Source organism: Lysinibacillus sp. GW823-FHT02G10, assembly GCF_058797135.1.
Window position 1 is genome coordinate 57,672 of sequence record NZ_JBXAJI010000008.1, and the last position, 50,946, is coordinate 108,617.

The window sequence follows — 50,946 nt, forward strand, 5'->3', positions numbered from 1 at the left end:
GCCGAAATATCCAAGCTAGTGTCAGTTATCGATGATATTTCAAACCAAACAAATTTACTTGCATTAAATGCAGCAATCGAAGCAGCACGAGCAGGTGAGCATGGCAAGGGCTTTGCTGTTGTGGCAGATGAAGTCCGAAAGCTTGCTGAGCAAGTACAGTTCTCTGTCACGGATATTGCAACAATTGTCCAGCGTATTCAAGGTGAAACTGGCAATGTAACATCTGCCCTTCAGACTGGCTATGAGGAAGTAAAAAGAGGAACCACACAGCTCGATGAAACTAATGAAACATTTGAAAAAATTTCTGATGCTGTTGGGGATATGATAGTTAATATTTCAACGATTACAACGAATTTAAATCAGCTTGCTCAAAATTCGGAAACCATTAATGCTTCTATTGATGATATGGCCTCCATTTCACAGGAATCCGCTGCTGGCGTTGAGCAAACAACAGCAACTGTTGAGGAAACCGCCGCTACAATGGATGAAATCGCTAGAAGTGCAAATCAGCTTGCTGGAATGGCCGAAGAGTTAAATACGCAGCTACAGCAATTTAAAATTTAATCATCTAAACAACAAAGGCTATCTCAAATTTTTCTATTTTGAGATAGCCTTCTCTCTTATTGCCAATGACTTATTGGCACTCGTTCCAGTTCATGACGTTTAATAATAACACTTATCTTTTGAAACCATTTCTCACAAAGCTCTATGGCTTCTTTATAGTCATCCTCCTCTTTTGATATGGGATCTTCACTATTATCCATGAACATATATTCTTGAATAGGCTCTGATAAATGATCTACTACTAACTTTAGCGATAGCTGTGAAATTGTATCTTCTTCTACCTCCTCTTCTTCTATTTCATCTGCTTCAGCAAGTAAGGAACCACTCATTAGATGATTCTTTGTTCTAACCGTAAATACTTCATCTTCCATGATGGCAACCTCATATATTCTGTTAAATGGAACCTCTATAATTTTTAGTTCTTCGTCTAAAGCTTCTCTTCGGGCGAAAATAAGCATGTTTGTCTGTTCATTTAACAGTAAAGCATTTAAAGCATCATTGGAAACTGTACATTGTGTATGAGGAATAGCCATTATCTCCTCCTCACTAGCTTCCGTCATGGCTGTCAAAGTTTGTATGGCAATATAACGCTCTTTTAAATAACGGATACTCCCTAGACCGACTAAAGCCAGCCCGATTAAAAAAAATAGTTGCTTAATAATGACTAATTCAATGGCATTTGCTAGATAAAGATAGACAATCCCTAATAAAATGAAGAAAATATTTTTCATCCAATTCCCGCCTTTATCAAGATAATCACTAGAAAAATTCAGATGATGTACTAGCAATAGTATTCTTGATTCTATCGTTTCATTCTAATAAAAAACACGAATTCATTGAACTTTACAATGAATCCGTGCTTTTGCTTTTAACGACCAATTAGCTCTTCTTTACTACTTACGTCGTCTAATGTTTTATCTTTTTCTATTTTATGCATCTCAAGAACATGCTCAGATGGCGGAACGAGTATGCTCACCACGACAATTGTGATACCAGTTATAACAACACCTGAAAATACAGGAGCCTGCCATAATTCATTTAATAGACCTATGAAGCCTTCTGATTGGATTGTCAGACTAGGTACGAATGTTAGTGATGTCACAATGTAATAAACTAAGCCAACGGAAATACTTGCCCAAACTGCTGGTGTACTGACACGTTTCCAAAATGGTCCTAAAACGATTGGCCAGAATATTGTTACGAATATAATATCCCAAGCTAAATAAGCTAAATCAATTACTTTTTGGAAGCTTACAGCTAGCACTAAACCTAATAAAGCACTAGCTAGAATAATAGATCGCGAAAATCTTAATAGCTTCTTAGGATCAGGATTGTGATTAATAAAATCTAAATAAATATTCTTTGTGACAATCCCTGAAGTCGCTACATAACATGCAGCTACTGTAGACATCCCCATGGCTGCCATGGCTGTTAAGAAAATAGCTGCTAATAAAGGAGGAAAATAACCTTGTGCAAAGGTAAGCATCAATGTTTCTGGGTTTGTGCTTTCAGGATAAATAGACTTAAAGGCTTCCCCTAGCATCCCTGGAATCCAGCTAATTGCAATGACAATAATACCAGCAATAATCATGCTTCGTTGTGCCACCCGTGGACTTTTTGCAGCAGCTACCCTCTGCCCAAGGTCAACTGCAGGGATATCTCCAAGTGCTAGTACAAGATACAAAGTCCAGAATTCTGCTCCTGCCTTCTCAAATAATGTACTGATATTCCACCACTCGGGATTAAATGTAACGTCTGGATAGTAAAACAAAATAAAAATGGTAATACCCAAAATACCTGCCACTGCAAGCGCACCTTGTACGATTTCAGTATAGGCTACTGCCCATAAACCACCAATAACTGAATAAATAGCCGTTAGCGATACAAATAGAAGCGCCGCAGGTATAAAATCAATTTGCAATAATTGCTGAATAATATACGTTCCACCAACTGTTAACGCCGCTGCATTAAAAACTCCAAAAGCAATTGCCATAACAACCCCTGTATAGGCTCCTAGCTTTTTACTGCCATAGCGTAAACCGTAGTAATCTGCTAATGTCCAGCCCTTTAAACGTCGTAATGGCTTTGTCCAAATGAGTGCTCCAAGAATCATACAAGTCCCTAAACCACCCATTGTTGCCGAACCTTCAAAGCCACCACTTGTATAGCCAGAGCCTACCGCTGCAAAAAAGAAGGGAGCTGCTAATAATGCAGCGACTAAACTACCCGTTACAACGGATAAAGGCATGCTCCAGCCAGCAACAATTAAATCCTCGGCTGTGTTGACACGCTTATAGCCTTTATAGCCAATATAATAGATAAATAATAAGTATAAGCAAAAGATAATAATATTTAACATTATTTACTCCTTCGTTTTCCATTAACCGTTCATTACGACCCCACCATTTGGCGTTAAAATTTGACCTGTATAGAAGTCAGCATGATTAGAGGCTAAAAATAATACACTTTTCGCAATTTCTTCTGGTTGTGCTAAACGTTTTAATGGATATTTTGCGGATTCTTCCTCCACATAGTTATCGCCAAACTCTTGTAGAATGTCCGTAAATGTTCCACTAGGAGCAACTGCATTGACAAGTATAGAAGGTGCTAATTCTCTTGCTAAAGCCTTTGTAAAAGCATTAATAGCACCCTTTGCAGCTGAATAATGCGTGAATTCTTCACAACCCAAGCTACCAATATCAGATGAAATATTGATGATTTTTCCTGTATTACGTTCCTTCATTCTTTTTGCTGCTTCACGGCAATTATAGAAACAGCCATATAAATGAACTTTAATCATACGATCCCACTGCTCATCCGTTAAATCTGTAATGCTGGAACCCTGTGCAAATCCAGCGTTATTTACAAGAATATCAAGATTCCCAAGATGCTCGTCCATAAATTGATGCATCGCTTGTACTTCTTGAGAGTTAGAAACATCTGCGTGGAATATTAAAGCTTTCACACCCAACTTTTCTGCTTCTGCACGTACAGCTTCTGCCTCTTGCTCATCCCCAATATAATTAATTAAAATATTGGCTCCATGTTGCGCAAAGCCTAAAGCAATTGCTTTACCGATTCCTTTACTAGAGCCTGTAATTAAAACATTTTTTCCTGTAAAATTAATGTCCATTATGATCATTCTCCAATTTGAATTTTGCCACTAGACCTTGCAGCTCTTCTGCTGTTTTGCCCAGTGATGAAGAGGCATCCTTTACTTCCTGCATGGTAGATAATTGCTCTTGTGTAGAATTCGAGACATTTGAAGAGAACTCTGCTGACTGCTCTGCAGATTGTTTAATATTATTAACAGATGCCGCCACTTCTTCTGAGGATGCAGAAATTTGTTGTGAAGCTGCTGAAATTTCACGTATTTGGCTAGCTACTTCTTCTGAGGAAGTAAGAATTTCTTTAAAGATTTCGCCTACTTCATTGGTAAATGCCATCCCTACCTTAACATCCTCTTTGCCTCTCTCCATAACTGTGATAGAAGCGTTTGAATCAGACTGAATAGAACTAATTAAATTGTAAATTTCTGTTGCTGATTGAGAGGATTGTTCAGCTAAGCGTCTCACTTCATCCGCAACAACGGCAAAGCCTTTACCGTGTTCACCTGCTCGTGCCGCTTCGATCGCAGCATTTAAAGCTAATAGATTTGTTTGATCAGCTATAGCAGTAATTAAGCTAACAATTTCACTTATTTTTTTAGTATTAACATGTAGTCCATTAATGGTTGTCCCTATTTGTTCAACAGAATCATTAATTAACTCCATTTGAGCAATAACTTGTTGTACAACTTCATTGCCTCGTTCAGAAGCCTGTGATGCTGAAATAGAGGATTCCGCAGCTACATTTGCAGAATCAGCAATTTGCTGAATACCTGTTGCAGTTTCTTCCATAGCAGCAGCTGTTTCCTCTGTCATGGTCATCGAGGCCTCAGCATTTTGTGTAATTTGATTCATGTCTAGTGCAATATTTGTTGAGCTGTTATAAGTTTCACCAGCATGTACCGTTAATTGATTGGCTGCTGAAGAAACGTGATTGGATGTATTGCGTATGTTTAAAATAATATGTTGCAAATTAGCCACCATTGTACGAATGGATTCAGATAATTTACCAATTTCATCCTTTGATGTCTCTAAATCCACATCTATTAATTCACCATTTGCCACTTGATTGGCAACGTTCACTACTTTTTTCAGTGGCTTTAATAGTCGATCTATAATTATGTAAACTAAAACTAATAAAATTAAAATGCCGATAATGGCAATGACAATTTGCTTAATCACACTTGTTTTAATAATCGTATTGATATAATCAGCGGAGTAATCAATCCCTAATAGGGCAATCAGTTGGCCATTATCATCTTTAATAGGACTAAAAACCGTTCTCCAAGAACCAAAAGGATCCTCGAATATATCAGTTACCTCTGTACTATTATTTTCAATAGCTAATTTTGCTGTTTCTACATGTTCATCCGCTAAATCAGTAAAAATTTCACCGGCTTCATATACTTCATTTAGATTAGAGGTATAGCCAATTGGATTGACGCCACCCTCATCCTTGACATCCCAAATATAACTCCAGCTCATAATACCTTGCTGGTCCTGAATCATATCAAGTTGCTTTTGGATCTTTGTAAACTTTGCGTTTGTTTCCCCTTTTTCGGACAGCAAATCTTTTACTTCATCACTGTCTAAGTTCATAGCTGTTAATAAACCAACACTTTTTAATTCTTGCTCCAAATCCACATTCATCCGATTATTCAATTCACTAATACTTTGCGTCGTAATAATAGCGATAAGCAGTAATACAACGATAGAGACTGTTAGTAAAAGCTTATTTTTTAATGATGTGTTTTTTAACAACTTCATTTCCCCTTTTCCTCCTTTGAACTTTACTTGCAAAAAAATGCCTATTTCAAAAGAAATAGGCATAAAAGAACAAAAACTAGAATGAGAATGATACAACTAGCACTCTTTTGCAACCCAGCCGCCATAGCATTTATTGCCTTAGACCTGTAGCTTTGCGTCTTTACTTTTCAGTAAATTTGCCTATATTTCCCTACCAAAATTAACACAGTAGGTAAAAGTAGTCAATGCTCTCTACTTAAAACATACATATTTTATACTAGCTGTTCCTTCATTAATAATTATATAAATTACTTAATTATGATTCATCTATTGAACAAAATAAAACAGCTACAACCTCAATTAGCGTTGTAGCTGTCCACTTTCAATTCACTTACCCCTAAGTGTTTGAATAAATTATACGTTTTGTGTGACAAGTAATACGGAAGGTATAAAGGATAACGCAAACATAGCGATATACCATACGGAAGTACGACGTAATGAAAAGCGTACTTTTTTTCGTTCCGCATAAAAAATATCTAACATAACTGCAACAATAAAAGGCATTGTAATACATGCAATAGCTACTAATAAGATGTCAAAATAAATCATACAAGCACCCCTTTGTCTGTGAACATTTTTCATCTTTTTTGTGAACATTTTGTGATAATTTTATTGTACACAATTTCGTCACAAATTGTCAACGAGTTTTAAAGAAAAAAATGGCACTTTATGATTGATATCCATTGTGCATTATGCTCTATATTTATATGTTAGGCCCCTTAAAAAATTTCGTACGAATGAATCGCCACACTCTTTATAATTACGATGACTTGGATTTCTTAAAATAGCACCTAATTCACCTTTTGTAACTTTAATGCCGCCGTCATATAAAATCTCAAGCATCTCCTCAGTTGTTAAAGCTAAAGCAATTTTTACTTTCTTTAGCAGCATATTATTTGGACTTTCTTTACCTGACACAGGTAAAGGTCCAACAGCCTGTCCTTCTCTTGGTTTCTGAGGCCCACGTTTAAAAGTAATTAATCCATTTAAAAATGCCTCTAACATTTTATTATTACATTTGATGTATTCCTCTGGCGCTTCTTCCTCATCATTAATCTTAATCAGCATATTTAATACTTCTTCCTTTGAATAACCCATGCCACCAAGTTTAAAAATTTCTACCATATCTACATTTTTTATATCGAACGCATAGCGTAAACGAATTAAGATATCATTATTTGTCATATATGTTCCTCCTTTAATTAACCTTATATAGTAAAGAGCCAGGCTTAATTATAACAGAGAGTTTGCTGATTATTGCTAGCTTTCCACAAGTTGTTGTTGTTAGCAAATAGCGTGTGCATTTCCTACTTTTTAAATGTATGAAAAATTTAATCGCAACCATTCTAAGGTCAAGGAGGTGAGAACAATGGCTAACAATAACCGCAGTTCAAATAAACTTCTAGTACCTGGAGTACATGAGGCTGTCAATCAAATGAAATATGAAATTGCACAAGAGTTTGGCGTTCAGCTTGGGCCAGAAGCATCTTCTCGTGCAAATGGTTCCGTTGGAGGAGAGATTACAAAACGTCTTGTTGAAATCGCTGAAAAACGTTCAAAAGGTTTATTATAATTAAATACTAATAAGAAAAGAACGAATCCCATTTACATAATTGGAATTCGTTCTTTCGTGCTCTATAAAATTATGCTGTTTGCAATTCCTTCCCTGAGCTCTTAAGCGTTAGCATAACGATAAAGGAAATACAATACAGTGCTGCTAAGTAAATCATCACGACAGTCATATCGTAGCTTTGTAAAATAAAACCTACAAAGATTGGTGAAAACCCACCTATAGCTCGTCCAAAGTTAAAAATGGTGTTTGTTGCTGTACTGCGAATTTGTACTGGATAAAAGCTACTAATTAATGCACCATACCCTGCAAACATTCCATTAGAGAAGAATCCTACAACCGCACCGCCTACTAATATCGCTACTGCACCTGTTGCAAACGAGTAAAAGAATACAGCACATGCAGAGGCTACTAAAAAGATCCCGAATGTTCGCTTTGCACCAAAACGATCCATAAATCTGCCAAACGTCAGCATTCCAATGATCATGCCAACTGCGGTACTAATTGTCCACAATGCTGAGCTTGAAACCGATAAACCTTGCGATTTCTGTAACATCGAAGGTAGCCAAATCATTAGACCATTATAGCCTGCAATTTGAACAGTAGCCATTAGAATTAGGGAGAGTGTTGTCATGGTGATACGAGGTGAAGCAAATAATTGTGCTAATTTCCCGTTCTCTTGCTTATTATTTTGTTGTTTCTGCGCTGCTAACCATTCTGGTGATTCATCAATATTTTTACGTACGATGAAGGCAAAAATAACTGGTAGTAATCCTACAAAGAATAATGCACGCCACCCTAAAGTTGGTAAAATAATAGCACTTAATAAAGCGGCTAAAATTACTCCATATTGTGCACCTACACTGACATAAGAGGATGCTCTGCCTTGTTTATTCTTTGGCCAAGCCTCCGCCACAAGCGCCATCCCAATACCATATTCTCCGCCAGCACCTAAACCAGCGATAAATCTATAAACATAAACTTGTTCAATACTTGTTGCTACTCCTGTTAAGGCCGTTCCGATGGCAAACAAAATAATCGTATACGTAAACACTTTTACTCGACCATATTTATCTGCTAATACACCGAAAATAATACCACCCAGTAGCATCCCAATATTCGTGATGGATGAAATCAATCCACCTGTTGCAAGATCAATATTAAATTCTGCAATAATCATTGTCATAGCAAAGGAAATAAACATAATGTCCATTCCTTCTAGCGTTAGCCCTGCCACTGAAGCAACCACGGTTTTTTTACGATAATCCATTCTTTTTAGCCTCCATTTTCTAGTTGTCGATCTCTTTTAGTGAATGGATTATAGCTGTCTTGTCCATTCTCTTTTGAAGCCTCACGGGACTTCCTTTAAAAGAGGAGTACGGAACAATAATAAAAGCCCTTCCGTCACAGAGGACAAAAGGGCATGACAAAGCAAAGATATTAGCTTAAAAATATCACATAGCCCTTTTCAGCCTCTCTGGACCGTATTAAAGGATTTATATATCGTTCATTTATACCGTTCTACATTCTATAAGATTACTGAAGAAAAAGCAATGGTCGAATAGTGGAAATTCAACACGGTATTTCTATAAAGTTTTGAGCAAACTGATAAATTAGATTAGCAGGTACAGCCAAATTAAGGTTTTGACCATCATCGAAGCCTGCTGTAATCAGGCCAACCAATCGCCCATGCATATCCAATAAAGCACCACCTGAACTGCCATTTGATATAGCGGCTGTAAATTGAATCATAGACATTTGCCGAATATCACGAAAACCCGAAACAATCCCATCAGAAACTGAGTTAAACAATCCTAACGGACTGCCAATCGCCACAATTTTTTGCCCTCGAACTAATTGTCCATCCATTTTTACAGGTAAAGGATGGCTTATTCTGTCTACCTTCAAAATAGCCAAATCATGCATATCATGATATTTTACAAATTGATGGGTAATATACTCGTTGGTATCATTTTCATAGAGCACAGAATAATATTTTCCACCACCCACAACATGCAGGTTTGTTAAAATATATCCATCTTGGTGGAGAACGACACCAGAGCCATAGCATAAAACCTTGTCATCCTCCCCGAAGGTCTTAATCATCACAACAGATGTGGCTAAGGAGGCTAATTGCTCATAACTCCACTCCTCTGTCGCATTCGTTTTTTGAGCAGGAATGTTCAATTGTCTTGAAGTACTTTTAATAGGCAATGTTATTTCTTTTTCATAGAAATGACGACACATATGTAAGGTAGAAGACGCTTCTATTATAGGGTACATATTGGCAATATCTCCTTTGGGATTCATGTAACAAATATCGCACCCCAGTGACGATAAGAAATATAAAAATAGTAATTCATGCTGCGTAATGTCACCTATAAAAACAATTTTGGGGGACGTTGGATTTTCCTCCGAAAAAATTTGTGGTAAATAATAATCCATCCAATACAAAAATTTAACTGCAAAATTTTTTAACAACGTTTCATTAGGATAAGGCTGATTTTCTTTAAATAGTTGAATCATCTGTTTAAAGCTTAGCTTTTTTGTCCATTCAAGTTGATCACTCGCTAATTTACTGCACAAAGATAGCTTATACAGTAATTGCGGGTTTTCAGCAGCAGTCTGCCACATTCTCCAACTTTCCGACAATCTATCTACATCTTCCTTATTACGAATGACCTCAAGTTTATGCAGTCGTAAATAAAAAATGCTTTGCTTGGAGAAATACTCCTCCATTTTTAGAATCTCATCTTTATAAAAATCTACAGAATCAGGTATACCGATATATCGTAGAAAAACAACTTCCTTCGTAAGAGAATGTTTGTTGTGATTAATTTGCATAAACTCCTGAAAAGTATTTGCTGATTTATTGTATTTAATTTTTAACGGTCTAGTTGTCACAATCATCTTCATACAACTCCTATAAGCTCTTCATTACATATAATGGTACTTATATACAATTCTCTGATGTTTCTCTAAATCCTCTATTGATTGCAAACAAAAAAACCCGACTCTATAAAGAATTGGACGTAGCTTTGGAATAAAGATTTAGAATAACAACTCCCAATGTTTTCTAGTTGTTCATTAGTATTCCATTAGTTGTTAATGCCACTCTAACATAATTAAAAACTAAAAAGATGTTTTATCCATTCAATTTAGTGGAATAGATTGAATGTGAACATATATAGGAGGGATCAATAATGACAGTCAAATTGACAGTAGAAAACGTAGTACAGGCGAAACAAGAAGTGGAGAAATTAGAAGCGCAAGGATATCTTCGAGATAACATTTACATCTTTGCGCACTATGAAGAACGTGAAGATGATATTAACGAAGCACTCGGGACTGAAGAAGCTGGTATTAGCGAGCAAGGGTTCCTGACTTCTCTGAAGAACCTGGTGAATTCCCGTGGAGATGAACTCCGCAACAAGTTAGCTTCTGTCGGATTAAGTGAATCGGAAGCTGCTCAATTCGAAAAGGAACTGGATACAGGTAAATTGGTCATAATTGCCAATAAGTAAAAACAAACCCGGGAATCCAATCCCGGGTTTGTTTCATTTTACACCTTCGTCTCTGTATTCAAGATAGCCTTTCAACTATTGTCAATGATCTGCTCGAGGAAATTTTCTTCTTCTTCATTAAAGAGTCTTCTTTAGCAATATGGTCCTATTCATAAAGAATGACACTTTTCCTTATTACGGAAAAGCACCCGATAATGGAATAACTAAATATGATTTCCATCAGATTATTATTTCTCCCAAATTAATACTGCACGTTCTAAAACTGAATACCAAGAATCCTTTCCTCCAGGAACCATCTCTTCTGAATCAAATTCCACATAATATACCGCATCGTTATTTCCACTTTCAGGTAGAACAAAGGTATCTTCTTGTCCAAGCCTCTTTTCATCATCAATCAGGTTTCTCGAAGGCGAATCAGCCACTGTTTTTGTATAATAAATAAAACTCACAATCTTTTTCTCTCCATCAATTTCAATTCCCATAGGAAACGTTCCGTGAACACCTGCACGGCTTTTGCCATAATATCGGGAAACCAACTGATGATCATTTTGTCTTTCGATTTTGATCAAATCTTCCGAATAAGAAATAACCGTTTCATAATAGAAAACAGACAAATAGGTCCCTAATAAAATAAGTGCCGTTATGAAAACCGAAGTAATGGAAATGATCACTTTTTTCTTACGCCATTTTTTACTGATCTCTTTAAATTGAAAAGCCTTATTTTCTGCCGGGATATAAAGTTCCTGTTTCATGGTTTCATATTCTTTTTGACATTTTTCACAATGCTGTAAATGTTCGTCTACCATTTCTTTTGTATCTTCACTAACTACCTCATCAACATACAGAGGTAAAACATCTTGAATAATTGTGCATTTAATCTCTTTCATAATTCATCGCCTCCATATACTCGATAATTTGTTTTCTCGCTCTGTAAAAGGTAACCCTTGCCCACCCTGCACTTTTTCCAAAAAGACGTCCTATCTTTTCAAAAGGTAATTCTCCAAAAGTACGTAATGAAAAGACCTCCTTATATGGCTCATTCATCGAGTGAAGAAACTGATGAACCATGAAGGCATCTTCTTCATTCATCAAATGCTTTACAATTTGCACTTCCATACTTGATTCTTCTACTGCACCTGAATCTACTTGTCGTTTCTTTCTTTTGTAGTGTGAGAAATATGTATTTTTCGCAATTGTAAAAAGCCATGCTCGAATATCCTTAGAACCATCAAATTTTTTTATTGCTTTTAATGCCTTAAAAAATGCTTCTTGTGTTATTTCCTCGGCTATGCGCTCATCGTGACTTAATGATAGGATATATAAATAAACTTCTTTAAAGTATTCCTGATAGATTTCCTCAAAGTCCACCTATTTTCACCCCTTTCACTTATATAACTCTTAGAATTTAATTACGTTACAAAAATATGTTATTTTCGATTACCAATCTACAAATGATTCAGGGGCAATATTGTTATTTTCACAAACATAAAAACAAGAGCCCCCTAGCATCTGACAAAACCTCAATAGCGACAAATTGAAAGGAGCAAAGAAAGGGAAATCTCATCCTCAAATCTTTGCTCCTACTTCTACTGTTATTTACTTGACTTTATTGGTGGTTTCATCATTTCATTGTCAATCAATATTGTTTGATTCAAAGTTGTCCAGTAATACACGCACTTCATCCGTTGATTTTGTGTTCATCAATTGACTTCTTAATTCACCAGCTCCTCTGAATCCTTTGACATAAATTTTGAAGAAGCGATGAAGTCCTGTGATGGAACGTGGTAGTTCTTCCGCGTATTGATCTTGAAGATCGAGCTGCAGTCTTAAAAGATTAAGATACTCTTTACTGCTATGCTCTTTTGGCTCTTTTTCAAAAGCAAAAGGATTTTTAAAAATACCTCGTCCAATCATCACGCCATCAATCCCGTATTGTTCAGCTAGTTGGAGTCCCGTTTGACGGTCAGGAATATCTCCATTGATCGTCAGTAGCGTATTAGGTGCAATACGGTCACGAAGTTTTTTGATTTCCGGAATAAGCTCCCAATGCGCATCTACTAGGCTCATTTCCTTTCTTGTTCGTAGATGAATCGAAAGGTTCGCAATATCCTGCTTTAATATATGCGTTAGCCAATCCTCCCACTCATTAACATCCTTGTAGCCAAGCCGTGTTTTCACGCTAACAGGCAGTCCGCCCGCTTTTGCTGCTTGAATTAATTCTGCGGCCACATCTGGTCGGAGAATAAGGCCACTCCCCTTCCCTCTTGATGCTACATTCGGTACAGGGCAGCCCATGTTAATATCAATGCCTTTAAAACCTAGCTCTGCCATCCCAATACTCATTTCATGGAAATATTCGGGATTATCTCCCCAAATATGTGCCACCATTGGCTGCTCATCTTCTGTAAAGAGCAAACGACCGTGCACACTTTTCTTTCCCTCTGGATGACAGTAGCTATCCGAATTTGTAAACTCAGTAAAAAACACATCTGGTCGACCTGCTTCACTTACAACGTGACGAAAAACAACATCCGTTACATCTTCCATCGGTGCAAGCACAAAAAAAGGCCGTGGTAAATCGCGCCAAAAATTATCTATCATGTTAATTCCAAATCCTCTCACTATGGACATATTGATATATTTACCTCATTACCTAATAGAGGTAGAAGCATTATTTATCAAGAGCTAATGTAAAAATCAACAATGTTTATTTTAACGAAAATCAGTCCTAAATGGTATTTTAACAAACAAAAAAGTAGATGGTATAGATTATTTCTACCTCATCTACTTTTATTATACCTAATTTTCATTTCTATATTTTTTCGAATGGATCCATTTGTGAGGTGGATTTAAACAAAATAGATAATATGACTGCAATACTATCGGGTGGAACTCAAATATTTACTTTCTATATTTGAGTTCTGCCGTTATCTTCTTGCATCTGTTTATTATACTGTACCTCTGGTTTCTCTGGTTTTTTCGACCAATAGGTAGCGAGAATCGGACCAGAAATATTATGCCAAACAGCCCCAAGTACACTAGGTAGGGCCGCTAAGGGACCGAAGTGGGCAGTGGCTAACGCTACACCCAGACCAGAGTTCTGCATTCCAACTTCAATTGAAATAGCTCTTCGATTGCTTTCATCAAGGCCTAATACACGGGCTGTTATATAACCAAATAACAATCCGAATGCGTTATGAAGCACTACAGCTGCAAAAATAATGGAGCCTGCCGAAGCGATGGTATCGACATTACCAGCAACAACAGCAGATACAATAATCATAATAGCAACTACTGAAATAAGAGGAATCACATTAATACTTTTTTCTACGATTTGAGGAACAACTCTTCTGATAATAATCCCTAGGATAATAGGGATAATAATTACTTGAATAATTGAAGTAAACATTGCTATTGGATCAACTGGCATCCATTTACCTGCAAGTAATAATAGGATGATTGGTGTGGCAATTGGAGCTAATAATGTCGAAAAGGATGTCATTGTGATGGACAAAGGTACATTTCCTTTAGCTAAATACACCATGACGTTTGAAGCAGTTCCACCAGGTACAGATCCAAGAAGGACTAGCCCTGCAGCTAATTCTGCTGGCAAGTTCATTATATAAGCAATTAAAAAAGCGGAAAGTGGCATGATAACATATTGAGCACATACACCAATAATGACTGGTACTGGATTCGTGATAACCAATTTAAAATCAACTGCTTTTAACGTCAGACCCATGCCAAACATAACAATGCCTAGCAAAATCGTGATATACCCGCCAAATATTAAAAAGGGTTCTGGAGCTATAAAGGCAATAACAGCAATACAAATAACCCATATAGCAAAGTATTTTCCAGCAATCGTACTAATCGCTTCTAAAATTTTCATATTTCCACTCCCTATATTTTTATTTTCAATATTTTATTCGGATTGAAAAGTGTGTCAGGGTCAAGTGCTTGTTTAATCTTTTCCATCACTAGAAGTGCTTTACCGTGTTCTTTCTCTTGATATTTCTGCTTACCAATGCCCACACCATGTTCTCCTGTGCAAGTTCCTCCTCGTTCCAGTGCATACATCACAATCAACTCATTTAATTCATCAGCTTTCTTTATTTCCTTTGGATCATTCATATCAATCATTAATAGTACATGGAAATTTCCATCACCAACATGTCCAACAACCCCACCTGTAAGCGCTAACATATCAAGTGCTTCTCTTGCATGTTCAATAGCACCTGCTAACTCGGATATCGGTAAGCAAACATCGGTTACCATTAGTTTTTTTCCTGGATGTCCATGGACATAGGCGTAAGCTAAATTATGGCGAGCTTCCCATAATTGATTTCGGGCTGCATTATCCATCTCAAATTCAATATTTTTGCAATTATGAGCCGCTACAATCTCTTTCATAAATTCTACATCCTGCCTTAAGCCAGCCTCATTTCCCTCAAATTCCAAAAATAAGGTTGGTTGTTCTTCATAAGCTGTTTGACTATACAAGTTCACTTGTTTCATTGAAGGTTCATCTACAAGTTCAACTCTTGCAATGGGAATTGCCGCTTGTAGAATACTCACAACTCCTTCCACAGCATCATTCACTGTTTCGAAGGACGCTCTAGCAGCCATGACACATTCAGGAATACCATAAACTCTTAACGTCAACTCAGTAAAACAACCAAGTGTTCCCTCTGACCCAACAAATAGACCGTTTAAATGATAGCCCGATGAAGATTTCTCTGCTAAATTCCCTGTATGAATCACTGTTCCATCTGACAGAACAACCTCTAAATCTCGAACTTGATCGCGCATAGTACCATATTTAACAGATGTTGTCCCACTAGCATTTGTTGCGGCCATTCCTCCAATTGTCGCATCTGCTCCTGGGTCTACGGAGAAAAATAATCCATATTTCTTCAACTCTTTATTCAATTGAGAACGTGTCACCCCTGGTTGAACTTTCACAAGAAAGTCCTTCTCTCTAACTTCTACTATTCTGTTCATGAGTGAAAAATCAATTGTTATCCCATGATTATAAGGAATCACATGTCCTTCTAAGCTTGTTCCTCTTCCAAATGGCACTATTGGTACTTTGTATTGATTTGCTATGTTCATTATCTTACTTACTTCTTCTGTCTTTGTCGGAAATACCACAATATCGGGTAGACAGGCACTATGATAGGATTCATCACTGCTATGCTGTTCTAAAATCGTTTGATTGATTGTCACTTCAATTTCTGGAAGAACACTTCGTAGGGCCATCACTAATTCTTCATTTGTAGTAATCATTTTTTCCTTCCCCTTTTGCTCTCATAGTATTTGGATGGTTTAATTAATAATTTTATATGTCATACCAATTTTCTATATTCTTAAAATTGGTCCAACCTTTTTACATTGTACTAAATATTCAGAAAATATCAACTATTATTTTTTTTCGTAAATTGATAAACATGCTGTATTTCTGTATGATTAAAGCGTTTATAGTACTATGTATTTAAGGTGGTGAGATAGGTAATGCCTCAACCAAAGAAAAAAGCGTATCAAGTAATTGTTGATCAAATAAAGGAATATTTTTTAAATGGTGAATTACAGCCTGGGGATAAACTCCCGACAGAAAGAGAATTAGCGAGTCGTTTTAATGTCAGTCGAACATCGGTAAGAGAGGCACTTCGAAAGCTTGAAATAAAGGGATTTATTGAAATTAAACAAGGCAGTGGTAGCTTTATTAAAACAGCAGAGTCCCATACTTTAGGTGAAGAACTTTCCTCTACAATTATTAATACTGAAAAAAAATTAATTTATGAAATGTTGGAGCTTCGCCAAGCACTTGAAGTGGAGTGTGCCTTTTTAGCTTCACGACGAGCTACTTCTGTAGACTTAGAACGAATTAGCCAAGCATTAGACATGATGGATCAAGGTAAAAATGATGTAGAATTAGGAATTCAAGCAGACCTAAGTTTCCATCTTAATATTGTACTCGCCTCACATAATTCAATATTTTTACAATTGTTTCAAACCCTTAGTGAGCATATGCAAGACACAATCCGAGCTACCCGCAGACAACGCTTGGAAGATTCGGAACGAATGCAAGAGACTATTGATGAACATAAAAAAATTTACTTAGCCATCGCCTCTGGAGATGCGAACCAAGCTAAGCAACTCATGGAAAACCATATCACGCAAATAAGACGAGAATTGACAGAGTCACTTTTAAGTCATATTGGAGAAAAAAACAATTAAAACCCGAGATACACACGGATGAAATGTAGCATATTGGAATTAATGAAAAAAACTCGGATTTGATCGAATCCGAGTTTTTATTGATTTTAACTAAATTCCGTCCTAAAACGGTAATTTTTATATTGTATAGATGAGTTTAGTAATGTGTTACACATTTAACTTAAGCCATGCCACGGCTTCACAATGTGTGGAGTGCGGGAACATATCCACTGGCTGGATTTCCTGCGTTTGATAGCCGCCATCCTCTAAAATGCGAAGATCGCGTGCTAGTGTGGCTGGGTTACAGGATACGTAGACCACTCGTTTTGGTCGTTGCTCTAGAATAGTAGTTAGCAGTGCTTCATCGCAGCCTTTGCGCGGTGGATCAACTACTAGTACGTCTGCTTCCTTGCCTTCTTTATACCATCTTGGGATAACTTCCTCTGCTGGGCCTGCCTCAAAATAAGTATTTGTAAAACCATTAAGCACTGCGTTGCGTTTGGCATCTTCAATCGCTTGTGGGACAATTTCCACGCCCATGACAGTCTTTGCTTTTTGAGCAAGGAATAAAGAAATCGTACCAATTCCACAATACGCATCAATGACACGTTCATCTCCCTGTAAGTCAGCATAATCTAGTGCTTGCTTGTAGAGGACCTCTGTTTGCTCTGGGTTGACTTGATAGAAAGAACGAGCAGAGATTTCAAAACGTACATTACCGATAGTATCAATAATAACGTCTTTACCCCAAAGGTTGATTGTGTCATCACCAAAAATAACATTGGTTTTCTCACTATTCACATTTTGCATAATTGATGTAACGTTTGGCACTAGCTTTTGGATTACTGCAATAGCTGCCTCTTTTTGTGGTAACTTTTTCTTTTTCGTTACAAGGACAACCATGACTTCTCCTGTTGCTCGTGCTTTACGGATAACGACATGACGCAACATGCCTTCATGTGTATGCTCATTGTAAGAGCGAACACCTAACGTTGCTAATTCCTTTTTCAAGCCTGCAAGAATAGCATCTGCTTCTCCTGTTTGAATTAAACAGCGATCCATATCCACAATGCTATGCGTTTTTGTTTTATAAAAGCCGGCAATCGCTTGTCCTGCTTCATTTTCAGAGAAAGGAATTTGTGCTTTATTACGGTAGTGCCAAGGTTCTTTCATACCTTTTACTGGGTGAACAGGTGCATGAATTTTACCAATCCGCTGCATCACATTGCGCACCATATTTTCTTTCCATTTTAGCTGCCCCTCATAGGATAAATGCTGTAATTGACAGCCGCCACACTGCTTGAAGTAATCACATGGAGCTTCAACACGGTCTGGAGATGGCTTGATAATATCTATTACCTTTGCAAAGCCATAGTTTTTTAATGTTTTTAACACATGGATTTCGGCCGTTTCGTTTGGCAGTGCGCCTTGTATGAATAGTGGATAACCTTCAACCTTTGCGACACCATTGCCATCATGCGTTAGATCTTCTATATAAACTGAAAGTCGTTCATTTTTTTTCACGGGTGCTGACATTCGTACATCCTCCATTTCAATCTCCTTATTGTAGCATGTGTTGGCGAATGAAAAAAGAACAAGACTTGGCTGTTGCGCGTCTCTGCTAATTAACTTGAAAAAAGAGTCGCTATTCGCGACTCTTTTCCTGCTCTTTTGTAATATGATAATCCCTTGGTGCCCACCAAAATGCACACAAGATCCCAAGAATGACGACAATAAAAGGTGCATAAAAAATTAAAAAACTTTGCATATGTGCTTTCCTCCTATGCGTGATTGTCTTCTTTTCCTGTCACATATTTTTTATTGAATAAGAATAGTTTCATCAATAAATAAAGTGAAGGAAGAAGAAGACACAGTCCTAAAATAAATGCGATAACTAAAGCGATCGCCATTTGTGTGCTTGTAAAGCTATCGTAAATGGTTAAATACGGATACAGTAGATATGGATATTGAGCAATTCCATAAGCAAAGAAGGCTACGGCAAATTGAGCAATCAGGAGCCCAACTGCAAGTCCGTACTTTTTACGCATGGCAATGAGTACGACTGTGACAATAAATAAGACAGCTGAAATCGCAAACATCCACCATAAATTTACCATATGACTGTAGCTCTCTGGGTTGATGGATTTCATTTCATACATAATGCCAAGCGCACTAATCATTAGCGGTGCTGCCCACACAAGAGCATATTTTCTCATTAGTTTCGTTGCTTCGCTATCATTTGCTTTATGCGCGTACCATGTTAAAAATACGGCTGAAATATACAATACCGCAGCGATACTTAGTACCACAATGCTCCAAGCAAATGGACTTGTATATAAAGTCCAGTAGTTCAGCACAGGCTGCCCATCAATTACATCAACATAGCCTCCACCAGCAATGGCAAAGACAACGGATAAAGAAGCGGGAATTAATAAACCTGCTACACCATATGTCAGTGTATATCCGATATGGCCTCGTGTACCATACGATTCAAAGGCATAGTAGGAGCCTCGAATTGCCAATAGTACAAGCGAAATACTAACGGGCACAAGTAAAATCGTTCCGTAATAAAAAGCGGTTTGCGGGAAAAAACCTACGATTCCTACAAAGAAGAATACTAAAAAGACATTGGTAACTTCCCAAACAGGCGATAAATAACGTTTAATAATATTTGTTAAAATATGATTTTTTCCAATAAGTAGGCTGTATGCATTAAAGAAGCCAGCACCAAAATCGATTGATGCGACTATGACATAGCCAAATAGGAATATCCATAATACTGAAATACCTAAAATCTCTAACGTCATAGGATGTCACCGCCTTTTTCAGAGTGGCGATCTTCAATCTCGCGTTCGATTGGGTTCTTTTTAAACATTCTTACCAATACGACAATACTTCCCACTGCTAATACTGCATAGACTCCTGCGAATAAAAGCAGCATTAAATCCACATGGTCGCTCGTCGTAGCTCCCTCAGGTGTACGCATTAGTCCATAAAGTATCCATGGTTGACGTCCAACTTCGGCAAGCCACCAACCTGCTTCAATAGCGATAATTGATAGTGGTCCTCCCGCTACGATAATCCATCTATACCATCGTGAATGAATAAACTGCCAGCACCGTGCTTTCCCTACAACATAAAGTAATGAAACTAGCATCATAAACATACCAATGGAAACCATGATATCAAAGAGATAGTGAATATAGAGTGGTGGTAGATCCTCTTCCTCAAATTGATCTAAGCCGATTACCTCTGCATTAGGATTAAAATGTGCAAGAATGCTTAAAGCATACGGAATTTTGATAGCATATTTAACTTCTTCTCCATCTAAGACACCAAATAATACAAGAGACGCCTTACCTTCTGTTTCAAAATGCCATTCTGCTGCTGCTAGTTTTTCGGGTTGATATTCGGCTAAGTATTTTCCTGAAAAATCTCCAATCACAGCGGCTGCTATGGAGAAAATCAAGCCAATTTTCATTAGTAAAAGTAGTGATTTTTTATGGTATACATGCTTCGAGCCTTTTAACATTCTAAATCCTGCAATAGCTGCTAGCACAAATGCCGATGTCATGTACGCTGTCACAAGTACATGTGCAACCTTCGTTGGCATGGCGGGGTTAAACATTGCAAGAAAAGGTTGAATATTAACAAGTTCTCCGTCTACGATATCAAATCCTCTTGGTGCGTTCATAAAAGCATTAACGATTGTGATAAAGACTGCCGACATCGATGCTCCGACAGCAACAGGGATTAACAGAAGCATATGCTTTTTCTGACTATCAAAGCGATCCCAAGTATATAAATAGATGCCCAAGAAAATCGCCTCAAAGAAAAATGCAAACGTTTCCATAAAAAGTGGTAACGCAATTGTTTGACCAGCGAGTTGCATAAAATTAGGCCATAATAATGATAGTTGTAAGCCGATTGCGGTTCCAGTTACCACACCGACTGCTACAGTAATGACAAAACCACGGGCCCAACGTCTTGCCATTAAGATATAATGTTCATCATTCTTTTTATACCCAGTCCATTGAGCAATCATAATCATTAACGGGACACCCACACCAATTGTTGCATAAATAATATGGAACGATAATGTTAACTCCGTTAATGCTCGGCTCCAATAGACCGCTGATTCATTAATCATCTCATTGCCCCCTTAACTTCCAAATATTCTTCCAAGAATAGAAAGTAGCATAATGATTGCAACACCAAAGCTTAGCCATATAAGCTTCTTTTCTTGTGACTTATACAAAGGCAACACTTCCTTTCCCTTATCCATACCCCCATTTTCCACTATTCCAACGAAAAAAACCTTAATAACGGACCGAAACTTCAGTCTATTATTAAGGTTTCAAATTTTGTTCAAGTAATATACGCACATTTGCCAAACATTTTTCTAATTTCATTCACATTCTTACTTCTAAAGCTTAGTTTATGGGATTTAGCCAGTTTTATTCTAATGATGGAATTTTAATTTGGAGCGGCCTCTCCTTCTTTGAGAGCACTTCAAGCAATCAAAAAAATACAAAATAAAGCTCATCCACAATAAAATCGGATGAGCTTTTCGGGTTCATTAAATACGGTCTTCCTCTCGAATATCTGCGAGTGGAACAAAGATTTCGATGTGACGCTTTAGGTTTTCAAATGTAGCAGGAGCGTCTCCGCCATATTCGCCATCGAGGTTAAGGTGGACCTCATTTTCTGTAGTAACTTTGACAACGCTAGCTTTTTTGTAGATGACACGATCATCATTTAAATGTTCGCCTCTTAGTGCCATGGCAGCTAGTTGAATAAATTCAGGAAGACTTACCTTCTTTAGCACTATTAAAGTAAAGTAACCATCATTAATGCTTGCATCAGGAGCTAGTTTTTCAAAGCCGCCTACTGAATTCGTTAACCCACATAGGAACATCATAGCGTCGCCATCAAATACTTCGCCATCATATTCAATGCGCATATGTGAGGCTTTGATGGATGGAATCATCTCAACTGCCTTTACATAATAGGCTAACTGACCAAGCATTGTTTTCATTTTGCTTGGTACTTCGTATGTTAGCTCTGTAATACGTCCGCCAGCAGCAATATTGATGAAATAGCGTTCGCCATTTAAGAGACCAACATCCACTGGCAATGTGTCGCCTTGAATAATAATGTCTACTGCCTCTTCAATATTTCGAGGGATATGCACGGCACGGGCAAAATCATTTGTAGTGCCCATTGGAATTAGACCAACTTTCGGACGGTTTTCAAATGGACTTACACCTGAAACAACTTCATTTAATGTGCCATCTCCACCAACTGCGATGATGATATCAAAACCGCGTTCTACCGCATTTTTTGCTGCAAGCGTTGCATCGCCTTCACATGTTGTTGCGTGACAGGATGTCTCATAGCCTGCTACCTCTAGTTTTTCCAACACCTCTGGTAGATGTTTCTTAAACACTTCGCGTCCAGATGTAGGATTATAAATGATTCTTGCTCGTTTCATAACATACCTTCCTGCTTCATAAGATTCTACTTCATTCAACGATTTGTACGTTGAAATGTTGCAATACTCTTGTTATTTTTGTAATGCTTCTGTTACTTGCTTCTTAAAGTCCTCATAAACAAATGTCCAATATGTTTGATTGGAGATATTTTCTTCACGAATTTCTGCATAAAGAGCCTTTTGTGCCTCTTCAAATGTTGGATCTTCTTTATCTGGTAAGCTTGCTCGTTTCGTTACGACGAACTCTTGTAATTCTGGTGCGCGTGGTCCCCATTTTCCAATCACTTCTCCAGCATCATCTAATAAGAGATAAATTGGAATTGCACGACCACCGTTTGTTAAATAACGATCAATTAGTTCTGTATCAGCATCACGGAAAACGGTACGCATATCTAATCCTGCCGCTTCAGCAATACGGCGAATAATTGGATTATTTAACATTGCGTCTCCGCACCAATCCTCTGTAATCGTTAAAATTTTAGGTTGTTTTTCTTTTAATAACTCAATAAAATCATCGTTTGTTGGTACTTCAAAGCCATCATAAATACGAAAGCTTTCTTCTTTTAACGTCGTCATGTTCTCCATATATTGCTGTATTGATATAGCTTCATTAAAATACTGTTGTTCTGTTTTCATTGGCTCGTCCCCCTTATTACTGTCTATTCTATATTTTGCTATGAATACTCTTTTTAAACAACTATTAAGTTTCGCAAAATGCAAATTTGTTACATTTTTGAAAATTAATAGCCGAGGGAGCAATGAAGCTCTCTCGGCTATTATGTTACAACGAGTATTATCGTTTGGCAATTTCTTGTTGTAATAATTTATTAACCATTGGTGGGTTAGCTTGACCTTTTGTTGCCTTCATAATTTGACCAACTAAGAAGCCAATCGCACGGTCTTTACCATTTTTGAAGTCCTCGATAGATTGAGCATTGTTATCTAAAACTTCTGTTACGATTGCTAGTAATGCACCTTCATCAGAAATTTGCACTAAGCCTTTTGCTTTCACAATATCTTGTGCAGATCCGCCATTTTCTACCAATTCAGCAAATACTTTTTTACCGATCTTAGAAGAAATTGTACCGTCTGTGATTAATTTCACCATTTCAGCAAGGTTTTCTGGTGTTAATGCAGTATCTTTTAGATCTTTTTGCTCTGCGTTTAAATAAGCAGAAACATCTCCCATTAACCAGTTAGCAGAAAGCTTAGCATCTGCCCCATTTGCTACCATTGCCTCAAAGAAGTCTGAGATCTCTTTAGAGATAACAAGAACTCCAGCATCATAAGGTGTTAAGCCTAGTTCTTCAACATAGCGTTTTTTACGAGCATCTGGAAGCTCAGGAATTTCAGATTTCACACGCTCTAACCATGCATCATCAATTGAAAGACGAACTAAGTCTGGCTCTGGGAAGTAACGGTAATCGTCTGTTCCCTCTTTAACACGCATTAAAATTGTTTTACCTGTTTTTTCATCAAAACGACGTGTTTCTTGCTCAATCACGCCACCAGATAATAATACATCTGCTTGACGTAATTCTTCATGCTCTAAACCACGACGAACATAGTTGAAGGAGTTCAGGTTTTTAAGCTCTGTTTTTGTACCAAATTCTTCTTGACCATAAGGGCGAATAGAAATATTGGCATCACAACGTAATGAGCCTTCTTCCATCTTACAATCAGATACGTCAGTATATTGAATAATCGATTTTAATTTTTCGAGATATGCATATGCTTCGTTTGGTGTACGAATATCTGGCTCAGAAACGATTTCAACAAGCGGTGTTCCTTGACGGTTAAAGTCAACTAGTGAATGGTCACCAGCATGTGAAAGTTTACCAGCATCTTCTTCCATATGAAGACGTGTGATACCGATACGTTTTGTATAGCCGTCTACTTCAATATCAATCCAACCATTTTTACCGATTGGTTTATCGAATTGTGAAATTTGATAAGCTTTCGGATTATCTGGATAGAAGTAGTTTTTACGGTCAAACTTTGTTTCTTGTTCGATTTCCATATTGAGTGCAAGTGCTGCACGCATAGCGAAATCTACTACATTTTTGTTCAGGACTGGTAGGACCCCAGGATAGCCTAAATCGATTACTGTTGTATTTGTATTTGGTTCAGCACCAAAGTGAGCTGGTGCTGGTGAGAAGATTTTTGAGTTAGTCTTCAACTCAACGTGTACTTCTAAACCAATGACTGTTTCAAAGTTCATGTTATTTTCCCTCCCACATTTGAGGAACTTCTTTATGGAACTCAGTTGCTTGTTCAAAAGCATGAGCCACACGGTAAATAGTTGCTTCATCGAAATATTTACCAATTATTTGTAAACCTAATGGTAGGCCGTTTTCAAAGCCACAAGGAATTGAAATCGCTGGTACACCTGCTAAGTTCATCGGGATTGTTAAAATATCGTTTGCATACATTGTCATTGGATCATCAACATTTTCACCAATCTTGAATGCTGGTGTTGGAGCTGTTGGTCCAATGATAACATCAAAGTCTTCAAATACTTTATCGTAGTCTGCTTTGATCAATGTACGTGCTTGTTGTGCTTTTTTGTAGTACGCATCATACGTACCTGCACTTAGTGAATAAGTACCTAGCATGATACGTCGTTTTACTTCATCACCAAAGCCTTGTGCACGTGTTTCTTTATAAAGGTCCATTAAATTTGTAACGTTTTCTGCACGGAAACCATAGCGGATACCATCGAAACGAGATAAGTTAGAAGACGCTTCAGATGAAGAAAGGATATAGTACGCAGCTAGTGCATATTTCGAGTGAGGAAGTGATACCTCTTCTACAGTAGCACCTAAGCCTTTTAATACCTCTAATGCCGCAAGCACTGATTGACGAGCTGCTTCACCAACTCCTTCACCAAGGAATTCTTTTGGCACAGCGATACGTAAGCCCTTAACATCACCAGTAAGAGCTGCAGCGTAATTTGGCACCTCAACATTCGCAGAAGTCGAATCATTTGGATCTAATCCAGCGATAGCTTCTAGTAATAGCGCATTATCTTCAACATTGCGTGTAATTGGTCCAATTTGATCTAGAGAAGATGCGAATGCAACTAGACCAAAACGAGATACACGACCATATGTAGGTTTCATCCCTACAACACCACAGTAAGCTGCAGGTTGACGGATTGAACCACCTGTATCTGATCCAAGAGAGAATGGTACTTCACCAGCTGCTACAGCTGCTGCAGATGCACCTGAAGAACCTCCTGGTACGTGGTTTAAGTTCCATGGATTTTTTGTTGTTTTATAGTATGAGTTTTCGTTTGAAGAACCCATTGCAAATTCGTCCATGTTTAATTTACCAACTGTAATCATGCCAGCTTCACGTAGCTTGTTGACAACAGTTGCATCATAGATTGGCATAAAGCCTTCTAGAATTTTAGAGGCACATGTTGTTTCTAAGCCTTCTGTTACGATGTTGTCTTTCACACCGATCGGTAGACCGAATAATGGTCCACGCTTTTCAAATGGTACTTTATCCATTTCAGCAGCTTGAGCAGTTGCTTTTTCTTCGTTTGAAGCAAGGAATGCTTGTACATCGCCATCAAGCTTTGCAATACGCTCGTATGCTTCTTTCGTTAAGTCAGCGATTGATAAGTTACCCGCTTTAATTTCTGCTTGTAACTCCTTAGCTGAACGTTCAAATAGCGTCATGAGGAATCCTCCTATGTTTTAGTATTACATGATAGCTGGTACTTTTACTTGACCATCTTCTTGTTCTTTTACGTTTAACATCATTACTTCGCGGTCTAAACCTTTTACTGCTACGTCTTCACGCATTACATTCACTAATGGTAAAACGTGCGTTGTTGGTTCAACATTTGTTGTATCCAGTTCATTTAACTGCTCCGCAAAGTCTGTAATTTTACCAAGCTGTTCAGCAAATTTCTCTGCTTCTTCTTCTGTAATTGCAAGACGTGCTAAATTTGCCACGTGCTTTACTTCTTCTTTTGTTAATTTAGCCATTTTTCACACCTCCGAATACTTGTTCAATTCATTGTTTTTATTGATAACAATAGGGTTGAATAAAGTTAACCATGCCAATAATCATAACATTTTTCATTTTAAAAATCACAACTTTCACTAAAAATATAGAAACTTTCACTACTATAACAAAGTGTTGTCTCTATCATCCTGTTGTGTTCCTCTATTTCAATCCATTACCATAAAAAATATAGTCAGCACAAAGGCTGACTATATTAATCATAGACATGCACGTAAGGGTCCTTGTCATTGGCCTTTTTGATGATTAATGCCTCAGGACCATTCACTGAAGTAACACTCACTTCCACATGAATATTATCAAATTGATTGATTAAAATCCCTGTTAAATATTGCGTAAATCCTATTATCTCTGCTTTGCCGAAAAATTGGATTGGGATTTCAATCGAAAGGTTTTGTATTTGTTTATTACGATAGAAACCAGTTCCGATCACACTTGTATAGTTAGAAAAATATTTATCAACATCTTGCTTGAAGTTCTTGAAGTTATTGTTGACATCTCGGTATACATCTTGTGAATCATCTGTTGGGAACAAGACGTAATTTTCATCTATACCTTCCCAATCAGCGATGCTGTTCTGCCCAGCTTTTGCTACACCATAGCTAAAGTATGTCCCTGGAATAATTTGATTACGGGCTTGCTGCTTAAACAGACCGACTACAATCGGTACATCCTTTAACTCTTCACGTGAACGTAAACGAGAAACGATTTCAGTAGCCATTTTTTTGCCCTGCTCAATAAGAGTAGACTCTGAAATTGGTTCCTCGTAATATTCGCCATACTGTTCTTTTTGATAGTAATAGATAGAATTTAAGGCAAGACCGATTGAAATCCCGCCTAGTTTCACTTTATTATCCTTCGTTTTTGTTAAGTAGTTTTGCTCTACAATATGGGATAAATAAACTGGAGCCTTTGTTGCTCGCTCCTCAGGTGTCATTGTGTCTGTTGTCGGTGGATTTAATCCATCCTCTGTTTGTGAACTACGAGCAAGCCAAGAGCTTACTGTACTTTCAGCTAAATATTGACCTTCTTGGAAGTAGTAGTTTTCTGTGTCGAACTCGTTTTGAGATAAACGCATTAAACCTGATTCAACTTCCTTCATATCATATTTCGTATAAATGTTAGATACCACTAGACCTCTACTTGCACTCTCTTTATAAGGGATAAGCGTCTTATAATAAGATTCATCAATTTGTATGCTTGGGATAATTGTTGTTTCAGCTTTTTCTTTCTGTTGCGTTTCCTGTGTAAGCTCTGTCTCCTTCTTGTCAGAAGGCACACAGCCGACTAGCATTGCAGCAGCTACGATTGCTGGAATGAGTCGAAAAGACTTCATTATTTAGTGCTCCTTTACTAATAGTCAATTTTAGGTCGACGAATCTACTCGACGCCTTGTTGTAACGGTTGTGCACTCAACATTGCCTCCTATTCATAAAAGGGAGGATATCATGCACTTATTAAATGAGGTTAAGTTGTTCAATTAAGTTATCTTCAGTCCAAACTTCGATACCCAATTGCTCAGCCTTTGTTAGTTTAGAGCCTGCATCCGCACCTGCGATCACTAGATCTGTTTTTTTGCTGACACTACCCGTGACTGTACCACCTAACTCTTCTATTTTCGCTTTTGCTTCGTTGCGTGTCAATTGCTCAAGTTTACCAGTTAAGACAATTGTTTTACCTGCAAAAGGACTATCACCTATCGCTACTTCTACTTTTTTACCTTTGTATGTCATATTCACGCCTGCTTCAGCAAGACGCTTAATGACTGCTCGTGCATCTTCATTTGAGAAATACTCCACTAACGATGAAGCCATTTTATCTCCAATTTCATAAATTGCCACAAGCTGCTCCTCTGTTGCAGCCATCACTGCTTCCATTGAACCAAATTCCTCTGATACGATTTTGGCTGCTTTTTCACCAACATGACGAATTCCTAGTCCAATTAATAAACGCTCCATCGAATTTTCCTTCGATGCTTGAATGGCATTTACTAAATTAGTTGCTGATTTTTCGCCCATACGCTCCAATTCCACAAGCTGCTCTACCGTTAAATGATACAGGTCAGAAACATCATGTATTAAATCTGCACGTAATAATTGCTCCACTACTTTATCCCCAAGACCGTCAATATTCATCGCGTTTCGAGAAACAAAATATTTTATGCTTTCTGCAATTTGCGCAAAGCACGCAGGATTTACACAGCGCAGGGCAACTTCGCCTTCAATCCGAATCAATTCACTATCACAAACAGGGCAATTTTTTGGCATGACAAAAGGGACTGAATCCTCAGGACGTTGTTCTATTAGCACACCCACAACTTGAGGAATAATGTCACCAGCTTTTCGAATAATAACTGTATCTCCAAGACGAATATCCTTATCTCGAATTAAATCTTCATTGTGTAAAGAAGCACGTTGAACCGTCGTTCCCGCTACTTGTACGGGGGTTAAAATCGCTGTAGGAGTAACAACACCTGTACGACCTACTGTTAAATCAATATCAAGTAACGTTGTAACAACTTCCTCTGCGGGAAATTTATAGGCAATCGCCCAGCGTGGACTCTTTGCTGTATAACCTAGTTCATCTTGCTGAGCATAACGGTCAACTTTAATAACAATTCCGTCAATCTCGTAAGCTAATTTTGGACGGTTTTCTGTCCAATGTTCTATAAAGGCCATTACCTCTTCAATAGTAGAGCATCGTTGGCGTTCTTTATTGGAAGGGAAGCCTAAGCCTTCTAAATAATCAAGCATTTCTGCATGACCGTCGATACCATATACTTCACCGTCTCCGCCAATGGCATAGATAAACGTTGATAATTGGCGACTGGCCGCAATTTTAGGGTCTAACTGACGTAATGAGCCAGCAGCAGCATTCCGTGGATTAGCAAACAACTCCTCACCATTGTCAGCACGTTGGGCATTTAAGTTTTCAAAGGATTTTTTTGGCATATACGCCTCACCACGTACTTCAATCGTAATGGGCTCCTTTAAACGAAGGGGAATCGCACGGATTGTCTTTAAATTGGCGGTAATATCTTCTCCTACCACACCATCTCCTCTTGTAGCCCCTTGTACAAACATGCCATTTTCATATTTTAATGAAATAGCTAAACCATCTATTTTCAGCTCACATACATATGAAAATTGATCTCCGATAGCCTGACGCACTTTACGATCGAATTCTCGTAAATCCGCTTCATGAAAAGCATTTGAAAGACTAAGCATTGGGTAATCATGCGTCACTTTTTTAAAACCTTCTACCACTGCTCCACCAACACGCTGCGTAGGAGAATCGGGGTAAATAAGGGATGGGTTCGCTTCTTCTAATGCAATCAGTTCCTGTAATAGCTGGTCATAGACACTATCTGCTACGACAGGTTTATCTAACACATAATAGGCATAACCATATTCATGCAGTAATTTATTTAACTCCGCTATACGCTGTTCTATTTCGTTCATTTATGTTCCTCCGCTTACGCTTTTTCAATCGGTGCAAATTGAGCAAGTAATCGCTTTATACCAATTGGTTGTGGGAATGCGATATCAAGCTCTGTACTATCACCTTCACCTTTTACACTAACAACCATACCTGTTCCCCATTTTTTATGAATCGCCTTATCTCCAGCCTTCCATCCAAATTGATCTCCCCCCGTTGCTTGTAAACGTGCTGTGGCAGGTTGTGTTTGCCGAATAGAACCCAGCGTACGCTTTTGATGGCCACTGGTTGAACGATTGTTAGTAGCAAATGGTACTGTTGATGTTGTCCCTGCCTTAGAAATTGACTCTGTAATATCTTGAGAAATTTCACCTAAAAATCGGGATGCATTATTAAAGCTTGAACGACCAAAAATCGTACGGCTTTGGGCACATGTTAAATATAGACGTTCCTCAGCACGGGTCACACCTACGTACATAAGGCGGCGTTCCTCTTCCATTTCATCTTGATCGTCTAGTGAGCGGGAATGTGGGAAGATGTTTTCCTCCATACCGATTATAAAGACAACTGGGAACTCTAAACCTTTAGCTGCATGCATCGTCATTAAAATAATATTGCCTTTAGATGCATCCTCCTTGTCGAGTGCATCAATATCAGCTATAAGGGCTAAATCTGTTAAAAAGGCAATTAAGCTTTTATCATCACTACGCTCTTCAAAGGCCTTTGTGACAGATAAAAACTCTTCAATATTTTCTAAACGGCTTTCTGCTTCAATTGTTTTTTCGTTTTGTAACATTGCTCGATAACCCGATTTATCAATAACTTGCTCCACAATTTCAGTGACAGATAGATATTCCTGCATTTGTGTAAAGCCTTTAATCATGGCATAAAATTGCTCAGCCGAATTTGCTGCTTTCCCTGATAATCCCATGAAAACAAGATCATTCATCGCATCAAAAATCGAACGATCCTGATCTATCGCATAACGTGCCATTTTTTCAAAGGAAGTTGCACCAATACTGCGCTTTGGCTCATTAATAATACGTGCTAGTGATAAATCATCATCATTATTAGCAATAAGTCGTAAATATGCTAGTAAGTCCTTTATCTCTTTTCGATCATAGAACTTTGTTCCGCCTACTATTTGATAGGCCATATTGGACTTAACAAGTACTTCCTCCATTACACGAGATTGAGCGTTTGTACGATATAAAATAGCAAAGTCATCAAATGAACGATTTTCTTTTTCAATTAACTGTTGAATCGTTTGTACAACAAATTGCGCTTCCTCCTGCTCGTTATAAGCTTTATATAGTGCAATCTTTTCACCTTCTGAATTTTCTGTGCGTAATTCTTTTGGGTAACGTGTTGTATTATTTTGAATGACGTCATTGGCTGCCTGTAGGATGCGTTTAGTTGAACGATAATTTTGCTCTAGCATAATCACCTTTGCAGTTGGATAATCCTTTTCGAAGGATAGGATATTCCCAATATCTGCACCACGCCAACGATAGATAGACTGATCGGAATCACCTACAACACAAATATTTTTAAATTTCTTTGCTAGTAACTGTACAAGTAAATACTGAGATTTATTGGTATCTTGATATTCATCGACATGAATATATTGAAATTTATTTTGATAATATTCAAGCACTTCAGGTACACGTTTAAACAACGTAATCGTCGTCATAATCAAATCATCAAAATCAAGGGATTGGTTGCGGCGTAATCTTTTCTCATAGCCTTTATAGACACGTGCAACTGTTTGTTCATAAGGATTCTTATCATTCATTTGGCCTGCGTAATCATCCGCTGCTATACACTCGTTTTTTGCTGCACTAATAGCATTTAAAATTGCTCTTGGCTCAAAACGTTTTGGATCAATATTTTCTTCCTTCATCACATTTTTGATGACTGAAAGCTGATCCGTAGAATCTAAAATAGAGAAATTACGAGAAATGCCTAGTTGATCGATATTACGACGTAAAATTCTTACACACATAGAGTGGAAAGTAGAAACCCACATACTATCGCCCGTACCATTACCAAGAATGCCATCAATACGTTCACGCATTTCTCGTGCTGCTTTATTTGTAAATGTAATCGCTAAAATTTTAGAAGGATATACTTCCTTTTCGATAACTAGGTAAGCAATACGATGTGTTAAAACTCGTGTTTTTCCTGACCCAGCGCCTGCCATAATGAGTAATGGTCCTTCAGTTGTTTTAACTGCTCTTTCTTGTTCAGGATTCATGCCTGCTAGTAAATTTTTTGTTAACTGTTCCATTTCGCACCGCCTTACAAACATTTGTTCTAAAATTATAACGTATTTTTAACAGCCTTAACAGTCGCAAGTGCAGCTTTTAAATCTTCGTAAATAATATTTCCAACTACTACCGTATCTGCAACGCGTGCCATTTCCTCTGCTTGCTTTACAGATGTTATGCCACCACCGTAAAAGAGTTTGGTATGCTTCAGTTCGTTTTTCACAGCACTAACTACCTCTAGATTGCCATACATCCCACTGTACTCTAAATAAAAAACAGGCAGTTTAAAGAAATTCTCTGCCATGCGTGCATAAGCTACCACGTCATCAATCGTTAAATCTGTTTTCGCATCCGTTACATGGGCTACTTTACAATCAGGATTTAAAATACAATATCCTTCCGCTACTAATTCATCCCATACCATAATATCGCCGTATTCTTTAATAGCCTCATGATGTAAATTTTTAATCCATTTTGGATCATCACTATTTAATACCGTTGGGATGAAATAATAGTCGTAACCTGGTGTTACCGCATCGATCGTAGAAATTTCAAGTGCTATCGGCACCTCAAAACGACGCACTCGAACAAGTAAATCTAATACCCCATCCAACGTTACATTATCTGTTCCCCCAACTAAAATAACATCTGTCCCAGACTCGCAAATTTTTTCTAATGCTTCATCGGAAATGTCCTTCGCTGGATCTAGCTTGAACACATGTCTCCATTCTAAATAATCCATCTATGTTTACCACCTATCATTTTCTATCTATTCGTTTACAAGTATAGCTTATGATTCACGACAAAAAAATGAAAAAGACCGAGTAGAACTTCTACTCAGCCTTTTTTCTGTCTATTCTTTTGGTGCTTGGAATGGTTTTTCATCTGGATACAAACGACCTAACATTTCATCATATGTATCATTCCCATAATCGAAGCAGCGACGCACGCGCGAAATAGTTGCAGTACTTGCCCCTGTTTCCTTTTTAATGGATTCGTAGGTTTTCTTTAATCGTAATAAATGTGCAACCTCAAAGCGTTGTGCCAACGATTGAATTTCACTAATCGTACATAAATCATCAAAAAACTTATAGCATTCCTCGATGTCCTTCAACTCTAACACTGCTTTAAATAATTGATCTGTTTGATGCCCCCGAATTTTTTCGATTTGCATACAATTTTCCTCCCTTTAAGGCTGCGTTTTCACCATTGCTTGTAACCCTGGCGAAGATGGTACGAAATGAACCCACGACTTTCCTGGTACAAGCTTTACAGGATCCCCTGTTTGCTCTACAGCCATTGGTATTCCATTAACATTAGCCCATTTGACTTCCCTCAAATAGCCATTTTGAAATACATACGCATTTCCACCAGACGTTAAATCAATTGCTTGGCGACCAATATCATCAATTGTTTGGTGATCCATTTCGAAAAATAGAACATTTGCTAATGACACTGTTTCGCCTGTTAACATATCTTTTGTGTCCACGCTAGCCGATTGTCGTTCATAGTGATTAGTTTGATGATTATACACATACGCGTTATGGAAATCTTCATTATTTCCGTAATAAATGTCAACTTGACTTGTTTCAATACCTATTTTACCACGTTCATCTGGTTCATAAAAAGCCTGAAGTACTTTTTCACTGTAATTCATTGAAGCGCCTACCATTTCAGCACCTTTTAGAATGTTTTCTGATGTAATATAGGAATTGTGTGGCGCAACGCGGTCGTTAGAACGTTTAAACAGAATACCATCATAAGCCATACCGTTGATATTGTCGACGATACGATGATCAAGCATTGTTTTCGCCTCAGGACTATAGCCATGTGCTACATAAAAGGCATCAAATCCCTTGGCCATATCGATAAAATAAGAGCGTGCACTACGAACTGGCCCAATATTTTCAGGCAGTTCACTTTGGTATACTGCTAAAAAGCGTGTCACATTACCTTCTGCAAGCATTTCATAAGTGATATCCGCCGCAGCTAAGCCTGATTGTGGACGTGCCGCTGGATGATTATTAATGGTTACGATAATTGGTCGCTGTGTAATTTCTTCTTGTACAGCCTCCCCAGTAAGTGGTGCAACAAATGCTGGTTGTTGCACAGGCTCCTCCACTACTGCTTCTTCCTCTACAATTGGTTCATCATCCTCTTTGACTTTTGGTGTATCCTTTGAACATCCCCCGATTACCAAAGCACTAAATGCAAAAGCAATCCATAATTTTTTCGATTTGAACACAAGCATATCTCTCCTTTGAACAATTACAATATTTGTAATTGTTTAAACAACTGAAACACTTTCATGAATTAGCGCATAACAGCAGGTAATAATAACTTATTCTTCATCACATCGAAAATTCCTTGTGGTGTTATACGAATATATGGTAAATGAGTAGATTGTAAAAATAATAATGTATAAATGGCATCTCCTAATTGATAGCCTCTATCTGCTAAAGCTTGTTTTAAAGCCTTTTCTTTCTCTGTTAAAGTGAATACATCTCCATCATATAAAAGTCCACCAATTGTTAATGGTATGTCCGCTATAACTTCTCCTTTTTCGACGAGAACAATACCACCATTCATTGCCTTCATTTCTTCGAAGGCTTTAATCATATCGTCTTTATTTTTTCCAATTAACAATATGTCACCAGTGTTGGAATAAGAGGATGCAAAGCCTTGGACATCCGTTGCAAATCCTTTAATCATTGTATTTACATGCCAGTTGCCTTTTCGGTTAATGAGCATTAAATAGCACTCATCATGATTTGCCAATGGCCCTTCTTTCGTAATTAAAGAATTATAAGGCTTTGTAATCACATCATTAACTAATTGAATCCCAAACGGCATAGAAAACTGGAAATCCTGTGAATCTAATGAGAAATCTAAATCTAAAGCTGGGATGGCAGAATAATCAATTGTCGCCATTCTATGCACACGATCCCCATTACGCTTCAACCAGACACCCTTTGATAAAACACTTTCTGGAACAGGATGATATTCATCTTGTAAAATATTGAGTGAAGCAAAACGCCCTGTTGCGATAAAACCATGTAAATTAGACATGTTGTAATAACGTGCTACATTATAGGAAGCCATTTGATAAGCATCAATAGGAGATACCCCTGCATCTAAAGCTACTTGAATGCATTTATCCATCACACCATCCTCATGGAATGAAGGAGTTGAACCGTCTGTTGTCATCATTAAATGATCAAAGATTGGAAGCTCTTTTTCTACTATTCCTTTTAGTAGATGTGGTAAATCTGGTCGTATGGAAGAATGACGTAAAGTTACAGCATAGCCCTGCATAATACGACGCTCTACCTCTTCTACTGTCATTGCCTCATGATCACCATCAGCACCAAGCAGTTTCATTCGTGCCAATGTTCTTTCTGAAGCTCCAGGGAAATGACCTTCAATTTTTTTTCCCAGTCCCTTAGCCATTTGCATACGATAAAGCATTTGATCGTCGCCATGCAACAGCTTAGGCCAGCCTGTCAACTCTCCACCAAGTAAGACATCACTTCGCTCTAACCACTCTAATATAGAAGTATTAGAGAAAACCTCTTCTTCTTGCTCCAATTCAGTTTGTGAGTCAAAGCGAGTCCACCAATAAAAAGAAAAAGGTAGCTTTTTCAAACTCTCTAAAATTGAAAACGCTTTCTTATTTTCTAAATTTAAAACAAAGCTTAAATTATCCGAAATAAAAGTTGTTGTCCCAAGCTGACCACAAAAATCTGCAAATGACTGTGGATGATAAAGCTGGAATGGGTGTACATGTGGCTCAATATAGCCAGGTACGATTGTTTTTCCTGTACAATCCACCACTTCTGTTCCTTCTAATAAAGGAGGCATTCTGTCACCAGCATAGACAATGCGATCTCCCAAAATCCAAATGTTCCCTACTATGAATTGCTTTAACATACTATGCAAATAACGTGCATTCTTCAGCACGATATCTGGTGCCTTTTTCCCATCGATTACTGCTAATTGTTGACGTATTTTTGTTATTTTCCATACTGGATCCATGCTATTCGCTCCTTCCTAAATTACGTAATTTTTCATTGTGTAAATCCAACTTGAAATCACATACTACTACTGCATAATCGCATATTTTCATAAAAATTATGCTTTATGCAATCATCTTGTTTCAATCGTAACACAGCACTTTCATAAAGCAAAGTGCACCTCGCTTATTTTTTCCACAATGACTAAAGGAGGAAGTAATGATGATGCAGCAAGCAAATTTAAGCGAAAAGAATGCATTTTGTCGTTTTGCCATGGGGACAAGTTTAACCGCATTTGGTATCGCTAAAGTTTCTAGAAATCCTAATTGTACAAAAGGTCGATTAATGATTGCATTAGGTGCCATGAAAATGGCTGAGGGACTTTTTAAATATTGTCCAACGAAAGCAGTTTTAAGCTCCAATATGCAGAATGCCATGAACACCTCTATGCAAAGTATGTTCAGCGGGCAAAATTCTATGTCTACTGAACAAATCGATAAGCTCATGAAGGATTTTTCCTCTGCTATAGCTGGTAATTCTTCAGGTTCACAAGCTACTGCTTCAAAACAATCTAACACCAGCACTTCAACCCAAAATTCCTCAAATAGTAGCGATTCTTCAACGAATAAAGCTCAGAATCCTTCTTAGTCAAAGGAGCCGTCCCAATCTATTATTGAGACGGCTCTTACCTCTTACGTTTTGAAACAACAAGAGGTTTCAAAAGACGATAAAAAATATTTAGTGAAAATAATAATTACTTAAACGTACGCCAGCCAATATCTTTACGGAAGAAAAAGTGATCCCATGTTTCCGTTGCAATACCTTCATAAACCTTTTCCTGTGCTTCTTGTAAAGTAGCTGCTTTTGCACCAACTAACAGTACACGTCCTCCATTACCAACGAATTGACCGTCTACTAATTTTGTACCTGCATGGAAAACTGCATGTGATGTCGAAATTGCCTCTAAATTCGGTAATACCTTACCTTTTTCAACGTCTCCTGGGTAACCCTCTGCTGCAATGACTACACCAAGCATTGCTTCTTCTGACCATTGTAAATCAAAAGGCTGTTCATCCATTAACGCCATCATAAATGCACCAAAATCTGAAACCATACGTGGCAATACAACTTGCGTTTCAGGATCACCAAAACGGGCATTAAACTCTATGACCTGAGGACCTTTCTTCGTTAAAATTAACCCTGCGTATAAAATACCTGTAAAGGAAGCACCATCTACCTCCATCCCTTTAACAGTTGGTTCTACAATAGTTTGAAATGCAATATCTACTACCTCTTGTGGGATTTGTGGTACTGGTGAATAAGCACCCATACCTCCTGTGTTTGGTCCTTTATCACCGTCATAAGCTCGTTTATGATCTTGTGCAATAACCATCGGATAAATTTGTCCTTTGTGCACAAAAGACATAAAGGAGAATTCTTCACCGTCTAAAAATTCCTCAACGACAACACGTGAAGAGGATTCACCAAAACGTTGGTTTCCAATCATATCCTCTACAGCTTCAATCGCTTCTTCCTCTGTCATTGCCACAACGACGCCCTTACCAGCCGCTAAACCATCAGCCTTAATGACAATAGGCGCCCCTTGTTCTTTAATATAGGCTATTGCTTTCTCTGCTTCAGTAAATGTTTCATGTGCTGCTGTAGGAATATTGTATTTATTCATAATTTCTTTCGCATAGGATTTACTGCTTTCTATTTGAGCAGCAACTTTTGTAGGACCAAAAATACGTAAACCTCTAGCTGTAAAGAAATCGACAATGCCTTCAGCAAGCGGTTGTTCTGGGCCAACAAATGTTAATGCAATATCATTTTCCTTGGCAAATTGAGCGAGACCTGCGAAATCCATTGTATCAATAGCAACAACTTCTACTTCGCCTCGCATCCCATCATTTCCTGGCGCTACGAATACGTTGTTCACTGATGGAGAGATGCTAAATTGTTTAGCGATTGCATGCTCACGGCCACCGCTTCCGATTACTAATACATTCATTTTAGAGAATCCTCCTCTTTGTAAGTAAAACCGAGATGAACCAACATCTCGGTCTGTTTAGATTTCTATATAATTCTACAATTAATGTTTAAAATGACGTACGCCTGTGAATACCATCGCAATGCCGTATTCATTTGCTTTATCAATGGAATCTTGATCTTTAATGGAACCACCTGGTTGAATAATTGCTGTAATTCCTGCAGCTGCTGCCGCCTCCACAGTATCGCTCATTGGGAAAAATGCATCCGATGCTAATGCAGCACCTTTCGCTTTTTCTCCAGCTTGTTCAAAGGCAATTTTAGCTGCACCTACACGATTCATTTGCCCTGCACCAACCCCTAGTGTCATTTGAGAATCTGTTACAACAATCGCATTGGATTTCACATGTTTGACAACAGACCAACCAAGTTGCAATGCTTCCCATTCTTGCTCTGTTGGTTCACGATCTGTCACCACTTTAATATCCGCATTGCCAAAGCCATAACGATCTGGCTCCTGTACAAGAAGGCCACCCTCAACTGATACTACATTGAATGAATCTTGTTTCGCTTGCTCGAAAGGAATTGTTAGTAAGCGGATATTTTTCTTTTTCGTTAAAATATCTAATGCTTCTTGTGAGAAAGCAGGTGCAATAATAATCTCTAGGAAAATATGACTTAGCTTCTCAGCAGTTGCTGCATCCACTTCCATATTTAATGCGATAATACCGCCAAAAATAGATGTTGGATCTGCTTCATATGCTTTATCGAATGCTGCCTCTAACGTGACACCAGTGCCAACACCACATGGATTCATATGTTTCACCGCTACAGCAGCTGGCATTTCAAATTCTTTTACAATTTGCAATGCTGCATTACCATCTTGAATATTATTGTAGGATAACTCTTTACCATGTAATTGTGTAGCATAAGCTAATGAAAAGTCAGAGCCAAGACGCTTTTGGTAGAAGGCCGCTTTTTGGTGAGGGTTTTCGCCATAGCGTAAATTTTGCTTTAATTCATATGTCATCGTTAAGCTCTCTGGGAACTCTTCTTCAGTCAGGTAGTTCGAAATATAAGAATCATAAGCGGCTGTGTGACGGAAAACTTTCGCAGCTAGTTTACGACGTGTTTCAATTGTTGTGGCACCGTCTGCTTTAAGTTCCTCTAATACTGTTGCATAGTCATTGCTGTCCACGATTACTGTTACATATTGATGGTTTTTTGCAGCAGAACGTAACATTGTTGGACCACCGATATCAATGTTTTCAATTGCATCATCCCAAGTTACATTAGGCTTTGAAATTGTTTCAACAAACGGATAGAGATTCACACAAACAATTTCAATTGGTTCAATTCCATGCTCTTTCATCTGTGCTTGATGAGAGACATCATCAAACTTTCCTAATAGACCACCGTGAATCATTGGATTTAAAGTTTTCACACGACCATCTAAAATTTCAGGAAACTTCGTTACTTCATCTACTGCTGTTACAGCTACCGCATTATCCTGTAACATTTTTTTTGTACCGCCAGTTGATAAAATTTCATAACCTAATGCTACTAATTCCTTTGCAAATTCTAAAATACCATCTTTATTGGAAACACTGATTAATGCACGTTTTGTCACAACAATATCCTCCTAATTTTTATCGTGCTGTCCACGAACTGACTTGCTTCAATAGATTAATAGAGTTAGGTCTTACTTGTTGAGTAGGATTCTCGACCTAACTCCCTCTTCAGTTACTGTAATAATTGCTGTAATGCCTTTGTATATAATAAATGCTCTTGTTTATGAATTTCAGCTTCTGTTGCCTCGCGATTTCCTTCAATGACAGGTACCGCTGCCTGAGCGATAATTGGTCCAGTATCCATTCCTTCATCAACAAAATGCACTGTTACACCTGTTATTTTCACACCATGATTAATGGCTTGTCCAATAGCGTCCTTTCCAGGAAAGGCAGGCAATAGGGACGGGTGAATATTAACAATTCGCTGTGGAAAGGCTGCTAATAATACGTCACTGATTAAACGCATATACCCAGCAAGCACAATCCATTTCACATCGCACTCATGTAAAGCTTCGATAATAGCTGTCTCATATGCTGACTTCGAGACAAACTCTTTTGGATTCAATGCTAACACTGGAATCCCAAAGTTTTCAGCACGTGTTACTACAAATGCTCCAGGCTTATCTGTGACCACTAGTGCGACCTTTGCATGGAGTTCACCACGTTCAATGGCCTCTTGAATGGCTTGAAAATTGCTACCGCTACCTGACGCGAACACGGCTATTTTTGTTGGTGCAGTCATTACACTAAACTCCCATCATGTGAGCCATTAAATACTACTCCGTCACCTTTAATAACACGTCCGATTGTATAAGCCTTTTCACCATTTGCTTCAACTGCAGCGATTACTTTATCAGCTTCAGTTTCAGGCACAGCTATTACAAAGCCAATACCCATGTTAAACACATTATATAAATCTTTATCTTCTAGCTGACCTTTCTCTTTTAGGAATTCAAAGATACGTAATACAGGCCAAGAACCTAAGTCGATTTCCGTTGCTAGTCCTTCTGGCATCATGCGTGGTAGATTTTCATAGAAACCGCCACCTGTAACATGTGCACAGCCATGTACATCTGCTGCCTTTAAAGCTGCTAGCACAGGTTTAGCATATAGCTTTGTTGGCACTAGAAGCGCCTCACCGATTGGGCCTAGATCTTCATAGCCTTCTACAATAGCATCCACAGCATATTGATGGTCTGCAAAGACAATTTTACGCACTAAAGAATAACCGTTTGAATGTACACCACTTGATGCAATTCCAATAAGTACATCGCCTTCTACGATTTCTTCACCTGTCACGATAGCAGACTTTTCACATGCGCCTACTGCAAAGCCAGCTAGATCATATTCATCTTCTTCATAAAGACCAGGCATTTCCGCAGTTTCTCCACCTATTAGAGCCGCACCTGATTGCACACAGCCATCTGCAACACCTTTGACAATTTGTTCGATTTTTGCAGGCTCTGCTTTTCCAAGAGCTACGTAATCTAAAAAGTACAGCGGTTCTGCTCCTTGAGCAACAATATCATTTACACACATTGCTACACAGTCCACACCGATTGTATCGTGCTTGTCTACCATGAAGGCTAGCTTTAGCTTTGTTCCAACACCATCTGTCCCCGAAATAAGAACAGGTTCTTTAAGATTCAGTTCTGACAAGTCAAACATGCCACCAAAACCACCAAATGTCCCCATTACACCTAGACGGTTCGTACGTTCAACATGAGACTTCATTCGTTTTACGGCTTCATAGCCCGCTTCAATATTTACACCTGCTTGTTCATATGCCTTTGACACGCAGAGTTCCTCCTTATCATCCAAGTCGCCTAAGTTTCCTAGATAGAAATGACTGTAAGACACTAATTTGTTGCGATGTTGTTCTTAACGTAATAATTCTTTTTCATGTGGCAAAATCGTATCCGGAAAAATCTCTGTTGGATATTTGCCTGTAAAGCATGCAAGACAAAGTCCTCGGTTTTCATCTTCGTATGGTCGTGCAATTGTTTCTACCATCCCCTCAACAGAAAGGAATGTCAGAGAGTCTGCACCAATTGCTTCACGAATTTCATCTACATTATGACTAGAAGCAATTAGTTCTTCATGCGTTGATGTATCAATGCCATAATAACAAGGGTTTGTCATCGGCGGTGATGAAATCACAACATGAACTTCCGCTGCACCAGCATCTTTTAGCATTTTGACAATGCGACGAGATGTTGTACCACGAACGATAGAATCATCAACCATTACTACTTTTTTTCCTTTTACGACTTGAACAACAGGTGAAAGTTTCATTTTCACACCACGTTCACGTAGCTCCTGTGTCGGCTGAATAAACGTACGACCAACATAACGGTTTTTAATAAGACCTAATTCATAAGGGATTCCACTTTCTTCTGCAAAACCAATCGCTGCGGAAATACTTGAATCAGGAACACCTGTTACAACATCTGCTTCAATATGCGCACACTCACGAGCAAGCTGTTTACCCATACGTTTTCGTGCCATATGAACGTTAATACCATCAATATCCGAATCAGGACGTGCTAAATAAACATATTCCATCGCACACATCGAACGTTTATCCATATCAGCAAAACGATCTGATTTTACGCCCTCATCATTAATAATGATTAATTCACCTGGTTCTACCGAACGAACGAATTCTGCACCAATTAAATCGAATGCACAAGTTTCAGAAGCTACCACCCAGCCATCTCCTAGCTTTCCAAGAGATAATGGACGTAAACCATGTGGATCACGTGCAACAAGCATTTCATCCTTTGTCATAATTAAGAAAGAATAGGCACCCTTTAAAAGAGACAGGGCATTTTTCACCTTCGCACGGAATGGTGAATGCGAACTTTTCTTAATAAGATGCGCCAACACTTCTGTATCAGAGCTAGAGTGGAAAATGCTACCTTGTCGCTCTAGATATTGCTTTAAATGTGTCGCATTGACTAAGTTACCGTTATGGGCAATTGAAAGGCTACCAGTTGAGGAGTGGAATAATAATGGCTGTACATTTTCAATACCGCCACCACCAGCAGTCGTATAACGAACATGCGCAATAGCTGCTTTGCCGTTCACTGCTTTTAATTTATCTTCGTTGAAAACATCATTAACTAGTCCTTCGCCTTTCACCGCGCGAAGATGCTGTCCGTCTGAAACGACAATTCCAGCGCCTTCTTGTCCACGGTGTTGAAGAGCATGAAGCCCGTAATAGCTAAGGTGCGCTGGACTTGGGTTACCCCAAATACCAAACACCCCACATTCTTCGTTTAAGCCTCTGAGTTCAGCAAGCATGGGATTGCTCCTTTCCAATTAGAACGGAATTCCTCCACTGTACCTTCTACAAGCACACCTTTGTCCCCGTTGATTTTCACAAGTGCATCGTTTGTTACGACACCAATTTTTTGAGCATCTTTCATGATTTCTACAAATGCTGCAGCATTTTCTTCTTTAACTGTAACAACAAAACGAGATTGACTCTCACTGAATAGCGCTGTTGTTGCAGAGCCTGTTAATGTTACATCCACACCAAGACCGTTAGCGCCAAATGTTGTTTCAGCAATCGCCACAGCTAAACCTCCCTCTGCTACATCATGCGCAGATTGAACAAGGCCTGCTTTAATCGCCTTTAATAAAGATTGCTGACGTGTCGCTTCAACCTCTAAATCAATAGCTGGCGCTTTCCCTGAAATAACACCATTATTTAAAAGTTTTTGAAGCTCTGAACCACCAAATTCTGTTTTTGTCTCACCAATAACAAAGACAAGATCTCCTGCTGCCTTTACATCCTGTGTCGTTACATGTGCTAAGTCTTCAATAAGACCAACCATACCAATTGTTGGCGTTGGATACACCGCTTCGCCTGAACGCTCATTATAAAGAGAAACGTTACCTCCGATTACTGGAGCATTTAATGCCGTACAAGCTGCCGAAATACCATCTGCAGATTTTTCAATTTGCCAGAAGATTTCTGGTTTCTCTGGATTACCGAAGTTTAAGCAGTCTGTAATCGCAAGTGGCGTGCCACCAGTTGCCACGATATTACGAGCTGCTTCGGCTACTGCGATAGCACCACCCACTTCTGGATCTAAATAGATATAACGTGAGTTACAGTCTGTTGTCATTGCCAACCCTTTATTTGTGCCACGTACTCGAATAACAGCAGCGTCAGAGCCTGGTTTAACAACTGTTGATGTACGTACCTGATAATCATATTGATCGTATACCCATTCTTTAGAAGCAATTGTTGGTGCTTTTAATAAAGCAATGAGTGTTTCTTTGTAATCAGTCACAGCAGGTTCAGTGTTTTCGATTGCTTGGAACTGAGCATAGTATGCAGGTTCTGCAGATGGTTTATGATAAACAGGTGCATCTTCTGCTAATGCGTCTGCAGGTACCTCTGCAACTACTTGTCCTTTGTGTAGCAGACGAAGCATTTTATCATCTGTAACGCGACCAATCGCTACTGCATCTAAATCGTATTTATCGAAAATCGCTTTAATTTCATCTTCGCGACCTTTTTTCACAACTAAAAGCATACGTTCTTGAGACTCAGACAACATCATTTCATACGCTGACATTCCTGTTTCACGCTGAGGCACTAAGTCTAAGTTCATTTCTACACCAGAACCAGCCTTTGAAGCCATTTCTGCTGAAGAAGAAGTAAGACCAGCTGCACCCATATCTTGAATACCAACTAGAGCATCCGATTTTACAACCTCTAAACAAGCTTCAAGTAAAAGCTTCTCCATAAATGGATCTCCAACTTGTACTGCTGGACGTTGGTTTTCTGATTCCTCAGTTAATTCCTCAGAGGCGAATGTTGCACCATGAATACCATCACGGCCTGTTTTCGCTCCAACATACATCACTGTATTACCTACACCAGCAGCAATGCCTCGTTGAATATCTTTATGATCAATTAAACCGACACACATAGCATTCACTAGAGGATTACCTTCATAGCAAGGATCAAATTGAATTTCGCCACCTACTGTTGGGATTCCGATACAGTTACCATATCCTGCGATTCCCGCTACTACTTCTTCAAATAGATATTTACCACGTGCTGACTTTAATTCACCAAAGCGTAATGAGTTTAACATAGCGATTGGACGTGCACCCATTGAGAAAACGTCACGGATAATACCACCGACACCCGTTGCAGCCCCTTGATAAGGTTCTATTGCAGATGGATGGTTATGCGATTCCATTTTAAACACTACTGCTTGTTCGTCACCAATATCAACAATACCTGCACCTTCACCTGGTCCTTGTAATACCTGTGGCCCTTTAGTAGGGAATTTACGTAGTACTGGCTTTGAATTTTTGTACGAGCAGTGTTCAGACCACATTACTGAGAAAAGACCTGTCTCTGTCCAGTTAGGTAGACGTCCTAAAATAACTTCTACCATTGCAAATTCTTCGTCTGACATCCCCATTCCAGCGTATAGCTTCTCATCTTTAATCTGCTGTGCTGTTGGCTCAAACTTAGTTGTTGACATGATTTTCCCTCCACTGCTTCACGATTGATTTAAATACTGCTAGACCGTCTGCGCCGCCCACCAGTGCATCAACAGCTCGCTCTGGGTGTGGCATCATCCCTAATACATTGCCGCGCTCGTTTATAATCCCTGCGATATCTTCTAAAGAACCGTTTGGATTGTCACCTGAGTATGTGAATACGATTTGATTATTATCTTTTAGTGATTGTAAAGTTTCCTCGTCACAGTAGTAGTTACCTTCACCATGTGCGATTGGAATATTGATGATTTGACCTTGCTCATATTGATTTGTGAATAATGTATTGTTGTTTTCAACTTTAAGCTGCACTGTACGGCACATAAATTTTAAGTTTTTATTGCGCAATAAAGCTCCTGGCAATAAACCTGCTTCCGTTAGGATTTGGAAGCCATTACATACACCTAATACAGGTTTACCAGCATCTGCTGCCTTCTTAACTTCTGTCATAATGTTAGATTGATTAGCCATTGCACCACAACGAAGATAATCCCCATAGGAGAATCCTCCAGGTACTAATACACCATCAAAACCACTTAGATCTGTTGCTGTATGCCATACATATTCTACTTCTTCACCTAGCTCGTCTTTAATCGCATGATACATATCGATGTCACAGTTTGACCCAGGGAATACGAGTACTGCGAATTTCATGATTAAATAGCCTCCTCGACTTCGTAACGGTAGTCTTCAATTACAACGTTCGTTAAAACCTTTTCACACATTTCTTTTACTAGAGTATCAATGTCACGTTCTGAATCTTTAATTGATAGTTCAAGATATTTACCGATACGTAAATCTTCTACTTCACCGTAGCCCATCTTAGCTAAAGAACCTTGTACTGCAGAGCCTTGAGGATCAAGAATACTCTCACGTAATGTTACATAGATTTTTACTTTTTTCATTGTTATTTGCCTCCGAGTCTAGAAAGTATAATAGTATAAACTTCAGTTAAATTACCAAGGTCACGACGAAAAACATCTTTGTCTAACTTTTGCTTCGTTGTTGCATCCCAAAGTCGGCATGTATCTGGTGAAATTTCATCTGCCAATAATACATGACCATCCATATCACGGCCGAATTCTAATTTAAAATCAATCAATGTCACATTGACATCTGCAAAGATCGGCTGTAGCACTTTGTTAACGGCTAATGCACCATCATAAATAGCTGTTACTTCAGTTGGTGTGGCAAGTTCAAGAACATCAATATGTTCTGTCGTAATAAGTGGGTCGCCTAAATCATCGTCTTTATAATAAAATTCAACGATTGGTCGTTTTAAAGGTGTCCCTTCTTCAAGACCTAGACGCTTTGCTAAACTTCCAGCAGCAATATTACGAACAACTACCTCAATCGGAATAATTTCTACTTTTTTTACAAGTTGTTGTGTATCGGATAATCGTTTTACGAAATGTGACGCAATTCCGTTAGCTTGTAATTTTTCGAAAATTAATGAAGTAATGCGATTATTTAAAATGCCCTTACCTTCAATTTCCTCTTTCTTTTCACCATTGAATGCTGTTGCACTATCCTTGTACTCAACAAGTAGCACATTTGGCTCCTCTGTTGTGAACAATTTTTTTGCTTTACCTTCATACAAAAGTTGACCTTTAGTCATTTCGTTTTCCCCCTGATATTATGAGATACGCTTGTAATAATGTTCAGAATTGAACCGTATCTCTACGATTCAACTCTGAAACTTTTACTGGTGGCTCTAACATTTATTATTAGATGGCTAAATAAATATTAGTTAAGTCCTAGTCGTTCAAAAATCATATCAACATGCTGTAAGTGGTAGTTGTAATCAAAACAATCATCCAACTCTTCTTTTGTTAAATAAGATGTGATTTTTTCACTTGCATCGACTAATGTACGGAACTGAACTTGCTCGTCCCAAGCCTGCATTGCTAAAGGTTGTACTGTATCATAAGCTTCTTCACGTACTAGTCCTTTATCAATCAATGCTAGTAAGATGCGTTGAGAATAAATAAGACCAAATGTACGATCCATATTACGTTTCATGTTCTCAGGGAATACTGTTAAGTTTTTCACAATATTACCGAAGCGATTTAGCATGTAGTTAAGAGTAATTGTTGCATCCGGTAAAATAACACGCTCAGCAGATGAATGTGAAATATCACGCTCATGCCATAAAGCTACATTTTCATAAGCAGTCACCATATAACCTCGCATTAAACGAGACATACCAACCATGTTTTCAGAACCGATTGGATTACGTTTATGTGGCATTGCAGATGATCCTTTTTGTCCTTTTGCAAAAGCTTCCTCCACTTCACGTGTTTCAGATTTCTGTAGTCCACGAATTTCTGTTGCGAATTTTTCAATTGAAGTAGCGATTAAAGCTAATGCACCTAAATACTGAGCATGGCGATCACGCTGTAAAGTTTGTGTGGAGATCGGTGATGCTGCAAGTCCTAATTTATCGCAAACATATTGCTCAACACGAGGATCGATATTGGCATATGTTCCAACAGCTCCAGACATTTTTCCTGTTTCAATTACTTTGGCAGCTGCTTCAAAACGTTCAAGGTTACGCTTCATTTCCTCATACCATAAACCAAGTTTCAAACCGAAAGTTGTTGGTTCAGCATGAACACCATGTGTGCGTCCCATCATAACTGTATGTTTATGTTCTTTTGCCTTAGTAGCAATAATATCAATGAAATTTACTATATCTTTTCGTAAAATATCATTTGCTTGTTTGATTAAATAAGAAAGTGCTGTATCTACTACGTCCGTAGAAGTTAAACCATAATGTACCCATTTGCGCTCTTCTCCAAGTGTTTCAGAAACAGCACGAGTAAAGGCTACAACGTCATGACGAGTTTCTTGTTCAATTTCTAATATACGATTCACATCAAATGAAGCATTTTCGCGAATTTTAGCAACATCCTCTTTAGGGATATCTCCTAACTCTGCCCATGCTTCACAAGCTAAAATTTCAACCTCTAGCCAAGCTTGGTATTTATTTTGTTCTGTCCAAATTGCACCCATTTCGGGTCTTGTGTAACGTTCAATCATCGCGTATCTCCTTCTATTCTGACCAAATGCCAGAACTCTCGATTTGTTGTAGTGTAGCTTCTAAGTCTTTTGTCATAATCGTCACATGGCCCATTTTACGGTTGACCTTAGCTTCAGCTTTCCCATAAAGATGTATGGACCATTCAGGATATTTAGCAATTGAGTTACTGAGTGGCACGACATGCTGCCCTAATACATTGACCATAATGGATGGTGCCCATAGTTGTGGCTTACGTAACGGCCAGCCACAAACAGCACGAATATGCTGATGGAATTGTGAAACATTACATGCTTCAATTGAATAGTGACCAGAATTATGAGGTCTTGGTGCTAATTCATTGATAACAATACTACCATCTTCTAATACAAACATTTCTACCGCTAGCGTTCCCACTAAATGTAAATAATCTGCAATTTTCAAAGCTTCTCGTTCTGCAGCTTGAGCTGTGCTTTCAGTTATGCGAGCAGGTACTATTGTCTCGTGAAGAATATGATGAACATGAATGTTCTCTCCAACTGGCTGACAATACGATTCACCATGACCATTTCTTTGAACAATGACCGATACTTCCTTTACGAAAGGAACAAATCCTTCTGCAATACATTGCGAATGCGTGAATAATTCTTTCGCTAAAGGCAAATCTTCAGTTGATTTTAAAAGCTGCTGTCCCTTGCCATCATAACCACCTCTTGCTGTTTTGACTATACAAGGATAACCAATCGAATCAATATTGGCTACTAATTCTTCATAAGTTTTTGCAACAATATATGGTGCTACTGGGCAACCAGCTTTCACAATAGCTTCTTTCTCTGTTATACGGTTTTGTGTAATACGTACCAACTCTGCTCCTTGAGGAACATAAGCCATTTGTGATAAACGCTTTAAGCCTTCATAATCAATATTTTCAAATTCATATGTGATAATATCACTTACTTCTGCAAGTTCTTCTAAAGCAGCTTCATCATCATATGGAGCTACAATGCGAATATCTGCTACCTGCCCACAAGGTGAGTCCATTGCTGGTTCAAGAACAGCCACTTTAAAACCTGACTCCTTTGCAGCAAGTGCCATCATTCGACCAAGTTGCCCTCCGCCTATAATGCCTATCGTTTGTCCAGGATAAATAATCTTCGTCACACTAAGTCACCTGTACTTTCTAATACTTGCTGCTTTGTTGCTTCACGTCTAGCATCTAATTTATTAGCAAGCTCCGCATCTGTTGTTGACAAAATTTGAGCTGCAAGTAACCCTGCATTAGTCGCTCCTGCTTTGCCAATCGCTACAGTAGCTACAGGTACGCCACCAGGCATTTGAACGATGGATAATAGTGAATCAAGTCCATTAAGTGCACGGGATTGAACTGGTACACCGATGACAGGTAATGTTGTTTTAGCTGCCACCATTCCTGGTAAATGTGCAGCACCGCCTGCTCCAGCAATAATTACTTGTATTCCTCGCTCGCGAGCTGCCTCTGCATATTCAAACATTAAATCAGGTGTACGATGTGCAGATACAACTTTCTTTTCGTACGGTACTTGTAATTCATCTAAAATATCACATGCATGTTTCATTGTTTCCCAGTCACTTGAACTACCCATAATGACACCGATTTTCGGATTCATAAATTGTCGCTCCTTTTAAACGATAGAAAAATGATCAATTATTTATTGTGCTAGCCTCTATTTTGAATAGCTACTGCAATTCTTATTTACAAAGAAAATCCCCAAATAAACTACTCTCTACCAGTACACGTGAAAGCAGTTTACTTGAGGATTATTCGGACAAGATCGTCTCCATGTACATAGCTGTACAAAGACCTTCTCACCATACGCCAAAAGTGCTTTCCCGCATAGTCCAGCATTTACGGTGCCGGGTAGAGACACTAGAGCCAATCCTCTAGCATATATGTGGGATCTATTTGTTTTTCCTTCTCACATTTTAACAAGGGATTGTCTTATCGTCAATCCAAAAATGCGAACATTTTTTATTAGGTGAAAAAAAATGTTCGGTTTTTAGTCAAAATCATTCGATATCTTGAGCAGGTATACCTTTAAACTGAATTTTTTGGCGCAAATAAGCTGGCTCACCATCTACGATATGAAAAAGTGGCTCTTCTTTTCGTCCTATGACCATAAAGCCATCTTTCCGCATTCTTGCCAAGCAATCCTCGATTGACTCGTTTTCCTGTACCTCATACCAAATTTGCTTTTTTCCCAACTTTTTCTTCCTTTCCATTGTACATATTCATTCACAACCAATTTGTAATTCATTATACCTTTTGTTGCTTACAGAAGTATGTAAGAACTTAAATAAATAGAAAAAACTGCAGAATTCCTCTCCGCAGTTTTGATGAATGCTCATGGAACAAAAAATGCCTTTAAATAGATACAAAAAAATAATAGCAGTAGGAACAAATGAAGGACAACAAGAACCATACGATATCCTTTGATGCCAAATAGGGCACTGGTGATGCCTAAACCACCTAAAATAAACGGCATAAACATATTTACACGATAGAGAAATGTAAAAAAGTTTCCATACCATTTGGTTGAATCATAGCCAAACATAAAGAATATAAGTAGTAGACTTGAGATCGAAATCGCAGAAAAAATGTTCTGCCTCATTTTGATTCCTCCATTATTAAATCCAGAATGTATCTAGACGAAAGAAATTTCCTTTAAATCCACTTGTAAATATTAAATATATTATAGCATTTTATGAATAGTTCACAAAATAAAAAAAAGCCATGGAATACATCCATGACTTTTTAA

General features: G+C 38.3%; 48 protein-coding genes and 2 riboswitches (1 of these 50 cut by a window edge). Of the genes, 5 read left to right on the forward strand and 43 right to left on the reverse strand.

Annotated features, from left to right (window positions below; translation table 11 throughout):
* Nucleotides 1-564, forward strand: partial view of a methyl-accepting chemotaxis protein gene (locus AC1RFD_RS19545; protein WP_492475200.1) — the end only. 1,131 nt of this gene lie to the left of the window's left edge; the window shows 564 of its 1,695 coding nt (coding positions 1,132-1,695); the start codon falls outside the window, past its left edge; the stop codon is at nt 562-564.
* A gap of 56 nt (nt 565-620) precedes the next feature.
* Here the strand turns inward: AC1RFD_RS19545 and AC1RFD_RS19550 are convergent, their stop codons facing one another.
* From AC1RFD_RS19550 to AC1RFD_RS19575, 6 genes are all read right to left on the reverse strand, one after another.
* Nucleotides 621-1,295 (reverse strand): hypothetical protein, encoded by a 675-nt coding sequence (locus tag AC1RFD_RS19550; RefSeq protein ID WP_054548995.1) that lies wholly within the window; start codon nt 1,293-1,295, stop codon nt 621-623.
* 137 nt (nt 1,296-1,432) lie between these two features.
* The gene (locus tag AC1RFD_RS19555; RefSeq protein WP_048394850.1) at nt 1,433-2,923 is read right to left on the reverse strand and encodes a sodium:solute symporter family protein; all 1,491 of its coding nucleotides are present in this window, start codon (nt 2,921-2,923) and stop codon (nt 1,433-1,435) included.
* A gap of 21 nt (nt 2,924-2,944) precedes the next feature.
* Entirely contained in the window at nt 2,945-3,697 is a 753-nt protein-coding gene (locus tag AC1RFD_RS19560; RefSeq protein ID WP_009374257.1) for an SDR family NAD(P)-dependent oxidoreductase, read from the reverse strand.
* Nucleotides 3,687-5,438, reverse strand: coding sequence for a methyl-accepting chemotaxis protein (locus AC1RFD_RS19565; RefSeq protein ID WP_328025614.1), 1,752 nt, complete (start codon nt 5,436-5,438; stop codon nt 3,687-3,689). Before AC1RFD_RS19565 ends, AC1RFD_RS19560 begins: the two co-directional genes overlap by 11 nt.
* Before the next feature lie 105 nt (nt 5,439-5,543).
* A riboswitch (cyclic di-GMP riboswitch) is annotated at nt 5,544-5,629 on the reverse strand.
* Between the two features lie 202 nt (nt 5,630-5,831).
* Nucleotides 5,832-6,026, reverse strand: coding sequence for a hypothetical protein (locus AC1RFD_RS19570; RefSeq protein ID WP_004225659.1), 195 nt, complete (start codon nt 6,024-6,026; stop codon nt 5,832-5,834).
* A 141-nt stretch (nt 6,027-6,167) separates the two neighbouring features.
* Nucleotides 6,168-6,662, reverse strand: a complete 495-nt coding sequence (locus AC1RFD_RS19575) for a YehS family protein (RefSeq protein ID WP_492475201.1) — start codon at nt 6,660-6,662, stop codon at nt 6,168-6,170.
* 184 nt (nt 6,663-6,846) lie between these two features.
* Between AC1RFD_RS19575 and AC1RFD_RS19580 the strand changes: the two genes are divergently transcribed.
* Nucleotides 6,847-7,050: an alpha/beta-type small acid-soluble spore protein gene (locus AC1RFD_RS19580; protein ID WP_004225662.1), complete on the forward strand. Its 204-nt coding sequence runs from the start codon at nt 6,847-6,849 to the stop codon at nt 7,048-7,050.
* Between the two features lie 70 nt (nt 7,051-7,120).
* Here the strand turns inward: AC1RFD_RS19580 and AC1RFD_RS19585 are convergent, their stop codons facing one another.
* Nucleotides 7,121-8,317, reverse strand: coding sequence for an MFS transporter (locus tag AC1RFD_RS19585; protein ID WP_004225665.1), 1,197 nt, complete (start codon nt 8,315-8,317; stop codon nt 7,121-7,123).
* A 302-nt stretch (nt 8,318-8,619) separates the two neighbouring features.
* The gene (locus tag AC1RFD_RS19590; RefSeq protein WP_009374259.1) at nt 8,620-9,957 is read right to left on the reverse strand and encodes a trypsin-like peptidase domain-containing protein; all 1,338 of its coding nucleotides are present in this window, start codon (nt 9,955-9,957) and stop codon (nt 8,620-8,622) included.
* Between the two features lie 293 nt (nt 9,958-10,250).
* Here AC1RFD_RS19590 and AC1RFD_RS19595 point away from each other — a divergent pair, with 293 nt between their 5' ends.
* The gene (locus tag AC1RFD_RS19595) at nt 10,251-10,571 is read left to right on the forward strand and encodes a YflT domain-containing protein (RefSeq protein WP_054548992.1); all 321 of its coding nucleotides are present in this window, start codon (nt 10,251-10,253) and stop codon (nt 10,569-10,571) included.
* Nucleotides 10,572-10,798: 227 nt separating this feature from the next.
* Here the strand turns inward: AC1RFD_RS19595 and AC1RFD_RS19600 are convergent, their stop codons facing one another.
* From AC1RFD_RS19600 to AC1RFD_RS19620, 5 genes are all read right to left on the reverse strand, one after another.
* Nucleotides 10,799-11,458, reverse strand: a complete 660-nt coding sequence (locus AC1RFD_RS19600; RefSeq protein ID WP_054548991.1) for a zf-HC2 domain-containing protein — start codon at nt 11,456-11,458, stop codon at nt 10,799-10,801.
* Nucleotides 11,445-11,939: an RNA polymerase sigma factor gene (locus AC1RFD_RS19605; RefSeq protein ID WP_054548990.1), complete on the reverse strand. Its 495-nt coding sequence runs from the start codon at nt 11,937-11,939 to the stop codon at nt 11,445-11,447. Before AC1RFD_RS19605 ends, AC1RFD_RS19600 begins: the two co-directional genes overlap by 14 nt.
* Before the next feature lie 264 nt (nt 11,940-12,203).
* Nucleotides 12,204-13,172, reverse strand: coding sequence for a tRNA dihydrouridine synthase (locus AC1RFD_RS19610; protein ID WP_492475202.1), 969 nt, complete (start codon nt 13,170-13,172; stop codon nt 12,204-12,206).
* Nucleotides 13,173-13,479: 307 nt separating this feature from the next.
* Nucleotides 13,480-14,463, reverse strand: a complete 984-nt coding sequence (locus AC1RFD_RS19615) for a bile acid:sodium symporter family protein (protein WP_048394864.1) — start codon at nt 14,461-14,463, stop codon at nt 13,480-13,482.
* An 11-nt stretch (nt 14,464-14,474) separates the two neighbouring features.
* Nucleotides 14,475-15,860, reverse strand: a complete 1,386-nt coding sequence (locus tag AC1RFD_RS19620; RefSeq protein ID WP_048394866.1) for an FAD-binding oxidoreductase — start codon at nt 15,858-15,860, stop codon at nt 14,475-14,477.
* 225 nt (nt 15,861-16,085) lie between these two features.
* Here AC1RFD_RS19620 and AC1RFD_RS19625 point away from each other — a divergent pair, with 225 nt between their 5' ends.
* A complete protein-coding gene (locus AC1RFD_RS19625) occupies nt 16,086-16,811 on the forward strand; it encodes a FadR/GntR family transcriptional regulator (protein ID WP_387256487.1) in 726 nt (241 codons plus the stop codon).
* A 147-nt stretch (nt 16,812-16,958) separates the two neighbouring features.
* On the opposite strand, the gene rlmD is transcribed toward AC1RFD_RS19625, so the two are convergent.
* The 16 genes from rlmD to AC1RFD_RS19705 form a co-directional block, all read right to left on the reverse strand.
* Nucleotides 16,959-18,326: a 23S rRNA (uracil(1939)-C(5))-methyltransferase RlmD gene (gene rlmD / locus AC1RFD_RS19630; protein WP_066038233.1), complete on the reverse strand. Its 1,368-nt coding sequence runs from the start codon at nt 18,324-18,326 to the stop codon at nt 16,959-16,961.
* Between the two features lie 109 nt (nt 18,327-18,435).
* On the reverse strand, nt 18,436-18,558 hold the full coding sequence (gene cydS, locus AC1RFD_RS19635) for a cytochrome bd oxidase small subunit CydS family protein (protein ID WP_004225690.1): 123 nt from the start codon (nt 18,556-18,558) through the stop codon (nt 18,436-18,438).
* Between the two features lie 13 nt (nt 18,559-18,571).
* Entirely contained in the window at nt 18,572-19,597 is a 1,026-nt protein-coding gene (locus AC1RFD_RS19640) for a cytochrome d ubiquinol oxidase subunit II (RefSeq protein ID WP_004225693.1), read from the reverse strand.
* Nucleotides 19,594-20,940 (reverse strand): cytochrome ubiquinol oxidase subunit I, encoded by a 1,347-nt coding sequence (locus tag AC1RFD_RS19645; protein ID WP_054548987.1) that lies wholly within the window; start codon nt 20,938-20,940, stop codon nt 19,594-19,596. The genes AC1RFD_RS19640 and AC1RFD_RS19645 overlap by 4 nt, the downstream gene beginning before the upstream one ends.
* 429 nt (nt 20,941-21,369) lie before the next feature.
* Complete coding sequence (locus AC1RFD_RS19650; protein ID WP_004225701.1) at nt 21,370-22,284, reverse strand: diacylglycerol kinase; 915 nt, start codon at nt 22,282-22,284, stop codon at nt 21,370-21,372.
* Nucleotides 22,285-22,356: 72 nt separating this feature from the next.
* Nucleotides 22,357-22,920, reverse strand: a complete 564-nt coding sequence (locus tag AC1RFD_RS19655) for a thioredoxin family protein (RefSeq protein ID WP_054548986.1) — start codon at nt 22,918-22,920, stop codon at nt 22,357-22,359.
* A gap of 157 nt (nt 22,921-23,077) precedes the next feature.
* Entirely contained in the window at nt 23,078-24,505 is a 1,428-nt protein-coding gene (gatB, locus tag AC1RFD_RS19660; RefSeq protein ID WP_048394874.1) for an Asp-tRNA(Asn)/Glu-tRNA(Gln) amidotransferase subunit GatB, read from the reverse strand.
* Nucleotide 24,506: 1 nt separating this feature from the next.
* Complete coding sequence (gatA, locus tag AC1RFD_RS19665; RefSeq protein WP_004225706.1) at nt 24,507-25,970, reverse strand: Asp-tRNA(Asn)/Glu-tRNA(Gln) amidotransferase subunit GatA; 1,464 nt, start codon at nt 25,968-25,970, stop codon at nt 24,507-24,509.
* A gap of 24 nt (nt 25,971-25,994) precedes the next feature.
* Nucleotides 25,995-26,282: an Asp-tRNA(Asn)/Glu-tRNA(Gln) amidotransferase subunit GatC gene (gene gatC, locus AC1RFD_RS19670; protein WP_004225708.1), complete on the reverse strand. Its 288-nt coding sequence runs from the start codon at nt 26,280-26,282 to the stop codon at nt 25,995-25,997.
* A gap of 233 nt (nt 26,283-26,515) precedes the next feature.
* The gene (locus AC1RFD_RS19675; RefSeq protein ID WP_054548985.1) at nt 26,516-27,655 is read right to left on the reverse strand and encodes a CamS family sex pheromone protein; all 1,140 of its coding nucleotides are present in this window, start codon (nt 27,653-27,655) and stop codon (nt 26,516-26,518) included.
* A 121-nt stretch (nt 27,656-27,776) separates the two neighbouring features.
* Complete coding sequence (gene ligA / locus AC1RFD_RS19680) at nt 27,777-29,780, reverse strand: NAD-dependent DNA ligase LigA (protein WP_048394879.1); 2,004 nt, start codon at nt 29,778-29,780, stop codon at nt 27,777-27,779.
* A gap of 14 nt (nt 29,781-29,794) precedes the next feature.
* On the reverse strand, nt 29,795-32,047 hold the full coding sequence (pcrA, locus tag AC1RFD_RS19685; protein WP_492475203.1) for a DNA helicase PcrA: 2,253 nt from the start codon (nt 32,045-32,047) through the stop codon (nt 29,795-29,797).
* A 32-nt stretch (nt 32,048-32,079) separates the two neighbouring features.
* Complete coding sequence (pcrB, locus tag AC1RFD_RS19690; protein WP_492475204.1) at nt 32,080-32,769, reverse strand: heptaprenylglyceryl phosphate synthase; 690 nt, start codon at nt 32,767-32,769, stop codon at nt 32,080-32,082.
* A 111-nt stretch (nt 32,770-32,880) separates the two neighbouring features.
* Nucleotides 32,881-33,201, reverse strand: a complete 321-nt coding sequence (locus AC1RFD_RS19695) for a YerC/YecD family TrpR-related protein (RefSeq protein WP_004225717.1) — start codon at nt 33,199-33,201, stop codon at nt 32,881-32,883.
* Between the two features lie 15 nt (nt 33,202-33,216).
* Nucleotides 33,217-34,272, reverse strand: coding sequence for a DUF3048 domain-containing protein (locus AC1RFD_RS19700; RefSeq protein ID WP_054548981.1), 1,056 nt, complete (start codon nt 34,270-34,272; stop codon nt 33,217-33,219).
* A 68-nt stretch (nt 34,273-34,340) separates the two neighbouring features.
* The gene (locus tag AC1RFD_RS19705) at nt 34,341-36,062 is read right to left on the reverse strand and encodes an adenine deaminase C-terminal domain-containing protein (protein ID WP_054548980.1); all 1,722 of its coding nucleotides are present in this window, start codon (nt 36,060-36,062) and stop codon (nt 34,341-34,343) included.
* Between the two features lie 200 nt (nt 36,063-36,262).
* Here AC1RFD_RS19705 and AC1RFD_RS19710 point away from each other — a divergent pair, with 200 nt between their 5' ends.
* On the forward strand, nt 36,263-36,688 hold the full coding sequence (locus AC1RFD_RS19710; protein WP_053075731.1) for a YgaP-like transmembrane domain: 426 nt from the start codon (nt 36,263-36,265) through the stop codon (nt 36,686-36,688).
* 106 nt (nt 36,689-36,794) lie between these two features.
* Here AC1RFD_RS19710 and purD read toward each other — a convergent pair whose 3' ends face one another.
* The 14 genes from purD to AC1RFD_RS19780 form a co-directional block, all read right to left on the reverse strand.
* Nucleotides 36,795-38,051, reverse strand: coding sequence for a phosphoribosylamine--glycine ligase (gene purD, locus AC1RFD_RS19715; RefSeq protein ID WP_492475205.1), 1,257 nt, complete (start codon nt 38,049-38,051; stop codon nt 36,795-36,797).
* A gap of 81 nt (nt 38,052-38,132) precedes the next feature.
* Nucleotides 38,133-39,659 carry a bifunctional phosphoribosylaminoimidazolecarboxamide formyltransferase/IMP cyclohydrolase gene (gene purH, locus AC1RFD_RS19720; protein ID WP_315061729.1) on the reverse strand — a complete coding sequence of 509 codons (1,527 nt, stop codon included), beginning with the start codon at nt 39,657-39,659 and terminating at the stop codon, nt 38,133-38,135.
* A gap of 113 nt (nt 39,660-39,772) precedes the next feature.
* Complete coding sequence (purN, locus tag AC1RFD_RS19725; RefSeq protein WP_004225729.1) at nt 39,773-40,342, reverse strand: phosphoribosylglycinamide formyltransferase; 570 nt, start codon at nt 40,340-40,342, stop codon at nt 39,773-39,775.
* Nucleotides 40,342-41,397 (reverse strand): phosphoribosylformylglycinamidine cyclo-ligase, encoded by a 1,056-nt coding sequence (gene purM / locus AC1RFD_RS19730; protein WP_048394892.1) that lies wholly within the window; start codon nt 41,395-41,397, stop codon nt 40,342-40,344. Before purM ends, purN begins: the two co-directional genes overlap by 1 nt.
* A gap of 84 nt (nt 41,398-41,481) precedes the next feature.
* Nucleotides 41,482-42,906 carry an amidophosphoribosyltransferase gene (purF, locus tag AC1RFD_RS19735; RefSeq protein ID WP_048394893.1) on the reverse strand — a complete coding sequence of 475 codons (1,425 nt, stop codon included), beginning with the start codon at nt 42,904-42,906 and terminating at the stop codon, nt 41,482-41,484.
* On the reverse strand, nt 42,882-45,116 hold the full coding sequence (purL, locus tag AC1RFD_RS19740; protein ID WP_492475206.1) for a phosphoribosylformylglycinamidine synthase subunit PurL: 2,235 nt from the start codon (nt 45,114-45,116) through the stop codon (nt 42,882-42,884). The genes purF and purL overlap by 25 nt, the downstream gene beginning before the upstream one ends.
* Entirely contained in the window at nt 45,103-45,786 is a 684-nt protein-coding gene (gene purQ, locus AC1RFD_RS19745; RefSeq protein ID WP_048394895.1) for a phosphoribosylformylglycinamidine synthase subunit PurQ, read from the reverse strand. The genes purL and purQ overlap by 14 nt, the downstream gene beginning before the upstream one ends.
* Before the next feature lie 2 nt (nt 45,787-45,788).
* A complete protein-coding gene (gene purS / locus AC1RFD_RS19750) occupies nt 45,789-46,037 on the reverse strand; it encodes a phosphoribosylformylglycinamidine synthase subunit PurS (RefSeq protein WP_004225741.1) in 249 nt (82 codons plus the stop codon).
* 2 nt (nt 46,038-46,039) lie between these two features.
* On the reverse strand, nt 46,040-46,750 hold the full coding sequence (purC, locus tag AC1RFD_RS19755; RefSeq protein ID WP_048394896.1) for a phosphoribosylaminoimidazolesuccinocarboxamide synthase: 711 nt from the start codon (nt 46,748-46,750) through the stop codon (nt 46,040-46,042).
* A gap of 128 nt (nt 46,751-46,878) precedes the next feature.
* The gene (purB, locus tag AC1RFD_RS19760) at nt 46,879-48,174 is read right to left on the reverse strand and encodes an adenylosuccinate lyase (RefSeq protein WP_004225746.1); all 1,296 of its coding nucleotides are present in this window, start codon (nt 48,172-48,174) and stop codon (nt 46,879-46,881) included.
* A 13-nt stretch (nt 48,175-48,187) separates the two neighbouring features.
* Complete coding sequence (purK, locus tag AC1RFD_RS19765; protein WP_004225748.1) at nt 48,188-49,312, reverse strand: 5-(carboxyamino)imidazole ribonucleotide synthase; 1,125 nt, start codon at nt 49,310-49,312, stop codon at nt 48,188-48,190.
* Nucleotides 49,309-49,797 (reverse strand): 5-(carboxyamino)imidazole ribonucleotide mutase, encoded by a 489-nt coding sequence (gene purE, locus AC1RFD_RS19770; protein ID WP_004225751.1) that lies wholly within the window; start codon nt 49,795-49,797, stop codon nt 49,309-49,311. Before purE ends, purK begins: the two co-directional genes overlap by 4 nt.
* Nucleotides 49,798-50,005: 208 nt before the next feature.
* Nucleotides 50,006-50,104: riboswitch (purine riboswitch) on the reverse strand.
* A 93-nt stretch (nt 50,105-50,197) separates the two neighbouring features.
* Nucleotides 50,198-50,392: an NETI motif-containing protein gene (locus tag AC1RFD_RS19775; RefSeq protein WP_036076850.1), complete on the reverse strand. Its 195-nt coding sequence runs from the start codon at nt 50,390-50,392 to the stop codon at nt 50,198-50,200.
* A gap of 140 nt (nt 50,393-50,532) precedes the next feature.
* Nucleotides 50,533-50,799, reverse strand: a complete 267-nt coding sequence (locus AC1RFD_RS19780) for a hypothetical protein (protein ID WP_066038204.1) — start codon at nt 50,797-50,799, stop codon at nt 50,533-50,535.
* Nucleotides 50,800-50,946: the final 147 nt, after the last annotated feature.

Coding starts and splice junctions, on each gene's coding strand:
- AC1RFD_RS19695 (WP_004225717.1), bottom strand. CDS start 33,201: ATGCAAATCGAAAAAATTCGGGGGCATCAAACAGATCAATTATTTAAA.
- purE (WP_004225751.1), bottom strand. CDS start 49,797: ATGAATCCGAAAATCGGTGTCATTATGGGTAGTTCAAGTGACTGGGAA.
- purQ (WP_048394895.1), bottom strand. CDS start 45,786: ATGAAATTCGCAGTACTCGTATTCCCTGGGTCAAACTGTGACATCGAT.
- AC1RFD_RS19655 (WP_054548986.1), bottom strand. CDS start 22,920: ATGAAAACAGAACAACAGTATTTTAATGAAGCTATATCAATACAGCAA.
- AC1RFD_RS19595 (WP_054548992.1), top strand. CDS start 10,251: ATGACAGTCAAATTGACAGTAGAAAACGTAGTACAGGCGAAACAAGAA.
- AC1RFD_RS19615 (WP_048394864.1), bottom strand. CDS start 14,463: ATGAAAATTTTAGAAGCGATTAGTACGATTGCTGGAAAATACTTTGCT.
- purS (WP_004225741.1), bottom strand. CDS start 46,037: ATGAAAAAAGTAAAAATCTATGTAACATTACGTGAGAGTATTCTTGAT.
- rlmD (WP_066038233.1), bottom strand. CDS start 18,326: ATGTCAGCACCCGTGAAAAAAAATGAACGACTTTCAGTTTATATAGAA.
- purL (WP_492475206.1), bottom strand. CDS start 45,116: ATGTCAACAACTAAGTTTGAGCCAACAGCACAGCAGATTAAAGATGAG.
- purN (WP_004225729.1), bottom strand. CDS start 40,342: ATGACTGCACCAACAAAAATAGCCGTGTTCGCGTCAGGTAGCGGTAGC.
- gatA (WP_004225706.1), bottom strand. CDS start 25,970: ATGACGCTATTTGAACGTTCAGCTAAGGAGTTACAAGCAGAAATTAAA.
- gatB (WP_048394874.1), bottom strand. CDS start 24,505: ATGAACTTTGAAACAGTCATTGGTTTAGAAGTACACGTTGAGTTGAAG.
- AC1RFD_RS19560 (WP_009374257.1), bottom strand. CDS start 3,697: ATGGACATTAATTTTACAGGAAAAAATGTTTTAATTACAGGCTCTAGT.
- AC1RFD_RS19585 (WP_004225665.1), bottom strand. CDS start 8,317: ATGGATTATCGTAAAAAAACCGTGGTTGCTTCAGTGGCAGGGCTAACG.
- AC1RFD_RS19565 (WP_328025614.1), bottom strand. CDS start 5,438: ATGAAGTTGTTAAAAAACACATCATTAAAAAATAAGCTTTTACTAACA.
- AC1RFD_RS19590 (WP_009374259.1), bottom strand. CDS start 9,957: ATGATTGTGACAACTAGACCGTTAAAAATTAAATACAATAAATCAGCA.
- AC1RFD_RS19570 (WP_004225659.1), bottom strand. CDS start 6,026: ATGATTTATTTTGACATCTTATTAGTAGCTATTGCATGTATTACAATG.
- cydS (WP_004225690.1), bottom strand. CDS start 18,558: ATGCAAAGTTTTTTAATTTTTTATGCACCTTTTATTGTCGTCATTCTT.
- AC1RFD_RS19600 (WP_054548991.1), bottom strand. CDS start 11,458: ATGAAAGAGATTAAATGCACAATTATTCAAGATGTTTTACCTCTGTAT.
- AC1RFD_RS19575 (WP_492475201.1), bottom strand. CDS start 6,662: ATGACAAATAATGATATCTTAATTCGTTTACGCTATGCGTTCGATATA.
- AC1RFD_RS19650 (WP_004225701.1), bottom strand. CDS start 22,284: ATGAAACGAGCAAGAATCATTTATAATCCTACATCTGGACGCGAAGTG.
- pcrA (WP_492475203.1), bottom strand. CDS start 32,047: ATGGAACAGTTAACAAAAAATTTACTAGCAGGCATGAATCCTGAACAA.
- AC1RFD_RS19580 (WP_004225662.1), top strand. CDS start 6,847: ATGGCTAACAATAACCGCAGTTCAAATAAACTTCTAGTACCTGGAGTA.
- AC1RFD_RS19710 (WP_053075731.1), top strand. CDS start 36,263: ATGATGCAGCAAGCAAATTTAAGCGAAAAGAATGCATTTTGTCGTTTT.
- pcrB (WP_492475204.1), bottom strand. CDS start 32,769: ATGGATTATTTAGAATGGAGACATGTGTTCAAGCTAGATCCAGCGAAG.
- AC1RFD_RS19640 (WP_004225693.1), bottom strand. CDS start 19,597: ATGACGTTAGAGATTTTAGGTATTTCAGTATTATGGATATTCCTATTT.
- purD (WP_492475205.1), bottom strand. CDS start 38,051: ATGAATGTATTAGTAATCGGAAGCGGTGGCCGTGAGCATGCAATCGCT.
- gatC (WP_004225708.1), bottom strand. CDS start 26,282: ATGGCTAAATTAACAAAAGAAGAAGTAAAGCACGTGGCAAATTTAGCA.
- AC1RFD_RS19555 (WP_048394850.1), bottom strand. CDS start 2,923: ATGTTAAATATTATTATCTTTTGCTTATACTTATTATTTATCTATTAT.
- AC1RFD_RS19620 (WP_048394866.1), bottom strand. CDS start 15,860: ATGATTACTACAAATGAAGAATTAGTGATGGCCCTACGAAGTGTTCTT.
- purC (WP_048394896.1), bottom strand. CDS start 46,750: ATGACTAAAGGTCAACTTTTGTATGAAGGTAAAGCAAAAAAATTGTTC.
- ligA (WP_048394879.1), bottom strand. CDS start 29,780: ATGAACGAAATAGAACAGCGTATAGCGGAGTTAAATAAATTACTGCAT.
- AC1RFD_RS19675 (WP_054548985.1), bottom strand. CDS start 27,655: ATGAAGTCTTTTCGACTCATTCCAGCAATCGTAGCTGCTGCAATGCTA.
- purF (WP_048394893.1), bottom strand. CDS start 42,906: ATGCTTGCTGAACTCAGAGGCTTAAACGAAGAATGTGGGGTGTTTGGT.
- AC1RFD_RS19610 (WP_492475202.1), bottom strand. CDS start 13,172: ATGATAGATAATTTTTGGCGCGATTTACCACGGCCTTTTTTTGTGCTT.
- purB (WP_004225746.1), bottom strand. CDS start 48,174: ATGATTGAACGTTACACAAGACCCGAAATGGGTGCAATTTGGACAGAA.
- AC1RFD_RS19625 (WP_387256487.1), top strand. CDS start 16,086: ATGCCTCAACCAAAGAAAAAAGCGTATCAAGTAATTGTTGATCAAATA.
- AC1RFD_RS19645 (WP_054548987.1), bottom strand. CDS start 20,940: ATGATTAATGAATCAGCGGTCTATTGGAGCCGAGCATTAACGGAGTTA.
- AC1RFD_RS19550 (WP_054548995.1), bottom strand. CDS start 1,295: ATGAAAAATATTTTCTTCATTTTATTAGGGATTGTCTATCTTTATCTA.
- AC1RFD_RS19705 (WP_054548980.1), bottom strand. CDS start 36,062: ATGGATCCAGTATGGAAAATAACAAAAATACGTCAACAATTAGCAGTA.
- AC1RFD_RS19780 (WP_066038204.1), bottom strand. CDS start 50,799: ATGAGGCAGAACATTTTTTCTGCGATTTCGATCTCAAGTCTACTACTT.